Annotated in this window: 37 protein-coding genes and 1 pseudogene; 22 read left to right on the top strand and 16 right to left on the bottom strand. The window is 62.6% G+C overall.

Annotated elements, in window-relative coordinates; translation table 11 throughout:
• Nucleotides 1-314: 314 nt before the first annotated feature.
• Together CAF70_RS24870 and CAF70_RS24865 are read right to left on the bottom strand one after the other, a co-directional pair.
• On the bottom strand, nucleotides 315-1,535 hold the full coding sequence (locus CAF70_RS24870; protein ID WP_085627266.1) for a CaiB/BaiF CoA-transferase family protein: 1,221 nt from the start codon (nucleotides 1,533-1,535) through the stop codon (nucleotides 315-317).
• A 14-nt stretch (nucleotides 1,536-1,549) separates the two neighbouring features.
• On the bottom strand, nucleotides 1,550-2,731 hold the full coding sequence (locus CAF70_RS24865; protein ID WP_016712875.1) for an acyl-CoA dehydrogenase: 1,182 nt from the start codon (nucleotides 2,729-2,731) through the stop codon (nucleotides 1,550-1,552).
• Nucleotides 2,732-2,892: 161 nt separating this feature from the next.
• Between CAF70_RS24865 and CAF70_RS24860 the strand changes: the two genes are divergently transcribed.
• The 10 genes from CAF70_RS24860 to CAF70_RS24815 all read left to right on the top strand — a co-directional run bounded on the left by CAF70_RS24860 (nucleotide 2,893) and on the right by CAF70_RS24815 (nucleotide 12,760).
• Nucleotides 2,893-3,792, top strand: a complete 900-nt coding sequence (locus CAF70_RS24860; RefSeq protein WP_085627265.1) for a LysR family transcriptional regulator — start codon at nucleotides 2,893-2,895, stop codon at nucleotides 3,790-3,792.
• Nucleotides 3,793-4,228: 436 nt separating this feature from the next.
• Nucleotides 4,229-5,350: a Re/Si-specific NAD(P)(+) transhydrogenase subunit alpha gene (locus tag CAF70_RS24855; RefSeq protein WP_085627264.1), complete on the top strand. Its 1,122-nt coding sequence runs from the start codon at nucleotides 4,229-4,231 to the stop codon at nucleotides 5,348-5,350.
• Nucleotides 5,351-5,361: 11 nt separating this feature from the next.
• Entirely contained in the window at nucleotides 5,362-5,676 is a 315-nt protein-coding gene (locus tag CAF70_RS24850) for an NAD(P) transhydrogenase subunit alpha (protein ID WP_003256966.1), read from the top strand.
• 2 nt (nucleotides 5,677-5,678) lie between these two features.
• Nucleotides 5,679-7,115, top strand: a complete 1,437-nt coding sequence (locus CAF70_RS24845; RefSeq protein WP_085627263.1) for an NAD(P)(+) transhydrogenase (Re/Si-specific) subunit beta — start codon at nucleotides 5,679-5,681, stop codon at nucleotides 7,113-7,115.
• Between the two features lie 186 nt (nucleotides 7,116-7,301).
• Nucleotides 7,302-8,795 (top strand): acetyl-CoA hydrolase/transferase family protein, encoded by a 1,494-nt coding sequence (locus CAF70_RS24840; protein ID WP_085627262.1) that lies wholly within the window; start codon nucleotides 7,302-7,304, stop codon nucleotides 8,793-8,795.
• Between the two features lie 435 nt (nucleotides 8,796-9,230).
• The gene (locus tag CAF70_RS24835; RefSeq protein ID WP_085627261.1) at nucleotides 9,231-9,446 is read left to right on the top strand and encodes a DUF1127 domain-containing protein; all 216 of its coding nucleotides are present in this window, start codon (nucleotides 9,231-9,233) and stop codon (nucleotides 9,444-9,446) included.
• 306 nt (nucleotides 9,447-9,752) lie between these two features.
• On the top strand, nucleotides 9,753-10,070 hold the full coding sequence (locus CAF70_RS24830) for a DUF2388 domain-containing protein (protein ID WP_085627260.1): 318 nt from the start codon (nucleotides 9,753-9,755) through the stop codon (nucleotides 10,068-10,070).
• 88 nt (nucleotides 10,071-10,158) lie between these two features.
• Nucleotides 10,159-10,452 carry a DUF2388 domain-containing protein gene (locus CAF70_RS24825; protein ID WP_085627259.1) on the top strand — a complete coding sequence of 98 codons (294 nt, stop codon included), beginning with the start codon at nucleotides 10,159-10,161 and terminating at the stop codon, nucleotides 10,450-10,452.
• A 35-nt stretch (nucleotides 10,453-10,487) separates the two neighbouring features.
• Nucleotides 10,488-10,808 (top strand): DUF2388 domain-containing protein, encoded by a 321-nt coding sequence (locus CAF70_RS24820; protein ID WP_003256970.1) that lies wholly within the window; start codon nucleotides 10,488-10,490, stop codon nucleotides 10,806-10,808.
• Nucleotides 10,805-12,760 (top strand): DUF4105 domain-containing protein, encoded by a 1,956-nt coding sequence (locus tag CAF70_RS24815; RefSeq protein ID WP_085627258.1) that lies wholly within the window; start codon nucleotides 10,805-10,807, stop codon nucleotides 12,758-12,760. The genes CAF70_RS24820 and CAF70_RS24815 overlap by 4 nt, the downstream gene beginning before the upstream one ends.
• Nucleotides 12,761-12,884: 124 nt before the next feature.
• Here the strand turns inward: CAF70_RS24815 and CAF70_RS24810 are convergent, their stop codons facing one another.
• Nucleotides 12,885-13,286, bottom strand: coding sequence for a GFA family protein (locus CAF70_RS24810; protein ID WP_085627257.1), 402 nt, complete (start codon nucleotides 13,284-13,286; stop codon nucleotides 12,885-12,887).
• Between the two features lie 267 nt (nucleotides 13,287-13,553).
• On the opposite strand from CAF70_RS24810, the gene CAF70_RS24805 reads away from it, so the two are divergent.
• The 9 genes from CAF70_RS24805 (at nucleotide 13,554) to CAF70_RS24765 (ending at nucleotide 23,764) form a co-directional block, all read left to right on the top strand.
• Nucleotides 13,554-14,861, top strand: coding sequence for a CitMHS family transporter (locus CAF70_RS24805; protein ID WP_085627256.1), 1,308 nt, complete (start codon nucleotides 13,554-13,556; stop codon nucleotides 14,859-14,861).
• Nucleotides 14,862-14,932: 71 nt separating this feature from the next.
• Nucleotides 14,933-15,703, top strand: coding sequence for a TerC family protein (locus CAF70_RS24800; protein WP_085627255.1), 771 nt, complete (start codon nucleotides 14,933-14,935; stop codon nucleotides 15,701-15,703).
• 196 nt (nucleotides 15,704-15,899) lie between these two features.
• On the top strand, nucleotides 15,900-17,558 hold the full coding sequence (locus tag CAF70_RS24795) for a Na/Pi cotransporter family protein (protein WP_085627267.1): 1,659 nt from the start codon (nucleotides 15,900-15,902) through the stop codon (nucleotides 17,556-17,558).
• Between the two features lie 31 nt (nucleotides 17,559-17,589).
• The gene (locus CAF70_RS24790) at nucleotides 17,590-18,996 is read left to right on the top strand and encodes a pitrilysin family protein (RefSeq protein ID WP_085627254.1); all 1,407 of its coding nucleotides are present in this window, start codon (nucleotides 17,590-17,592) and stop codon (nucleotides 18,994-18,996) included.
• A gap of 143 nt (nucleotides 18,997-19,139) precedes the next feature.
• Nucleotides 19,140-20,162, top strand: coding sequence for a DUF5924 family protein (locus tag CAF70_RS24785; RefSeq protein WP_085627253.1), 1,023 nt, complete (start codon nucleotides 19,140-19,142; stop codon nucleotides 20,160-20,162).
• A 115-nt stretch (nucleotides 20,163-20,277) separates the two neighbouring features.
• On the top strand, nucleotides 20,278-21,411 hold the full coding sequence (locus CAF70_RS24780) for an ABC transporter permease (protein WP_085627252.1): 1,134 nt from the start codon (nucleotides 20,278-20,280) through the stop codon (nucleotides 21,409-21,411).
• Nucleotides 21,408-22,199, top strand: coding sequence for an ABC transporter ATP-binding protein (locus CAF70_RS24775; protein WP_085627251.1), 792 nt, complete (start codon nucleotides 21,408-21,410; stop codon nucleotides 22,197-22,199). Before CAF70_RS24780 ends, CAF70_RS24775 begins: the two co-directional genes overlap by 4 nt.
• A 3-nt stretch (nucleotides 22,200-22,202) precedes the next feature.
• Nucleotides 22,203-23,141 (top strand): MlaD family protein, encoded by a 939-nt coding sequence (locus CAF70_RS24770; RefSeq protein WP_085627250.1) that lies wholly within the window; start codon nucleotides 22,203-22,205, stop codon nucleotides 23,139-23,141.
• Nucleotides 23,138-23,764: an ABC-type transport auxiliary lipoprotein family protein gene (locus tag CAF70_RS24765; protein ID WP_085627249.1), complete on the top strand. Its 627-nt coding sequence runs from the start codon at nucleotides 23,138-23,140 to the stop codon at nucleotides 23,762-23,764. Before CAF70_RS24770 ends, CAF70_RS24765 begins: the two co-directional genes overlap by 4 nt.
• 72 nt (nucleotides 23,765-23,836) lie before the next feature.
• Here the strand turns inward: CAF70_RS24765 and CAF70_RS24760 are convergent, their stop codons facing one another.
• The 6 genes from CAF70_RS24760 to CAF70_RS24735 form a co-directional block, all read right to left on the bottom strand.
• A complete protein-coding gene (locus tag CAF70_RS24760) occupies nucleotides 23,837-25,066 on the bottom strand; it encodes a nucleoside recognition domain-containing protein (RefSeq protein WP_085627248.1) in 1,230 nt (409 codons plus the stop codon).
• A 283-nt stretch (nucleotides 25,067-25,349) separates the two neighbouring features.
• Complete coding sequence (gene gltP, locus CAF70_RS24755) at nucleotides 25,350-26,678, bottom strand: glutamate/aspartate:proton symporter GltP (RefSeq protein ID WP_025337235.1); 1,329 nt, start codon at nucleotides 26,676-26,678, stop codon at nucleotides 25,350-25,352.
• Between the two features lie 746 nt (nucleotides 26,679-27,424).
• The gene (locus CAF70_RS24750; RefSeq protein WP_085627247.1) at nucleotides 27,425-27,895 is read right to left on the bottom strand and encodes an inhibitor of vertebrate lysozyme family protein; all 471 of its coding nucleotides are present in this window, start codon (nucleotides 27,893-27,895) and stop codon (nucleotides 27,425-27,427) included.
• A gap of 2 nt (nucleotides 27,896-27,897) precedes the next feature.
• A complete protein-coding gene (locus tag CAF70_RS24745) occupies nucleotides 27,898-28,059 on the bottom strand; it encodes a DUF1328 domain-containing protein (protein ID WP_003252966.1) in 162 nt (53 codons plus the stop codon).
• 41 nt (nucleotides 28,060-28,100) lie between these two features.
• Nucleotides 28,101-28,391, bottom strand: coding sequence for a hypothetical protein (locus CAF70_RS24740; protein WP_085627246.1), 291 nt, complete (start codon nucleotides 28,389-28,391; stop codon nucleotides 28,101-28,103).
• A gap of 174 nt (nucleotides 28,392-28,565) precedes the next feature.
• Nucleotides 28,566-29,387 (bottom strand): BON domain-containing protein, encoded by an 822-nt coding sequence (locus CAF70_RS24735; RefSeq protein ID WP_085627245.1) that lies wholly within the window; start codon nucleotides 29,385-29,387, stop codon nucleotides 28,566-28,568.
• 212 nt (nucleotides 29,388-29,599) lie between these two features.
• On the opposite strand from CAF70_RS24735, the gene algB reads away from it, so the two are divergent.
• Together algB and CAF70_RS24725 are read left to right on the top strand one after the other, a co-directional pair.
• A complete protein-coding gene (gene algB, locus CAF70_RS24730) occupies nucleotides 29,600-30,946 on the top strand; it encodes a sigma-54-dependent response regulator transcription factor AlgB (protein WP_085627244.1) in 1,347 nt (448 codons plus the stop codon).
• 11 nt (nucleotides 30,947-30,957) lie between these two features.
• A complete protein-coding gene (locus CAF70_RS24725; RefSeq protein ID WP_085627243.1) occupies nucleotides 30,958-32,724 on the top strand; it encodes a KinB sensor domain-containing domain in 1,767 nt (588 codons plus the stop codon).
• A gap of 162 nt (nucleotides 32,725-32,886) precedes the next feature.
• Here the strand turns inward: CAF70_RS24725 and CAF70_RS24720 are convergent, their stop codons facing one another.
• The 7 genes and pseudogenes from CAF70_RS24720 to CAF70_RS24690 all read right to left on the bottom strand — a co-directional run bounded on the left by CAF70_RS24720 (nucleotide 32,887) and on the right by CAF70_RS24690 (nucleotide 40,119).
• A complete protein-coding gene (locus CAF70_RS24720; protein WP_085627242.1) occupies nucleotides 32,887-34,491 on the bottom strand; it encodes an EAL domain-containing protein in 1,605 nt (534 codons plus the stop codon).
• A 260-nt stretch (nucleotides 34,492-34,751) separates the two neighbouring features.
• On the bottom strand, nucleotides 34,752-35,540 hold the full coding sequence (locus CAF70_RS24715; RefSeq protein WP_085627241.1) for an N-acetylmuramoyl-L-alanine amidase: 789 nt from the start codon (nucleotides 35,538-35,540) through the stop codon (nucleotides 34,752-34,754).
• 80 nt (nucleotides 35,541-35,620) lie between these two features.
• On the bottom strand, nucleotides 35,621-37,489 hold the full coding sequence (locus tag CAF70_RS24710; RefSeq protein ID WP_085627240.1) for a GGDEF domain-containing protein: 1,869 nt from the start codon (nucleotides 37,487-37,489) through the stop codon (nucleotides 35,621-35,623).
• A 27-nt stretch (nucleotides 37,490-37,516) separates the two neighbouring features.
• Nucleotides 37,517-38,349, bottom strand: a pseudogene (locus tag CAF70_RS24705) (endonuclease/exonuclease/phosphatase family protein).
• 34 nt (nucleotides 38,350-38,383) lie between these two features.
• On the bottom strand, nucleotides 38,384-39,016 hold the full coding sequence (gene dsbA, locus CAF70_RS24700) for a thiol:disulfide interchange protein DsbA (protein ID WP_085627238.1): 633 nt from the start codon (nucleotides 39,014-39,016) through the stop codon (nucleotides 38,384-38,386).
• A gap of 151 nt (nucleotides 39,017-39,167) precedes the next feature.
• Nucleotides 39,168-39,785 carry a cytochrome c gene (locus CAF70_RS24695; protein ID WP_003256951.1) on the bottom strand — a complete coding sequence of 206 codons (618 nt, stop codon included), beginning with the start codon at nucleotides 39,783-39,785 and terminating at the stop codon, nucleotides 39,168-39,170.
• Between the two features lie 31 nt (nucleotides 39,786-39,816).
• The gene (locus tag CAF70_RS24690; RefSeq protein WP_046615268.1) at nucleotides 39,817-40,119 is read right to left on the bottom strand and encodes a cytochrome c5 family protein; all 303 of its coding nucleotides are present in this window, start codon (nucleotides 40,117-40,119) and stop codon (nucleotides 39,817-39,819) included.
• A gap of 201 nt (nucleotides 40,120-40,320) precedes the next feature.
• On the opposite strand from CAF70_RS24690, the gene yihA reads away from it, so the two are divergent.
• A complete protein-coding gene (gene yihA, locus CAF70_RS24685) occupies nucleotides 40,321-40,953 on the top strand; it encodes a ribosome biogenesis GTP-binding protein YihA/YsxC (RefSeq protein ID WP_015268478.1) in 633 nt (210 codons plus the stop codon).
• Nucleotides 40,954-41,157 lie beyond the last annotated feature (204 nt).

The following is a 41,157-nucleotide window of genomic DNA, read 5'->3' as shown; positions in this document are numbered from 1 at the left end:
ACTCGTTTAGCTTCAAACACTTGACTCGCTGCGATCTCTCGTAGCGGGAGGCGAATCATACAGCGTTTAGAAGCGCTGTCAACCACCATCTCAACCGCTATCGATCATTCGACCGAAGCACTCCTGATACTACCTGAATTGCTTAACTAATTGATTTTCAAGAAGTTTTGCGCTTCGACTACGTCAGAAGTGGGGCGCATTATAAGGGGATTCGAAACCGCGTCAACCCTTAATTTCAAGAAACCCTGAAATCGCTGAAAAGCAAAGCGGGGAGGCCTGGCGGCCTCCCCGCTTTTCACCAAGGCCACACGCCCTTAAAGCACGCCGGCACTGCGCAGCCGTTGCACCTCATCGGCATCCAGCCCCAATACGTCCTCCAGCACCACCTCGGTATGCTCACCCAGCAGCGGCGGCGCCCGACGGTACTCCACCGGCGTCTCCGACAGCCGTATCGGGCTCGCCACCTGCGGCACACTTCCCGCCAACGGATGCGGAATGTTCACCGCCAACCCGCGCGCCAGCACCTGCGGATCCTGGAACATCTGCGCCAGGTCGTTGATAGGCCCGCACGGCACCCCAGCAGCCTCCAGCTGGCTCACCCACTGCGCCGTGGTCTTGAACACCGTGGCCTGGCGAATCAATGGAATCAGCTCGGCCCGGTTGGCCACTCGCAGCTTGTTGGTAACGAAACGTGGATCGTCCGCCCATTGCGGCTGCCCGGCCACCTCGGCGAACTTCCGGAATTGGCTGTCGTTGCCCACGGTAAGAATGAAGTCGCCATCCGCCGTCGGGAAGTCCTGATAAGGCACGATATTGGGGTGCGCATTACCCAGACGACGAGGCGGGTTGCCCGTGGTCAGGTAATTCATGGCTTGGTTCGCCAGGCACGCCACCTGCACATCGAGCAATGCCATGTCGACATGCTGGCCCACCCCGGTCTGCTCCCGATGGGCGAGGGCAGCGAGGATCGCCACCGTGGAATACAGCCCGGTCAGGATGTCGGTCAGCGCCACCCCGACCTTGACCGGCCCCGCACCTTCTTCACCCTCCGGGCGGCCGGTCAGGCTCATCAGCCCGCCCAACCCCTGGATCATGAAGTCATATCCCGCGCGCTTGGCATAAGGCCCGGTCTGGCCAAACCCGGTGATCGAACAATAGATAAGCCGCGGGTTGATCGCCTTCAGGCTCTGGTAGTCCAGGCCATAGGCAGCCAATCCACCGACTTTGAAGTTTTCGATGACGATATCGGACTTCGCCGCCAGTTCACGCACCAGGCGCTGCCCCTCGGCCTGAGTGAAGTCGATGGTCACCGAGCGCTTGTTGCGGTTGGCCGACAGGTAATAGGCCGCCTCACTGGTGTTCTCACCCTCGGCATCCTTGAGGAAGGGCGGCCCCCACGAACGGGTATCGTCACCACTGCCAGGGCGCTCGACCTTGATCACATCAGCGCCAAGGTCAGCGAGGATCTGGCCAGACCATGGGCCGGCCAACACGCGAGAAAGGTCCAGCACCCGCAGATGTGATAGCGCGCCCATAGGCTGGCTCCCTATCAATAGAAGGCCTGGATGCCGGTCTGCGCACGCCCCAGGATCAGTGCATGCACATCGTGGGTACCTTCATAGGTGTTGACCACCTCCAGGTTGACCAGGTGACGGGCTACGCCAAACTCGTCAGAAATACCGTTGCCACCCAGCATGTCACGCGCCATGCGGGCAATATCCAGCGCCTTGCCGCAGGAGTTGCGCTTCATGATCGAAGTAATCTCCACTGCAGCCGTACCTTCGTCCTTCATCCGCCCCAGACGCAGGCAGCCCTGCAGCGCAAGGGTGATTTCGGTCTGCATGTCGGCCAGCTTTTTCTGGATCAACTGGTTGGCCGCCAACGGACGGCCGAATTGCTGACGGTCCAGGGTGTACTGACGCGCGGTGTGCCAGCAAGCTTCGGCGGCACCCAGTGCACCCCAGGAGATGCCATAGCGGGCCGAGTTCAGACAGGTGAACGGGCCTTTGAGGCCGCGCACATCCGGGAAGATGTTTTCCTCCGGCACGAACACGTTGTCCATGACGATTTCGCCAGTGATCGAGGCGCGCAGGCCGACCTTGCCGTGGATCGCCGGGGCGCTGAGGCCTTCCCAACCCTTTTCCAGGACAAAGCCGCGAATATCACCCGCATCATCCTTGGCCCAGACCACGAACACATCGGCGATCGGGCTGTTGGTGATCCACATCTTGCTACCGGTCAGGCGGTAGCCGCCATCGACCTTCCGGGCACGGGTGATCATCGAGCCCGGGTCGGAGCCGTGGTTAGGCTCGGTCAGGCCAAAGCAACCGATCCACTCTCCGCTGGCCAGCTTGGGCAGGTACTTCTGCTTTTGCGCCTCGGTACCGAACTCGTTGATTGGCACCATCACCAGCGACGACTGTACGCTCATCATCGAACGGTAACCCGAGTCGATGCGCTCTACCTCGCGAGCAATCAGGCCATAGCACACATAGTTCAGGCCACTGCCACCGTATTGCTCGGGAATGGTGGCGCCCAGCAACCCGACCTCACCCATTTCACGGAAGATCGCCGGGTCGGTCTGCTCATGACGGAAGGCCTCGAGCACACGCGGGGCCAGCTTGTCCTGGGCGAACTGATAAGCGCTGTCACGCACCATGCGCTCTTCTTCAGTGAGCTGCTGATCGAGCAGCAGCGGGTCGATCCAGTTGAAGCTTGCTTTACCGGCCATGAGCGAAATCCTCGAAATAGGGGGCAGTTTCTTGTGCCTTTGAGCCTAGGCCTGATCGGCCGCCGGGACAAACGAGGATTGCGCACCAATTAGTGATAATTTATCACTTCGTAAATCGGCAAAATGCCATATTGACAGCCTTACGAGTGAGGTTGACGTACATGCGCCGCAAGATCCCCAGTACCGCTGCCCTGGTCTGCTTCGAGGCGGCGGCGCGCAACGAGAGCTTTACCAAGGCCGCCCAGGAACTTGCCCTGACCCAGGGCGCCGTCTGTCGGCAGATCGGTGGCCTGGAAGCCTTCCTTAATGTGGAACTGTTCCGCCGCTCTCGTCGTGGCGTGAAGCTGACCGAAGCCGGCCTTTCCTACAGCCGCCAGGTGGCAGCCCAACTGGACGCGGTAGAGCGCGATACGCTGTCGGTAATGCGCCAGCAGGGCGCCAACGTGATCGAACTGGCCGTGGTGCCTACCTTCGGTACTCAGTGGCTGCTGCCGCGGCTCAAGGACTTCCAGCAGCGCCACCCGGAGGTCACGGTCAATCTCACCAACCGCACCCGGCCCTTCCTGTTTGCCGACACCACCTTCGATGCTGCCATCTATTTCGGCGATGCCGACTGGTCCGGCACCCAGTCGCACCGGCTGATGGGGGAAAACCCGGTACCGGTGTGCAGCCCGGCGCTGCTGGGCGGGCAGGGTGCGCTTGACGCGCAGCGCATTGCACAACTGCCACTGCTGCAGCAGAGCACGCGCCCCTATGCCTGGCGGCAGTGGTTCGGCAGCGTCGGCATGAATGTGGAGCGCGACATGACAGGCCCGCGCTATGAACTATTCTCGATGCTCGCCCAGGCGGCCATGCATGAGATGGGCATCGCCCTGATTCCGCCGTTCCTGATCCAGCGCGAGTTGGAGGAGGGTAGGCTGGTGGTCGCTAACAGGCATGCCCTGAGCAGTGACAAGGCCTACTATCTGATGATTCCGGAGCGCAAGGTGGAGTCGGCTTCGCTACGCGCGTTCCGTGACTGGCTGGTGAGCCAGGCTCAGGCGTACACGGCAAAGACGTAGGGAAGCGCGACAAGCTGACCCCGTAGTCAAATATTTTAAACACCTACAGATATATGTATTTGTCGCATCTGCATAAACTGTTATGCAGGCGCAAAAATCCTCTTCAACCCTGCTTAAAGCGCGGCTTTGCGGGCTATTTTGCGACATTCACAAAGCCGTAAGCGAATTGACCGGAAATTTTTTGGTTTTTTCTCCTAATCTGCCAATAGCCTGTGTTTGACGGGCCGCAGCCTGACCGTTGCGACATACGGTCACAGGGTGACTTGTAGTTTTGACTTCGTTTCGCTCCAGAACCGGTTGAAGGCCCCTGGCTTCGTCTGCAAAATGCTTCGCCCGCCCGGGATTCGGCGGGTCGGCGCTCCACAGCCGCCCCAGCGCACCATCCGAAGTGTGCTGGCTTTTACAAAGACAAAAGGTCACCGCAGGAGAAATAGTCGTGCACATTGGTGTTCCTCTCGAGACGCAGACCGGTGAGACAAGGGTCGCTGCGACCCCGGAAACCATCAAGAAACTGATTGGCCAGGGCCATCAGGTCACCGTCCAACGGGGGGCAGGGCTCAACGCCAGCATTCCGGACAGTGCCTATGAGGCCGTGGGCGCTTCCCTGGGGAACGCAGCCGATGCCTACGGCGCTCAATTGGTACTGAAAGTGGTCGCCCCCAACGACCAGGAACTGGCCCTGATCAACAGTGGCAGCGTCCTGGTGGGCATGCTCAATCCCTTCAACAGCGAGCTGATCGGCAAGATGGCCGAACGCGGAATTACCGCCTTCGCCCTGGAAGCCGCGCCGCGCACCTCACGGGCGCAGAGCCTGGACGTGCTGTCGTCGCAGGCCAACATCGCCGGTTACAAGGCGGTGTTGCTGGCTGCCCATCACTACCCACGTTTCATGCCCATGCTGATGACCGCCGCCGGTACGGTAAAGGCCGCGCGCGTGCTGATCCTGGGCGCGGGTGTTGCCGGCCTGCAGGCCATTGCCACGGCCAAGCGCCTGGGTGCAGTGATCGAGGCGTCCGATGTACGCCCGGCCGTGAAGGAGCAGATCGAGTCGCTAGGCGCCAAGTTCATCGACGTGCCCTACGAGACCGATGAGGAGCGTGAGTGCGCCGAAGGTGTCGGCGGTTATGCCCGGCCGATGCCGGCCAGCTGGATGCAACGCCAGGCCCAGGCCGTGCACGAACGCGCCAGGCAGGCGGATATCGTCATCACCACTGCGCTGATCCCGGGGCGCAAGGCGCCGACCCTGCTCAGCGCCGAAACCGTGGCGCAGATGAAACCCGGCTCGGTGGTCATTGACCTCGCAGCGGCCCAGGGTGGCAACTGCCCGCTGACCGTCGCTGACCAGGTGGTAAAGGAGAACGGCGTGATCATCGTCGGACCGACCAACCTGCCGGCTCAGGTGGGCGCCGATGCCTCGGCACTGTATGCCCGCAACCTGCTGGACTTCATGAAGCTGCTGTTCGACAAGGACGGCGCGCTGGTCATCAACCTCGAAGACGACATCGTCGCGGCCTGCCTGATGTGCCGTGATGGCCAGGTCGTCCGCAAGAACGGCTAAGGAGCACGACAATGGAAGACATGCTGATTTCCCATGGCATCTACAACCTGATCATCTTCGTGCTGGCCATTTATGTGGGCTACCACGTGGTGTGGAACGTCACGCCGGCGCTGCACACGCCGCTGATGGCCGTGACCAACGCTATCTCCGCGATCGTCATCGTCGGTGCCATGCTGGCCGCTGCCCTGACGGTAACCCCGGCCGGCAAGCTGATGGGCACCCTTGCAGTGGCCTTGGCCGCGGTCAACGTGTTCGGTGGCTTCCTGGTCACCCGTCGCATGCTGGAGATGTTCAAGAAGAAAACCAAGAACGAGGCGCAGAAGTAAGCATGAGCATGAATCTGGTAACGCTCCTCTACCTCGTCGCCTCGGTGTGCTTCATCCAGGCGCTCAAGGGCCTGTCGCACCCGACCACCTCGCGGCGCGGCAACCTGTTCGGCATGATCGGCATGGGCATCGCCATCGTCACCACGGTCGGCCTCATTTATAAGCTCGGGGCCGAGCTTGCTACCGCCGGTATCGGCTACGTGCTCGTCGGCCTGCTGGTCGGCGGCACCGCCGGCTCGATCATGGCCAAGCGCGTCGAGATGACCAAGATGCCGGAACTGGTCGCCTTCATGCACAGCATGATCGGCCTGGCTGCGGTGTTCATCGCCATCGCCGCGGTGCTGGAACCGCAATCGATGGGCATCGTTGCCGCCATCAGCGACCCGATCCCCACCGGCAACCGCCTGGAGCTGTTCCTCGGCGCAGCCATCGGTGCCATTACCTTCTCCGGCTCGGTGATCGCCTTTGGCAAGCTGTCGGGCAAGTACAAGTTCCGCCTGTTCCAGGGCGCACCGGTACAGTTCGCCGGCCAGCACAAGCTGAACCTGATCCTCGGCCTTACCACTATCGCCCTGGGCCTGCTGTTTACCTTTACTGGCCATTACAGTGCCTTCACCCTGATGCTGGTTTTGGCCTTCATCATGGGTGTGCTGATCATTATTCCGATCGGCGGCGCCGACATGCCGGTGGTGGTGTCGATGCTCAACAGCTATTCGGGCTGGGCCGCTGCCGGTATCGGCTTCTCACTGAACAACTCGATGCTGATCATCGCAGGCTCCCTGGTTGGCTCGTCCGGTGCCATCCTCTCGTACATCATGTGCAAGGCGATGAACCGTTCGTTCTTCAACGTCATCCTCGGTGGCTTCGGTGGCGATACCGATGCCGGCGCGGCGCAAGGCTCGAAAGAGCAGCGCCCGGTGAAGTCTGGTTCGGCCGACGATGCCACCTTCCTGCTCAGCAACGCCGACAGCGTGATCATCGTCCCGGGCTACGGCCTGGCGGTAGCCCGCGCCCAGCACGCGCTGAAGGAACTGACCGAGAAGCTGAGCCACAATGGTGTGACCGTGAAGTACGCGATCCACCCGGTGGCGGGCCGTATGCCCGGGCACATGAACGTGCTGCTGGCCGAGGCCGAAGTGCCGTACGACCAGGTGTTCGAAATGGAAGACATCAACGCCGAGTTCGGCCAGGCCGATGTGGTGCTGGTGCTGGGCGCCAACGACGTGGTCAACCCGGCGGCGAAGAACGATCCCAAGTCGCCGATTGCCGGCATGCCGATCCTCGAAGCGTTCAAGGCCAAGACCATCATCGTCAACAAGCGCTCGATGGCCAGCGGTTATGCCGGCCTGGACAACGAACTGTTCTATCTCGACAAGACCATGATGGTGTTCGGCGACGCCAAGAAGGTCATCGAAGACATGGTGAAAGCGGTAGAGTGACAGCGGCCGCTGCAAACCAGCTGATATAAAGGAAGCCCCGGTCAGAATCTGCCGGGGCTTTTCTTTTATTGATCCGGATCAACGGCTCTATTCCCGGGCTTCTCATACGACCATGGTCGTGGGACGGCAGGGGGCGAAGTCTCTAGACTGCGCTGCAGTAGTTTCAGTAGCCCGAGATAACAATCCATGTACCGTGATCGTATCCGCTTGTCCTCCCTGCACAGCAAGGTAATGAGTGCGGCTGATGCCGCTGGTCTGATCGAGGACGGCATGACCGTCGGCATGAGCGGTTTCACCCGCGCCGGCGAAGCCAAGGCCGTACCGCATGCACTGGCCGAACGTGCCAAGCAATCGCCACTGAAAATCAGCCTGATGACCGGCGCCAGCCTGGGCAACGACCTGGACAAGCAACTGACCGAGGCCGGCGTGCTGGCTCGCCGCATGCCGTTCCAGGTCGACAGCACCCTGCGCAAGGCCATCAACGACGGCCAGGTGATGTTCATCGACCAGCACCTGTCGGAAACCGTCGAGCAACTGCGCAACCAGCAGCTGAAGCTGCCGGACATCGCGGTCATCGAAGCCGTGGCCATCACCGAGCAAGGCCACATCGTACCAACCACCTCGGTGGGCAACTCGGCCAGCTTCGCGATCTTCGCCAAGCAGGTAATTGTCGAGATCAACCTCTCGCACAATACCAACCTCGAAGGCCTGCACGACATCTATATCCCGACCTACCGCCCGACCCGCACGCCAATCCCGCTGGTCAAGGTCGACGACCGTATCGGCAGCACCGCCATCCCGATCGACCCGGCCAAAATCGTCGGCATCGTCATCAGCGACCAGCCGGACTCGCCGTCCACCGTGCTGCCACCGGATGACGAAACCCAGGGCATCGCCGACCACCTGATCAACTTCTTCAAGAAAGAAGTCGAAGCTGGCCGCATGACCAACAAGCTCGGCCCACTGCAGGCCGGTATCGGCAGCATCGCCAATGCGGTGATGTGCGGCCTGATCGAGTCGCCGTTCGAAGACCTGACCATGTACTCCGAAGTACTGCAGGACTCCACCTTCGACCTGATCGATGCCGGCAAACTGAGTTTCGCCTCGGGCAGCTCGATCACCTTGTCGACCCGCCGCAACGCCGATGTGTTCGGCAACCTGGAGCGTTACAAGGACAAGCTGGTACTGCGCCCGCAAGAAATTTCCAACCACCCGGAAGTGGTCCGTCGCCTGGGCATCATCGGTATCAACACCGCGCTGGAATTCGATATCTACGGCAACGTCAATTCCACCCATGTCTGCGGCACCAGGATGATGAACGGCATCGGCGGCTCGGGTGACTTCGCCCGTAACGCCCACCTGGCCGTGTTCGTCACCAAGTCGATTGCCAAGGGTGGCGCGATTTCCAGCGTGGTGCCGATGGTCAGCCATGTCGACCACACCGAGCACGATGTGGACATCCTCGTCACCGAGCAAGGCCTGGCCGACCTGCGTGGCCTGGCGCCACGCGAGCGCGCCCGGGCGATCATCGACAACTGTGTGCACCCGGACTACCGCGCGGCACTGAACGACTACTTCGATCGTGCTTGCCAGCGAGGCGGCCATACCCCGCACATCCTGCGCGAAGCGCTGAGCTGGCACGAAAACCTGGAAGAAACCGGGCGCATGCTGGCTAGCTGATGCAGTGGTGGTACGGAACGGCGGCCCCGCTTCCGCTGTTCCGGCCTCTTCGCGGGCTTGCCCGCTCCCACAGGTCATGTGCACCCCTCAAGGGCAGCCCATTACCAGTGGGAGCGGGCAAGCCCGCGAATGGGCCATAGCAGTCAAACCCTTATCTCGATGCACTCTGCCGCCTTCACTAGAACGAACTGTACTACTGTACTGGTATTTTCACGCCTTCCCGGTTGGCAAAACCCCACCCTTGGCTAAAAACGCACCAAATATGGGCGGACCAGTACAGTTGCGCCAGTTTCGGGTGCAACAGTAGGGTTACACAGTTAACTGGACCATCGTCTTTCAACTGAACTGTATCTACTGTTATGGACGACAGAGGAGGATCATTGGCATCAGTTAAATCACTACCTAATCCCGCCATAAGCGGAAGGATGAAACATCATGGAACGTACCCTCAGTTCCGGTCTGGTTTTCGAAAGCAACGCCCAACAATCCAGCGCTTCGCTGCCGCTGCGCGCCCTGTCCACCCTGCTGCTGTGGCAGCGCCGCATGGCGAGCCGCCGTCAACTGGCTCGCCTGGACGCCCGTCTGCTGGCCGACGCCGGTATCAGCGAGTCGCAGCGTTACGAAGAGCTGAGCAAGCCTTTCTGGCGCTAAGCTCCGGCTTGCCGGCTTCGGCCGGCACCGCTAATTCCCGAAACCCGTCGCAGGTGACTGCGACGGGTTTTTTGTTTGCAGGCGGCATGATAGAGCCTTTTCCAAGCCAACCTGTACAGTTTCAAAAATACATAAACTAACCATAACAGTTTGTTGGCGCGCTGTTCATTAACATCCAGAAACACCGGCGCGTGATACGCTTGGCGTAACAGTCTGTTAGAACGCACTGTTGAAAAGTACCGCGACGAGCTGTGCGAGCGTCCGATAAAGCAGAACCACCCGACCCTAGTCCAGGAGTCCACGATCATGTCCCGTAAATACCTGATTGGCGCCGCCCTGATGCTGAGCCTGGCCGGCACCGCAAACGCCACCAGCTTCGTTGTCACCACTGACGCCGTCGTGGGCGCAGTAGCCGCGTCCACCGATGCCACTTCCGATATTTCATCCTCGTTCCGTGACGACAAGATCGTCCAGGCTGCCCGTGACGACGCCGCCAGCTTCGTTGGCAGCCAGGGCGACATCCGCGGTGCAAAGCTGGAAAGCGCTTTGCTGCACATCCGCTCGCAAATGCCAGCCCTGCAGGCCAGCGACGCACAACTGGCCCAGGCCATCCTGGCGCTCTGACCCGCGCTGAGCCGTTCGGCTGTGCTGGCCATTACCAGCACAGCCGTACCCATCTTGGTTGCCCACGTTTCCAGCTGTTGTAGAAACCATGCGTTATCTGTTGCCGTTGCTGTTCGCCGTTGCTGGCATGGCCAGTGCCCATGCCATGGATACCACCACGCAAGGCCTGGTCATCACCGGCTATGTCACCAGCCAGGTCACCACCGCACCGTTCGACCGCAAACTGGTCCGCCAGGCCCAGGACGATGCCGCTGCCTTTGTCGCCAGCGACGGCCAGATCCGCGGTGCGCGCCTGGAAGCAGCGCTGGAATCATTACGCCACAATTGCGCACGGCATAACGTCGGCGACCTGGAACTGGCGCAGGCAATTCTCGTCCAATAACTCATCTGACTCCCTGTATTTTTCGGAGATGCTCCATGCGTAAACCGCTGATTGCCGCTACCCTCGGCATGTTGCTGCTGGCCGACCTGGCCCAGGCACAGACCCTGGTGGCCACCAGCAATATCATCGTGCGGGCCTTTGGCCGTTCGATCGATTTCACCTCTGATACCACCACCTCGATCCGCGATTCCAAAGTGGTGCGCGAAGCCCATGACGACGCCGCCAGCTTTGTCGCCAGCAACGGCGACATCCGCGGAGCCCAGCTCGAGGCTGCCTTCAACACCTTGCGCGAACGCGTGCCGCAAGCGCGCGATGCCAGCGACCAGGTACTGGCTGAAGCCATCCTCGCGCTGTGAACCGCGTGCGCGCCTGGCTGCTCGGCTGCGCCCTGACGTTGCTAGGCACGTCCGCCCTGGCCGACCTGCAGCTCGAGCTGCAGGCATCCGGCCTTGACCCGCAGCAGGCCCAAGCCACTCAGGCTCTGCTCGACGAAGCCATGGGCAAGCTGCCCCCTCGCTTCAAGCAACAGCTGAACCGCCCCGTGCGGGTCAGCTGGAGCGACAACATGCCGGCCGACGCCTATGGCCAGGCATCGCTGGTATCCACGCTCGAACTCAATCGCCGTCTGCTGCCCGGCCTCACCGATGGCAGTGCTGCCACCGAGCGCACCAACCGCCCGCATGGCACGGTGCGCGAAGAGCTGCTGGCCACCGTGCTGCACGAGCTCACTCATATCTACGACCGCGCCCGCCTGTGGTCCAGCAACGAAAACACACTGATCACACGCTGCAAGCGCCAGCAAGGTACGTTGGGCAAGGTCGGCCTGCCCGAGGCCTGCCGTGGCCAGGCCGAACGCCGCTTCACCCTCAGCGACGACCCGCGCCTGCTCGACCTGGCCGGCTGGCAACAGTATGTAGGCCGACGCGGCGAGCGCGAGCAGCACAACGGCCAGTTCGTGCGCAGCCCCGACAGCTATGAACTGGACAGCCCCAAGGAGTACATCGCGGTCAACATGGAGTATTTCCTCCTAGACCCGAGCTACGGCTGCCGCCGTCCGGCGCTGAACCAATACCTGCGCGAACACTTCGGCTGGGCACCGCAACAGGACACTTGCGCCAAGGGCCTGCCGTTCATCAATGCCGGCAGCGACTTCGCCCGCCAGCCACTGGGCGAAATCGACCCCGAGCGGGTCTATGAAGTGGACTATCTGCTCGCCGAAGCCAACCAGAACCTGGTCAGTCGCTGGGGCCACAGCATGCTGCGCCTGGTGATCTGCAAGCCGGGCCGCCCACGCGGGCCGGACTGCCGTCTGGACCTGGACCAGAGCCTGGTGCTGTCGTACCGGGCCTTTGTCAACGACGTGCAGCTTTCCAGCTGGGACGGGCTGGTCGGTGCCTACCCCTCGCGCCTGTTCGTGCTGCCACTGGGCCAGGTGATCGACGAATACACCAAGACCGAACTGCGTAGCCTGGCCTCGGTGCCCTTGCGGCTCAGCCGCGACGAAATCGAAAACCTGGTGCGCCAGGCCGCCGAAATGCACTGGAGCTACGACGGCAACTACTGGTTCCTGTCCAACAACTGCGCGGTGGAGTCGTTGAAGCTGCTGCGCAGCGGCACCGCCAACCCACGCCTGAACGACCTCGACAGCATCATGCCCAATGGCTTGCTGGCCGTGCTCAAGGGCAGGGGGCTGGCCGACACCAGCGTGCTCGATGACCCCCGCGAGGCGCTGCGCCTGGGTTATCGCTTCGACTCCTACCGCGACCGTTATCAAGCCATGTTCGAGGTGTTGAAGAAGCAGCTGCCCATCAGGCAGAGCAAGGTCGAGGACTGGCTGGCCCTGGACGCCGAGCAACGACGGGGCTGGTTCGCCCAGGCCGACCTGCGCACCAGCGCCGCCTTGCTGCTGCTTGAACAGGCCAGCCTGCGCCGGCAACTGCTGCTGGCCCAGGACGAGGTCAAGCAGCGTTACCTGAATGCCGCCGCGCTGAACGATGGCAGCGTCAGCAAGGCTGATGCGACCCTCAGGCAGATGCTTGCCAACAGTGGCTTCCTCAGCCGCCCGGCAGAGTTGCTCGATAGCAAGGGCTACGGCCTGCCGCAGCCGCAGGAGCGCAAGCACCTGGAACAGGTCAGCAGCGAGCGGCAGGCGCAGTTGCTGCGCTTGAGCACGAGCCTGGACAAGGAGGTGAGGGCGCTGCTGGAGCCGTCGCGGGCCAGGGAAATCGCGGCGGTGGAGGCCAATGTGAAGCAGGTGGGCGAGCATCTGCGGGCACTGCACAAGGCCGCCGGTGGCCTGCAATTGTAACGCCCACTGTGCCGGCCTCTTCGCGGGCATGCCCGCTCCCACAGGATTTGTACAACACCTGAGATCTGCGCCGTCCCTGTGTGCGGGTTTACCCGCGAAGGGGCCGGCACAGACAGCACAAGGCCTACAGGTTCTCTTCCGCCTCCGAAGGCAGATCCTCATCCAGATGCAACCAAGGCAACCGGCTACCCACCCAGATATGCCGGTTGGCCCTGACCCGCTCCGGGTGGTCCAGGGTCGCTACCGTCACATCCACCGTCTCCGGGCTATGTGTAGTCACCAACGCCACATGCGCCCCGCAATGCCCACAGAAGTACCGGCTGCAACTGGCCGGCGCCACGTAGCAGTTCGGCTCGCCCGCCAACCAGCTAAACCCCGAACGGGGCAGGGTGAGCCAGGTCACCACCAGCCCTCCGCTGACCCGCCGGCAGATCGAACAATGGCAATGGGCAATATCCGTCAGGTCGCCCTCCAGCCGATAACGCAAGGCGCCACAATGGCAGCCGCCCTCGGTCACATCCTGCATCACCTACCTCTCGTCGCCTTTGCTTCGGCGAAAGCTGGCTGAAAGCTTGCCCTCATAGGATAGCCCCCACTACCGGCACAAGACCGGTCAGCCAGCGCACCCTGTAACCACCGCGCCCGGCCCAATCAACAACAACAATGGTGATTCTGATGTATTTCTGTGCCCCACTTTCCGTAGCCCCCCTCCGCATGCTCCCCGCGCAGCGCCAAACGCGCTGATCCGCCCGAATCGACGTTCCTTTCGCCGCGCCACGCCTGGAGTATTGCCATGCTGACCTTCCTCGGCTTTGCCATGGTCATCACCTTCATGTACCTGATCATGACCAAGCGCCTGTCGGCCTTGATCGCGCTGATCCTGATACCGATCCTGTTCGCCCTGTTCGGCGGCTTTTCCGCCAAGATCGGCCCGATGATGCTCGAGGGCATCAGCAAGCTCGCACCTACCGGTGTGATGCTGATGTTCGCCATCCTCTACTTCGCCCTGATGATCGACTCCGGCCTGTTCGACCCGGCCGTGCGCAAGATCCTCAAGCTGGTCAAGGGTGACCCGCTGAAAGTCTCCGTCGGCACCGCAGTACTGGCCCTGGTGGTCTCGCTCGACGGTGACGGCGCCACCACCTACATGATCTGCTGTGCCGCCATGCTGCCGATGTACAGCCGCCTGGGCATGAGCCCGCGAATCATGGCCGGCCTGATCATTCTCGCCGGCGGGGTGATGAACATGACCCCCTGGGGTGGCCCGACCGCGCGCGCCGCCAGCGCCTTGCACGTGGACCCGTCGGACATCTTCGTACCGATGATCCCGGCCATGCTGTTCGGCGTGCTGGCGATCCTGGCCATCGCCTACCTGTACGGCAAGCGCGAACGTGCCCGCCTGGGCGAGTTGCACCTGCCTACCGATGACATCGACCACAGCGAAATCACTGTTTCGCAGTACCCGGACGCACGCCGGCCAAAACTGTTGTACTTCAACGGCGCACTGACAGCGGCCCTGATGGTAGCTCTGATCGCCGGCGTGCTGCCGCTGCCGGTGCTGTTCATGATCGCCTTCAGTATCGCCATGATCGTCAACTACCCGTGCCTGCAGCAGCAGAAGGACCGCATCGCCGCCCACGCCGGTAGCGTGCTGGCGGTCACCGGGCTGATCTTCGCCGCTGGCATCTTCACCGGCATCCTGTCGGGCACCGGGATGGTCGACGCCATGTCCAAAAGCCTGCTGGCGGTCATTCCCGAGGCGCTGGGCCCATACCTGGCGGTGATCACCGCAATCGTGAGCATGCCGTTCACCTTCTTCATGTCCAACGACGCGTTCTACTACGGCGTGCTGCCGGTGCTGGCCGAAGCCGCCAGCCACTACGGCATCACCCCGGTGGAAATGGCCCGCGCGTCGATCGTCGGGCAGCCGGTACACCTGCTCAGCCCCTTGGTACCTTCCACCTACCTACTGGTGGCCCTGGCCGGCATCGAGTTCGGCGATCATCAGCGCTTCACCTTGAAGTGGGCAGTGCTGGTGTGCCTGTGCATAATGCTCGCCGCGCTGCTGATGGGCATTTTCCCGCTGTTCAGTAGTCTTTAATAAACGCGTAGTTCCCTAACGCGACGCGCCCTGATCCGGGCGCGTCGCCTTTACCGTTCGAAGGAAAACACATGGAATGGCTGACCAGCCCGGAAATCTGGGTTGCCTTTTTTACCCTTACCGCGCTTGAGATCGTCCTCGGTATCGACAACATCATCATGATCTCGATTCTGGTCAGCCGCATGCCCAAGCACATGCAGCCACGCACCCGGATCTTTGGCCTGGCGCTGGCCATGGTCACCCGTATCATGCTGCTGCTGTCGATTACCTGGGTCATGCGCCTTACCGCCGACCTGTTCGTGGTTCTGGGCCAAGGCATCTCCGGGCGTGACCTGATCCTGTTCTTTGGTGGCCTGTTCCTGCTGTGGAAGAGCTCGCAAGAGATCTACCACGGCCTGGAAGGCGAGGACGAGAACGCGGAAGAGCCGAAAGGCGCGGGTGGCAAGTTCTTCTATACCATCATCCAGATTGCCATCATCGACATCGTGTTCTCGCTGGACTCGGTGATCACTGCGGTGGGCATGGTGTCCCACGTGCCGGTGATGATCGCCGCGATCATTGTCGCCGTGCTGGTGATGATGCTGTGCGCCGGCACCATCAGCGACTTCATCGACAAGCACCCGTCGCTGAAGATGCTCGCATTGTCGTTCCTGATCGTGGTCGGTACCGTGCTGATCGCCGAGGCGTTCGACGTGCATGTGCCGAAGGGCTACGTCTACTTCGCCATGGCGTTCTCGCTGGCGGTGGAAGCCATCAACATCCGCATGCGCACTGCCTTGGCCCGCAAGAACGGCAAAGAGCATGAGCCAGTGAAACTGCGCAAGGACATTCCGGGTCAATAAGATCAGGAAGTGCAGGACACAAAGGGCCCTTCGGGGCCCTTTTTCATTTCTGCAGTATTTCAAACAAATGACAGCCATGCGAAGCTGGCGACAGCTGCGCAAAACAACTAAAGCTTTGAGTGAGCAAAGAAAACTCTTCAAAGGCTCACGCTTCGTCTCTTGGCCCTCCAGGCCAATGCAACAGGGGGCCGTCGCCATGCTGACCCTGCTCAACCTGCTCTCGGCCGTTACGCTTCTGGTCTGGGGCACCCACATCGTGCGTACCGGCATCCTCCGGGTATTCGGCTCGAGCCTGCGGCGCATCATCAGCCAGAACATGAGCAAACGCCCGCTGGCGTTCGTCGCCGGCATTCTGGTCACGGCCATGGTGCAAAGCAGCAACGCCACCGCCATGCTGGTCACCTCGTTCGTCGGCCAGGGCCTGATGGCCATGACCCCGGCCCTGGCGATCATGCTAGGTGCCGACGTAGGTACCGCGCTGATGGCGCGGGTACTGACCCTGGACCTGTCCTGGCTGTCGCCGCTGCTGATCTTCCTCGGTGTGATCTTTTTCCTCTCACGCAAGCAGACGCGGGCCGGCCAGCTGGGCAGAGTGGGCATCGGGCTTGGCCTGATCATCCTGGCATTGGAGCTGATCGTGCAGGCAGCTACACCGATTACCCACGCCCAAGGCGTAAAAGTGCTGTTCGCCTCGCTGACCGGCGACATCCTGCTCGACGCCCTGGTTGGCGCACTGTTCGCCATGATTTCCTATTCAAGCCTGGCCGCCGTCCTGCTCACCGCGACGCTGGCCGGTGCCGAAGTGATCAGCCTGCCGGTGGCTATCGGCCTGGTGGTCGGCGCCAACATCGGCAGCGGGCTGTTGGCCTTCATCAGCACCAGCATGCAAAACGCCGCCGGACGTCGAGTGGCACTGGGCAGTCTGTTGTACAAGCTGATCGGCCTTCTGCTGATCATCCCCGTGCTGCACCCGCTGGTGGGCTGGATGGACTCACTGAGCTTCAGTGCACAGGAACTGGTCATCGGCTTCCACCTGCTCTACAACACGCTGCGTTGTCTGATCATGCTGCCCACGGTCAAACCCATGGGCCGGCTGTGCAACTCCCTGCTACCCGAACGGGAAAACGGCAACGGCCAGATCCGCCCTCGCCATCTCGACACTTCGGCGCTGGAAACCCCAAGCCTGGCCTTGGCCAATGCCTCCCGCGAAACCCTGCGCCTGGGCGATATCGTCGACAGCCTGCTCGAAGCCATGCTCGGTGCCCTGCGCGGTACCCAGGCCGCCTTGCCGCAGCAAGTCCGCGCCTTGGGCGAAGACGCCGAAGCCTTGTATAGCGCGATCAAGCTGTACCTGGCGCAGATGTCGCGTGAAGACCTCAGCGAACAGGACAACCGCCGCTGGGCAGAAATCATCGAACTGGCGATCAACCTCAAGCTGGCCTGCGACCTGATCGAGCGCATGCTGCGCAAGGTCCAGCAGCAGAAAACCAGCCAGCGCCGGGAGTTTTCCCAGGTGGGCCTGGAAGAGCTGACCGGCTTGCAGGAACAGCTACTGGCCAACCTGCGCCTGGGCTTGTCGGTGTTCCTCAGTGCCGACCCGGAAAGTGCCCGCCTGCTACTGCGGGAAAAACGCCGTTTTCGCGCCCAGGAGCGGCGCCTTGCCCATGCCCATGTCAGCCGCCTGCAGCGCAAGGTAGTGCAAAGTATCGAGACCAGTTCGCTACACTTGGAGCTGATCGCCGACATGAAACGGTTGAACTCTTTGTTCTGTAGCAGTGCCTATGTGGTACTAGGCGGCTCGGACACGGGCGGGCTGATGCTCGACAGCGTGCCGGACGAAGCCCGTCTGCCGTGATTTTCGCCTACCTGAGGACCCACGCTCGCCCATGCGTTGCCTGATGTTCGTTTGCCTGCTGATCTGCAGCCTGCCCTCATTCGCCCTCGACCGCTCGCGGGTTGAAGGTTACCTGTTGCCCAATGGCCTGCAGGTCATCCTGAAAAACGGCTATGAACGGGACCATGTGGCGATTCGCCTGGTGGTCGGCGTCGGCCTGGATGACTTCAATTGCGAGCAGAAAGAGCTGCCGCACCTGCTCGAACACCTGCTGTTCAGCGGCATCGACGCAACCGGCGAGGGCGGCCTGGAAGAGCGCCTGCAATCGCTGGGCGGTGAATGGAACGCCTACACCAGCAGCGCCGACACCACCTTCGTCATCGAAGCCCCGGCGCGCAACCAGCGCAAGGTCCTCGACCTGCTGCTGGCGGTGATTCGTGACACCCGTATCGATGCCCAGACCTTGGCCACCGCCAAGCGCATCATCGAGCGCGAGGATGGTGGCCACTACGGCCACCTGCAGCGCTGGCTCGACCGTCAGGACATTGGCCACCCCGCCAGTGACCAACTGGCCACCGAGCTGGGCCTGAAGTGCCCGGAACGCTCCAACCTCGACGACATGACCCTGGAGCAGGTGAATACCTTGCGCGACCGCTGGTACGCGGCCAACAACATGACCCTGATCGTGGTCGGCGGACTCGACCGCCTGCTGCCGGCCTACCTGGAGCGCACCTTTGGCGAACTGCCCGCCACCGAGCCGGAGGAACGCCGGACTCTGGAAAGCATCGGTCAGCATGCGGAGCAGCGCCGCAACCTGACCCGCGGCTGGCTGGGTGATAGCGTCAAGCTGCACTGGTTGTTCGTCGAACCGGTGCTGGACAACGATCACCAGGCCACCCTCGACCTGCTGTCGCACTATCTGGACTGGGCGCTGTACGACCAGTTGCGCCTGCGCAACGGACTGTCCTACGGCCCCTCGGCAAAACGCGAGAGCTTTGGCGACACCGGCCTGCTCAGCCTCAACGCCGACCTGGAGCGCGAGGGCATCGACCAGGCGGTCGAGGTAATGCAGAAGTTGTTCGACCACCTGCGCAAGGAAGGCCTCGACCCGGACACGTTCGAGCGCATCAAGTACGCCAGCGTCGCCAAGGAAAGCTGGAGCACCCAGGGCAACAGCGCCTTGGCCGACTATTACTGGGGCGCGTTGAACGACTATAGCGACGGGCGCTTCGTCAACCCGGTGCGCAAGCTGCGCCAGGTCAGCCTGGCGCAGGCCAACGAAGCGCTGAAGGAGCTGCTCAAGGAACAGGGCTATGTACGTATCGAGAAGCCATTGCTTGGCTATGATGAACTCTACGGGCTGGTTGCCTTGCTGCTGGGGCTGATCCTGGCAGCGGCGCTGCTGCGCTGGCGCCGGCATGGTCCGGAAAAACCGAGTGGTGCTACACGCGAGCAGTGAAACGACGGTATCCTTTTGCCAGTACCGGCCCCTTCGCGGGCACGCCCGCTCCCACAAGGACCGCGTTATCGCTTAACCCTGTGGGAGCGGGCATGCCCGCGAAGAGGCCGGCACAGCCACCCATCCTTTCTGTTGTAGACCCAATGCCCCAAATCCCCCACATCGTCCAGCGCATCATCGAACTGCTCAAACGCTACCCCGGCATCATCGCGCTCGGCGGTTTCCTATCCGGCATCGGCAGCTTCATCCTGGTCGACCGCCAGGCTGGCCTGGCCAGCAGGATCGCCGTGCTGATGCTGGTCAGCTGGCTCTGGCTGATGCTGGAAAACACTCTCACCGGCCTGTTCGCACGCACCTTCAACCGCGAAATCCCGCAGCCGTTGCTGCGCTACGCGACACAGATGATCCATCAGGAATCGCTGTTCTTCGTGCTGCCGTTCTTCTTCATCACCACCACCTGGAACAGCGGACAGCTGGTTTTTACCGGCCTGCTCGGTGCCGCCGGGCTGATATCGATCATCGACCCGCTGTACTACAAGTGGCTGGCACCGCGGCGCTGGCTGTTCCTGGCGCTGCATACCCTGACCCTGTTCGCCGCCCTGCTGACTGCGCTGCCGATCATTCTGCACCTGACCACCGCGCAAAGCTTCAAGCTGGCCCTGATCGCGGCCATGGCCCTGTCGTTCCCCAGCCTTGTCAGCAGCTTCCCGATCAACAACTGGCGCCGCGCCGTGGCCCTGGTAGTGGTCACCCTGTCGGTCGGTGGCGGGGGTTGGCTGCTGCGCTCCTGGGTGCCGCCAGCGACCTTGTGGATGACCGAAGTTGCGGTAAGTACCGAAGTGCTGAACCGTCAGCCGGGTGATTCGCTGGACGAAATCGCCGCCAGCCGCATCCGTAGCAGCGGCCTGTACGCCTACACCGCGATCAACGCGCCACGCGGCCTGAACGAGCGGATCTACCACGTGTGGCAAAAAGACGGTCAGGAGGTCGACCGCATTGCCCTGGACATCCACGGCGGGCGCAAGGAAGGCTATCGGGCCTGGACCCACAAGCAGAACTTCCCGCCAAACCCGGTCGGCAAATGGCAGGTGAGGGTACTGACCGAGGATGGGCAGGTCATCGGCGTGCTGCGCTTCAAGGTGGTCGACGACGCGCAGGCGCAATGACTGAAAGGGGCTGCTTCGCAGCCCCTCTGGCCTCAACAGACAGCACATAATCACCAAACAGCCCACGCCCGCTGCGCTATGATCAGCCCCTGAGCCTTAGCGCCGAGTCAGTAGCATGGAGCAGACGACCACCCCCAACGCCACTCTGGACACCAGTAGCCAACCGGCCTGCCTGCGCATTACCGGTGACTGGACCTTGGCGCATTACGCCCACCTCAAGCGGGAGAGCGAGCGCCTGCGCGCGCAATACGCTGCCGATACCGTCGCCGACCTCAGCCAACTGGGCCGCCTGGATACCGCCGGCGCCTCGCTGCTGGCCGAACTGCTCGGCTCCGAGCGCCTGTCGCGCTGTACCCACGACCTGCCAGAAGCCAGCCGTGCACTGCTCAAGAACGTCTACTGCTCTGTGCAGGATTACTGCATCCCGGTCAAGGAACCCGAGCGTAACGTGTTGCTGTTGCTGCTGGAACGCATCGGCTGCGCCGTCGGCACCTTGTGGCAAGACACTCTGCAGGTACTCGGCTTCGTTGGCCTGGTTCTGGAAACCCTGCTGCGCCGTGCCCTGCAACCGCATCGCTGGCGCTTCACCCCGGTCGTGGCGCACATCGAACAGACCGGCCTGGATGCCGCGCCTATCGTCGCGCTGCTGACCTTCCTGGTAGGCGCGGTGGTGGCCTTCCTCGGCGCCACGGTGTTGGCCGATTTTGGCGCGACCATCTTCACCGTCGACCTGGTGGCGTTCTCGTTCCTGCGCGAGTTCGCCGTGCTGCTGACCGCCATCCTCATGGCCGGCCGCACCGCCAGCGCATTCACCGCGCAGATCGGCTCGATGAAGGCCAACGAGGAAATCGACGCCATCCGCACCCTGGGCCTGAACCCAATGGAACTGCTGGTGGTGCCGCGAGTACTGGCGCTGTTGATTTCGCTACCCTTGCTGACTTTCATCGCGATGATCTGCGGTATCGTCGGCGGCGCGGTAGTGTGCGCGCTGACACTGGACATCTCGCCAGCCATGTTCCTGTCGCTGCTGCAAAGCGACATCGGCGTGCAGCATTTCCTGGTCGGCCTGGCCAAGGCACCGTTCTTCGCTTTTCTGATCGCTTCCATCGGCTGCCTGGAGGGTTTCAAGGTCAGCGGCAGCGCCGAATCGGTAGGGGCACACACCACTTCGGCGGTGGTGCAGTCGATATTCGTGGTCATCGTGCTGGACGCGGTGGCCGCCCTGTTCTTCATGGAGATGGGCTGGTGACTGGCCAGGAACGCGTGATCGAGGCCCGCGGCATCTGCAACCGCTTCGGCCGCCAGAGCGTGCACGAAAACCTCGACCTTGACCTGTACCGCGGCGAGATCCTCGCGGTGGTTGGCGGGTCGGGCAGCGGCAAGTCGGTGCTGTTGCGCAGTATCATCGGCCTGCGGCGGCCCAACGAAGGGCAGATCAAGGTGTTCGGCCAGGACCTGGCCGGCCTGCGCGAAGAGCAGCGCTCGCTGGTCGAGCGGCGCTTCGGCGTGCTGTTCCAGAAAGGCGCGCTGTTCTCGTCGCTGACTGTCACCGAAAACGTGGCATTGCCGCTGATCGAGCACGCCGGGCTGTCCCGCGCCGATGCCGAGCACCTGGCCGGAGTGAAGCTGGCCTTGGCCGGGCTGCCGATCTCGGCCGCCGACAAATACCCGGCGTCGCTGTCCGGAGGCATGATCAAGCGCGCAGCGCTGGCCCGTGCCTTGGCACTGGACCCTGACATCCTGTTCCTCGATGAACCCACCGCTGGGCTGGACCCGATCGGCGCCGCTGCCTTCGACCAGCTGATCCTGACCCTGCGTGACGCCCTGGGCCTGTCGGTGTTCCTCATCACCCACGATCTCGACACCTTGTACACCATCACCGACCGCATCGCCGTGCTGTCGCAGAAGAAGGTCCTGGTGGCCGGCCCGCTGGCCGAAGTCGAACAGACCGACGACGCCTGGATTCAAGAATACTTTCATGGCCCACGCGGGCGCGCAGCCGAGCAGGCCGCCAGCCGTGCCGGGCAGGAGCGCTGAGCAATGGAAACCCGAGCCCATCACGTCCTTATCGGCCTGGTCACTGTCCTGGTGGTGGCCGGTGCCATGCTGTTCGGCCTGTGGCTGGCCAAATCCAGTGTCGACGACGCCTTCAAGGATTACGAAGTGGTGTTCAACGAGGCCGTCTCCGGCCTGTCCCGCGGCAGCCCGGTGCAGTACAACGGCATCAAGGTGGGCGACGTGTCCACCCTGCGCCTGGACCCGAAGGACCCGCGCCGGGTCCTGGCACGGGTGCGCCTGAGTGCCGACACCCCGGTGAAGGAAGACACGCAGGCCAAGCTGACCCTGGCCGGCGTGACCGGCAACTCGTTCATCCAGCTCAGCGGCGGTACCCCGCAAAGCCCCGAGTTGAAAGGCAAGGACGGCAAGCTGCCAGTGATCATCGCCTCGCCCTCGCCAATTTCGCGCTTGCTCAATGACAGCAGCGACCTGGTGACCAACATCAACCTGCTGCTGCACAACGCCAACCAGATGTTTTCCGAAGACAACATCGGCCACCTCAGCAACACCTTGGCCAACCTCGACAAGACCACCGGTGCTTTCGCCGGCCAGCACGGCAGCATCGCCCAGGCCATCGAGCAACTGGTGCAGGTGGGCAAGCAGGCCAGCGCCACCCTGGCCGAAACCCAAGCCCTGATGCACAACGCCAACGGCCTGCTGGGCAGCGAAGGCAAACAGGCAATCGGCAGCGCAGAGCAGGCCATGCAGTCGCTGGCCGAGAGCGCCGCCACCATCAACCGCCTGCTCCAGGACAACCACGAAGCCATCGGCGACGGTGCCCAAGGCCTGAACCAGCTGACCCCGGCGATTCGCGAGCTGCGCGAAACCCTCAACGCACTCAAAGGCATTTCTCGGCAACTGGAGGCCGACCCCAGCGGCTACCTGCTCGGCCGCGACAACAACAAGGAGTTCCAGCCATGAAACCGTCGCTGCGCCTGCTAGCCCTGGCGGCTGCGCTGAGCCTGGCCAGTGCCTGCTCGATCCTGCCGCAGAGCGAACCCGTCGACCTGTACCGCCTGCCGGTAAACCAGCCCAGCCGCACGGCGCCGGCGCTGGAGTGGTCATTGCGCCTGAACAAGCCGCTGGCCAGCGAAGTGCTGGCCGGGCCCCGGATTGCCGTGATTCCCCAGGGTGATGTGGTCAGCAGCTACAAAGGCGCGCGCTGGAGCGATGCAGTGCCGGTGTTGCTGCGCAACCGCCTGCTCGACGGTTTCCAGCGTGACGGCCAGGTCCAGCGCCTGAGCGCCGACGACAGCAACCTGCAGGCCGACTACGAGCTGGCCGGCGAGCTGCAGGCGTTCCAGACTGAATACCGCGCGGGTGGGGCGGTGGAGGTAGTGATCCGCTATGACGCACGCCTGGTCCAGGGGCGTAACCAGCGCATTTTGGCCAGCAAGCGCTTTGAAATCCGTCAGCCGCTGGTCGACAAGCAGGTGTCAGCGGTGGTTGCCGGCTTCGGCAAGGCCTGCGACCAGCTGACCGGGCAGGTGGTGGGCTGGACTATTGCCCAGGCTGGTAGCGCACAACCACCATCAGTCCGCTGAGCGTTCATCTCCTATCCGGGCTTGTCGTGGCGACGAACCGCGTCGATGGGCCGCAAGGCGGCCCCAGAAAAATCAGGCGAAGAACCAGTAGCAGACGAAGATCGCCGCGATCACGCCGGACAACTCCGCCAACAACGCGCAACCGACGGCATGCCGCACGCGCTGGATACCCACCGCACCAAAGTACACCGCCAGCACGTAGAAGGTAGTTTCGGTACTGCCCTGAATCGTCGCTGCCACCAGCGCCGGGAAGCTGTCCACGCCGTGGGTCTGCATGGTCTCGATCAGCATCGCCCGCGCCGCGCTGCCGGAGAACGGCTTGACCAGCGCCGTGGGCAGGCCCTCGACAAAGCGCGTATCCAGGCCCAGCCAGGTCACGGCATGACGGATACCGTCCAGAGCCAGCTCCAGGGCACCTGAGGCCCGCAGCACACCCACCGCCACCAGCATCGCCACCAGGTAAGGCAACAGGCCCTTGGCCACGTCGAAGCCTTCCTTGGCGCCTTCAACAAAGGCTTCATATACCTTCACCCGCTTCAAGGCACCGACCACCAGGAACAGGATGATCACGCCAAACAGCGTGAGGTTGCCCAGGATCGACGACAGGCTGGCCAGCGCAGCCGCCGACAGGGTGCCGAGGAAGGCCATGAAGCCGCCCAGCAGCAAGGCTCCGGGAATCAGATAGGCAAGCACCACCGGGTCCCACAGGCGCAGACGCTGCATCACCGCCACCGACAGCAGGCCGACCAGGGACGAGACGCTGGTGGCCAGCAGGATCGGCAGGAACACCATGGTCGGGTCCGCCGCACCTTGCTGGGCCCGGTACATGAATATGGTCACCGGCAGCAAGGTCAGCGACGAGGCGTTGAGCACTAGGAACAGGATCTGCGCGTTGCTCGCCGTGGTGCTGCTGGGGTTCAGTTCCTGCAGCGCGCGCATGGCCTTCAGGCCGATAGGCGTAGCGGCGTTGTCCAGGCCCAGGCCATTGGCGGCGAAGTTCATGGTGATCAGGCCCAGGGCAGGGTGGCCCGGCGGCACCTCCGGCATCAGGCGGGCGAACAGCGGGCCCAGCACCTTGGCCAGCCATTCGACGATGCCAGCCTTCTCGGCGATCTTGAGAAAGCCCAGCCACAGGGTCAGCGTGCCGAACAGCAGCACCATCACCTCGACCGACAGCTTGGCCATGGCGAAGATGCTCTCGACCATCGCCGCGAATATGCCTGCGTTGCCGCCTACCAGCCATTGGGCCAGGGCGGACACTGCCGCCACCAGGAAAAAGCCAAGCCAAAGGCCGTTGAGCATCCGAGTGTTCCCCCTCAAAAATGCCCGAATGATAGCGTATCAGGGCGTAAGGCTGGAGACCGCAGCCGCACACAGGCCCCTGTGGGAGCGGGCGTGCCCGCGAAGCAGTCAACGCGGTGGATGGCACCGGCTTCGCCGGTGTTCGCGGCGGTTCGACGCCTCGACAAGCCCGCTCCCACAGGGATGGAGCAGGGTATCGAGAAAAGGGGCCGCGAGCGGCCTGGACTCGCACAGACAACAAAAAGCCCCGACAGGTCGGGGCTTCTTGTTCAGCACATCAGGCTCAGCGCTTGGCAGCTTCGCCAACCATGGCCGCTTCCTGTTTGCCGGCCATCAGCGAGGCGTAGTACTTCTCACCTTTGGCTGCGTCGTACATGCCTTCCCAGCGGGCGATGACCAGGGCTGCCAGAGCGTTGCCCACAACGTTCAGCGCGGTACGGGCCATGTCCATGATACGGTCGACACCGGCGATGAACGCCAGGCCTTCCAGCGGAATACCCACGCTGCCCAGGGTGGCCAGCAGGACCACGAAGGAAACACCCGGTACGCCAGCGATACCCTTGGAAGTGACCATCAGGGTCAGTACCAGCAGCAACTGCTGGCTCCACGACAGGTCGATACCGTACAGCTGGGCAATGAAGATGGCCGCGATGCTCTGGTACAGGGTGGAGCCGTCGAGGTTGAACGAGTAGCCGGTCGGAACCACGAACGAACAGATCGACTTCGGTGCACCGTACTTCTCCATCTTCTCGATCACGCGCGGCAGCACGGTCTCCGAACTGGAGGTGGAGTAGGCGAGGATCAGCTCATCTTTCATGATGCGCATGATCTTGATCACCGAGAAGCCGAACAGGCGGGCAACCAGGCCCAGCACCATGAAGGCGAAGAAGGCGATGGCGAAGTACACCAGCAGCACCAGCTTGGCCAGCGGCAGCAGCGAGCTGAAACCGAAGTTGGCGACGGTCACGGCGATCAGGGCGAACACGCCAATCGGGGCGTAGTTCATGATCATGTGGGTGACCTTGAACATGGTCTCGGAAACTGCCTGGAAGGTACGCACCAGCGGGTCGCGCAGCTCTGCCTGCAGGCTCGACAGGCCCAGGCCGAACATTACCGAGAAGAAGATGATCGGCAGCATTTCGCCACGCATCAGCGCTGCGAAGATGTTCGACGGGATCAGGTTCAGCAGGGTTTCGATGAACGCATGCTCATGCTGCACTTCAGCCGCTGTGGCCTGGTACTTGGAGATATCCACGGTACCCAGGGTGCTCATGTCGATGCCGGCGCCCGGGTGGAACAGGTTGGCCAACACCAGACCGACGACAATGGCGATGGTGGTCACCACTTCGAAGTAGATGATGGTCTTCAGGCCGATACTGCCCAGTTTCTTCGCATCGCCAACCCCGGCGATACCCACGATCAGCGACGAAATCACGATCGGGACGACGATCATCTTGATCAGGCGAATGAAGATGTCACCAGCTGGCTGGAGGACGTTGCTGATCCACCATGCCTTTTCTGCACTGAAATGATTCAGTAGAGCGCCGATTGCAACACCCAGGACCAGACCGATGACGATCTGCCAGGCGAGGCTCAGTTTTGCCTTCTTCATGTCTTTACCCTTTGTTCTAGTGGTCATGGGCACCCAACGGAAACGCGCGTAACAGAGCCCTTGGCTAGGTCACGGGCAGCAGATGCTTCCGTCCGGCGACTTCATGTAAGGACACCGCAGGCGAGCGACAGGGCGCTCGGGCCAGCGAAAAAGGCGGCAACTATTGCGATGGCCAAGGGGGAAATCTAATGCCGGAAGCGCATACCCTATGCCGCTAGCGCATAATGTTTCTGACCAAAACGCGAGGTTCGCAAGTCCTTGATTTACAACGTTCGGATTCCCGAACAAGACCAAACCGCCATATTTAGGCAGATCTGGCAGGTTGAAAAGCACAGGGAAGATGACCTGTTCGACAAACCGAATGGCTGATATGCCGCTTGAACAAGCGCCACACTGGTCGAAAAAAAGTTGATGTACGGTCGAGACAAAATGTGTCTCGGAGAGGAAATCGCGCAGGGAAAGAGACGTGTCCTACATGGCTCCTCGGAAGCCAGGTCTGGCCAGGTGCCCCAATGACACCGCCGACCTGAAACTTCCGATTCCGCCTTTCCTGACCCGGCCCATTGCTGGAGGCACTCCCTGTACCCCTAGGCCACTCCGATCCTGCAACAATCAGAACAGCCCGGCCCCTTGGTCATGTGCAGCCCCTCCTCGGGGCGGCGCATCATAGAAGGCTGAAATATAGAAAGGTTCAGCTTCTATTATGTGACAGTGCATGACTTTTCATCCGTACCGGGTGCAAACCCTCAGTACCAGTTCGGGTCACGCCTCAGCTGCTCCTTCAACATTGCCTTCATGCCATCATCCGGCTCACCCAGCCAGCGGTACTGCGCATGGCGAGTGGGCGACTTGTCGTTCGGCAAACCTTCGGGTACTTCCACGAGCATCCCGTAGGCATCGTCCTTGTCCCAGCTGAATGCCACGATCAGGCGCTTGTAAGTGCAGTTGTCCTGGCCTTCGCACAACGGGCCGACCAGGTATTTGTCGCCATCCTCGGTAACGGCGGACATCTGCTGCTGGGCACTGCCGGTCAAATTGACTACCCAATCGGGCAGGCGTTCCTCGCCTTTGATAGTGTCCTGCCAGGTTTCCCGGTACTCCGGGTCCGAGCCGAGTAGCTGGTCGACCCGGACCTGGCCGTCATTGGCCGCCATTGCCGTCGCGCTGCCACCCAGTAACAGGGCGGCAGCCAAGGCTGTCCAACGCTTGCTGCCCATCTTCAACCTCGTCCACGTCCAAAGAAGAAAGAGGCTACGAACAGCACCAGGAAGACGATGAACAGAATCTTCGCGATACCCGTGGCAGCGCCCGCAATACCACCGAAGCCCAGTACGGCGGCGACAATGGCGATGATGAGGAAAGTGATAGCCCAACTCAGCATGGTGGTTCTCCTTTCTTTTTCGGAATCGGTCCGGCCGGCGATCAGAACACCCAGCGATCCTGGGGTACGACATTATTCAGGGTGGCCGGTGAGCCAGTGGCCTGCCCGGTTGGCAGCGGGTCGGCGGCTTTGATCAGGGTGTTGGCACGGGTTGCCTGAATCTGCGTCAACAGGGCGGTCTGCGCCGCCACTTGCTCGGCCAGGCGCGCGGTCTGCCAGCTGTAATAGAAGAGGCCAGCGGCCAAGGTCAGCAGCAGCGCCAGGCCGAGTGACAGCATCTGGCGCAGGGGCAGTGCGGCGTTCTGCGAGCGGTTGACGGATCTGCGGTTCATGCCGGCTCCTCCTGCTGTAATTCTTGTTCAAACCTGAACAGGTAATTGCAGCCTGCGTGCCAGTCTTTCTCCGGAATAAAAATCCTTTTAAATCAAAGCTTTGCGAACATTGCGCAAGATCGGAAAGGACGTATCCTGCACGATGCCGCACTGGCCGTCGTGCGAATTGCACGATCAGCCCTCGACCTTGGTCGCCACCTTGAGCAGGTCGGCATCCACCCCGCGCACGCCAATGATCTGCCGGGCGATCTCCACCGCAATGGTTTTCTGCTCGCTGCTGACCACCTCGCCCGACAGCCGAACCAGGCCTTCTTCGCTTGCCACTTTCAGGTTCAGGCCATCGAGGTTGCGGCTGAAACGGTAGCTGTTCTGGATCTTGTCGATGATCCAGCTATCGCTCGGTTGCGGCCCGGTCGGCGCTCCCACCGGGTTTTCCCGGGCCTTGGCCATGGCGGCGGTATCGAGGCTGACCAGGTTGTTGACCAGGTGCACGCCCTCGGTGGTGCGCGCTACCACCCCTGCCAGCTCCTTGGCCTCGGCACTGTCCACCTTGCCGCGCAGGGTCACTACACCTTCGCTGCTCTGTACATCTATAGGCGCCTTCTCGGTGGTGCGACTCCAAAGCAACCGCGCACGGATCACTGCGGCCAAGGTGGCATCCTCCAGGCGCTGAGCGTAGGCACGCAGCTCCAGCGGGCGCTCCACCAGCCGGGCATTGACCCGCAGCTGGTTGTCCACGTGTTCGATGCCACGGGTAGCCAGGGCTACATGCTCGGCCAACCGGCGCTCGACGTCGTTCTCCACCTCACCGGAAAGCCGCGCCTGCTTGCCGTCCACCTCGACCTCGATACGGAACGGGTCGAGCATGCGGTTCAGAGACAGGGCAGTTTGCAGGGCCCCCTCCAGGCGGGCGTCCTGCACCGGGTCGGCGAATACCGGGGTGAACACCGGCAACAAGGTGGCTGTCAGCACGGCGGCGCGGATAGACAAGGACATGGCAGGGCCTCCTTTTGTGAAGCAAAAGCTGAAAATCCTCGCAACCAATGTGCCATCGACGACCTCTAAGGAAATCATCGGGATATCGCGGCCTAAAGGCGCTGATGGGCCATTGGCTAGCATGCAAAGGACAGGTTCCTTCACAATGGACCATGCAACTTGCCCGATTTTTCCCACACTAAATGAAGATCTATCCCAAAGGAGCGTAGGAAATGGAATCAGCCCAGGACAACCAAGGCCGCATTCTGCTGGTGGATGACGAGTCCGCGATCCTGCGCACCTTCCGCTACTGCCTGGAGGATGAAGGCTATAGCGTGGCCACGGCCAACAGCGCCGCCCAAGCCGAAACCCTGCTGCAGCGACAGGTATTCGACCTATGCTTCCTTGATCTGCGCCTGGGCGAAGACAACGGCCTCGATGTGCTGGCGCAGATGCGTATTCAGGCGCCCTGGATGCGAGTAGTGATCGTCACCGCGCACTCGGCGATCGACACGGCGGTGGACGCGATCCAGGCCGGTGCCGCCGATTACCTGGTCAAGCCGTGCAGCCCCGACCAGCTGCGCCTGGCTACCGCCAAGCAGCTGGAAGTGCGTCAGCTTTCTGCTCGCCTGGAGGCCCTGGAAGGTGAGGTTCGCAAACCCAAAGACGGCCTCGACTCGCACAGCCCGGCGATGATGGCGGTGCTGGAAACCGCCCGCCAGGTCGCCACCACCGATGCCAACATCCTTATCCTGGGCGAATCGGGCACCGGTAAAGGTGAGCTGGCCCGAGCCATCCATGGCTGGAGCAAGCGCGCGCGCAAAGCCTGCGTGACCATCAACTGCCCATCGCTGAACGCCGAGCTGATGGAAAGCGAGTTGTTCGGCCACACCCGCGGCGCCTTCACCGGAGCCAGCGAAAGTACCTTGGGGCGAGTCAACCAGGCTGATGGGGGTACGCTGTTCCTCGACGAAATCGGCGATTTCCCACTCACCTTGCAGCCCAAACTGCTGCGTTTCATCCAGGACAAAGAATACGAGCGCGTCGGTGATCCGGTCACTCGCCGCGCCGATGTGCGTATCCTCGCCGCCACCAACCTCAACCTCGAAGAGATGGTGCGCGAAAGCCGCTTCCGTGAAGACCTGCTGTATCGCCTGAACGTCATCACCTTGCACCTGCCGCCGCTGCGCGAGCGCAGCGAAGACATCCTGACCCTGGCCGACCGCTTTCTCGCCCGCTTCGTCAAGGAATACTCCCGGCCTGCCCGCGGCTTCAGTGATGAAGCCCGCACGGCCCTGCTCAACTACCGCTGGCCCGGCAATATTCGAGAATTACGCAACGTGGTGGAGCGGGCCAGCATCATCTGCCCGCAGGAGCGTGTGGAAATCAGCCACCTGGGCATGGGCGAGCAGCCGGCCAGCAACGCCCCGCGTGTCGGCGCAGCGCTGAGCCTGGATGAACTGGAACGCGCCCATATCGGTGCGGTGCTGGCCGCCAGCGACACCTTGGACCAGGCCGCCAAGACCCTGGGGATCGATGCCTCCACCCTGTACCGCAAACGCAAGCAGTACAACCTGTGAGGTGGCCGCCCATGAAGCTGCGCACGCGGCTTTTTCTCAGCATTTCGGCGCTGGTCACGGTGGCCCTGCTCGGGCTGCTGCTGGGCCTGGTCAGCGTGCTGCAGATGGCTACGGTGCAGCAGCGGCTGGTGCGCGATACCACCCACGCCCTGGAGGTAGGGCTGAAATTGCGCCAGAACCTTGGCGAACAGCTGACCCTGATCCTTGATGAAGACACCGCCCCGGAGAGCCTGCGGCTGCTGCAGGACAACTTTCAGATGCTGCTCAACCAAGGGCTGGAACAAGGCGGCGAGCGCACGGGCTTCAGCAAGGCCAGCAGCAATTACCAGGCCTTCCTCCAGGCCTACCGCGATAGCCCGGCGCCGGCCCGTAGCATGGGCGTGGAGCAGCCCCTGGGCGCCGCGTTCAACCAGGTGCGCACCGACCTGATCGAATCGCACAAGGAGGCCCTGGAACACATCACCCGCAGTGAGGAGCACACCCGCGACCATGCCCTGCTGGTCAGCGGCGTACTTGGCCTGATGGGCCTGGTGGTTCTGGTCCTGGGCTTCATTACTGCGCACAACATCGCCCGGCGCTTCGGCCAGCCGATCGAAGCCTTGGCCCAGGCGGCCGATCAACTTGGCAAGGGCAATTTCGACGTCACCCTGCCGGTCACCCAGGCCACCGAACTGAACCAGCTGACCCGCCGCTTCGGCTTGATGGCAGAAGCCTTGCGCAAGCACCAGGCCACCAACGTCGACGAGCTCCTGGCCGGCCAGCAACGCTTGCAGGCAGTACTGGACAGCATTGACGATGGCCTGCTGATCATTAACCGCCAAGGCCGCCTGGAACACCTCAACCCAGTAGCACAGCGCCAGCTGGGCTGGACCGACAGCCGTGTCGGCAGCAGCCTGGCCGAAGCCCTGCAGCGCCCGGAGCTGGAACAGCAGCTACGCCAGGTGCTGCGCGGCGGCAATCTGGACCGCCAGCCGGACGACCTGAGCATTGAGGTCGATGAAGAAACGCGCCTGCTCGCCTACAGCCTTACCCCGGTCAGCCATCCCCAAGGGCCGATCCTTGGTGCGGTGATGGTGCTGCACGATGTCACCGAGCAGCGAGCCTTCGAACGCGTGCGCAGCGAGTTCGTGCTGCGCGCTTCCCACGAGCTGCGTACCCCGGTGACCGGGATGCACATGGCCTTCGGCCTGTTGCGCGAGCGGCTCAGGTTCCCCCCCGAAGCGCGCGAGCATGACCTGCTGGAAACCATCGGCGAGGAAATGCAGCGCCTGACCCAGTTGATCAACGACCTGCTCAACTTCAGCCGCTACCAGAGCGGAATGCAGAAGCTCGACCTGGCCCCGTGCGCCATCGACGAGCTGCTGGAGCGCGCACAACAGCGCTTTGCCGAACCGGCGGCGCACAAGCAGATCGAGTTGATCACCGAACTGGAGCCGCCGCTGCCGCGTATCCAGGCCGATGTCACCCAGCTGGACCGGGTGCTGGATAACCTGTTGCACAATGCCATCCGCCATACCGCCAGCGGCGGGCGTATCCGCCTGCACGCACGACGGCATGCGGAACGGGTGATCATCAGTGTCGAAGATAACGGCGAGGGCATTGCCTATGGGCAACAAGGCCGCATCTTCGAACCCTTTGTCCAGGTAGGGCGCAAGAAAGGCGGCGCGGGGTTGGGGCTGGCCTTGTGTAAAGAGATCGTGCAGCTGCATGGCGGGCGCATGGGCGTGTTTTCCCGGCCAGGGCAGGGGACCCAGTTCTACATGGCGCTGCCGGTCTGACGGCTCGTGACACGCCCCCTGTAGGAGCGGCCTTGTGTCGCGATGGGCTGCGCAGCAGCCCCCTGCGATTTATGCACTGTGGCCTGGATCCTGGGGCTGCTTTGCAGCCCATCGCGACACAAGGCCGCTCCTACAGGGATCTCGCAAGCCAGCAGCAATCGCTCAATGCTCAACCCGCCGCGGCAGCTGTCCGCGGGTCACCAGTTCGGCAAACTGCCGGGCATTGAGTGGCCGCGCAAACAGCCAGCCCTGGCCATAATTGACCCCTTCGCTGTTCAGCAGCACAGCCTGGTCTTCACACTCGATGCCTTCGGCAATCACCCGCAAGTGCAGGTCATGAGCCATGCGGATGATATGCGGGGCAACACCGCTGCTGGCGGCATCGTGCCCCAAGGCATCGATAAAGGCCTTGTCGATCTTCAGGCAGTCCACTGGCAGGGTCTGCAGGTAGGCCAGGCTGCAGTAGCCCGTACCAAAGTCATCGATCAGCACCTGATGCCCCACCGCGCGCAGCGCCTGCAGGTTGTCGCGGGCCACCACCACGTCGATCAGCCCGCGCTCAGTCACTTCGAAGGCAATCTGGCTGGCCGCCACCCGGTGCAACGCCAGCAAGCGCGCCGCCACCCGGCCAATGCGCGGCACCATCACATCGCAGGCCGCCAGGTTCACCGAAATGTACAAGTTTGGGTGCGAGCGCAGCAACTGCCCGAGTTGCTCCAGCACACGCTGCAGGACAAAGTCGGTGATCTGCCGAATCTGCCCGGTGTTCTCCGCCAGCGGAATGAAGAGGTCCGGGCTGGTCAGGGTGCCATCCGGGCGACGCCAGCGCACCAGGGCCTCGGCCCCCACACAGCGCCGGCTGTCGAGCTCGAAGATCGGCTGGTAGAGCACCTGCAGCTCGCCGCGGCGCAAGGCATTTTGCAGCTCCGAGCTCATCGAGCGCCGCTGCAGGATCAGTTGCAGCACCAGCCAACCGATGCAGCAGGCCGCCAGTACACTGCCAGGGAACAGCAGCCAGAGCATGCCGTTCATCCTCAACGGCAGGCTCGCCCGTGGGGCGATCAGCACCAACTGGTAATCCGGCGACTTGGTTGGCATGCGATAGATCAGGCGGTCGCTGAGTTCGAGCAGCGCCTTGTGGCTGGTCGACCAGGCCGAGGGCGGCGGCCATACCTGCGGTGGGCCCAGCACGGGGATCGCCCGGGTGCCGTGGTCCAGCACCACCACCAGGCTTCCGCCCGGTGGCAGGTCGACTACATCGGTCAGGTGCCCACGGGAGGTGGACACCACGAACTTGCCCCGCCCCAGCATCAGCGCGGCCAGGTTCTCGTTCGGTTCGGTCGTGGTGTTCAGCCAGTAGCTGTAGGTCGGCCCCTGGATATCGGGGGCGCGCAACGGCTCGAACGCGCGCTCATCACCGCGGTTGGAGCACACGACATCACCGTCCACGTAGGCGGCTTCATAAATGAAGCGTGAACTCAGGCCTACCTGCTGCAATGCCGTCAGCATCGCCGGGCTGCAGCCGCGCAAGGGCTGCGCCTGCAGCAGGTCGACCCCTTCGCGCAACTGGCCGAACACCTGCTCGAGGCGCTCGAGAAAGCGTTCGCCCTGGGCATTCATCTGTGCACTCTCGCTTTGCTTCATCTGTTGCAAGGCAATGCCGATGCTGGCAGAGAGCAACAGTGCCGCGCTGGCCAGTGCTGCCAATGTGGCCAGCATCCAGGGACGGTAAAAAATTTGGCGCAGCAAGGCGATGAGGGCTGACATCGAAGGCATCCGGTTGATAACTAAGGTATAGCAACTGGATCAGGAATCACCTTCGCCGTTGGGCGCTTCGTTTCCTTGTTGGGATATTGGCCACCTCCCAAGGCTGCGCTGTCGCGCAGAGAACTCGGTATGCAAGCGCGACACGGACCCTGTGGGAGCGGGCGTGCCCGCGAAGAAGTAAACGCGGTGGCTGGCACCGGCTACGCCGGTGTTCGCGGGCGCGCCCGCTCCCACAGCGTCCGCGTAGCCTCGCTGACGGCTCAACGCATCCGGTTGAGCACTTGCAGCATCGCCGCCGTCTGCGCATCCGGCATGCCATCGAAGCGCTGCGGGCGGAAACGCATCTGGAACGCGGCGATTACATGGCGGGTGGCAACATCCAGTACCCCAGTCTGCTCGAGCGCATAGCCAAACCGCGCCAGCTCCTGCTGGTACCAGCCAACGCTCGGCGGGTTGACGCTGAAATAGGCCTGCTGCCGTGCCACGGCATTGGCGTCCGGCCAGACACCCAGCCCGGCGTCGGCCAGGCGCTTCCACGGGAACAGCGGCCCCGGGTCCAGCTTGCGCAGCGGCGCGATATCGCTGTGGCCAATGATGTGCCGTGGCTCGATATTGTTACGTTTGACGATGTCCTTGAGCAGCGCGATCAGTGACTGGACCTGCGCTTCGCTATAAGGGTGCCAGACCCGGCCATTCGGCGTGTCGGTGAAGCCCGGGTTGACGATTTCGATACCAATGGAGGATGAGTTCAACCAGGTTCGCCCCTGCCACTGGCTATCACCGGCATGCCAGGCGCGGCGGCTTTCATCCACCAGCTGGTACACCGTCGCCGGGCCGTCACCGATCAGATAATGGCTGCTTACTTCGCCATGGGTGAGCAACGCCAGGGAACGCTCCAGCGAAGCATTGGTGTAGTGCAGGACAACGAACTGGATGCGGTTGTCCTGATTGGCCGAAGGGTGGCTACGGTCGATGCGCAGGCCCGTCGAGCAACCGGCGGCAGTCAACAGCAGGAAGGAAATCAGGGTTTTCTTAAGCGTGGAAAGCACGTCAATAGCCTCAGCGAATGAGCGCTACAGTATAACGTGCTCGCCAAGGGGCGTGCTTGCCGCGAGTCTGCGGCTGGCGGCTATGCCTGTTCCACGCGATTGCGCCCCAACTCCTTGGCCCGGTAGAGCGCCGCATCTGCGCGCTTGAGCACCTGGTCACCGCGCTCGCCAGAACGGAATGCACCCAGGCCGATGGATGTGGTGATCACCACCCTTTCGCCCTTGAAGTGGAACGGGCATGCCTCGACCGCGGCCCGCAGCGCCTCGGCCATCTGGGCGGCTACGGCCGGCGAGGTCTGCGGCAGCAGCAGGACAAACTCCTCGCCGCCAAAGCGGGCGATGAAATCACGGCTGCGCAGGCGCTTGCGCAACTGGTCGGCGACGATCTTCAGTACCTTGTCCCCGGCCAGGTGCCCATAGCCGTCGTTGATACGCTTGAAATGGTCCAGATCGAGGATCGCCATCGCCAGATGACCGCCGTGCGCCTGCCATTCGAGTATTTCCCGCTCGACCCGCTCGCTCCACGCCGCGCGGTTGGGCAGGCCGGTAAGGGGATCGAGCAGGGCCTTCTGGCGCTGCTCTTCCAGGTGCTCGCGGTAGCCGAGCGCCTCCTGCTCCATGTTCGCCACCCGTTCCGACAGCCCTTGCAGGCGCCCCGCCAGCTCCTGCTCGCGGCGATCGCGCTCGTGCTTGTGCTCGTCCATGGTCACCAGCAGGCCTTCCAGGCGGTTTTCCAGAATGTGCTTGAGGCTGTCCACATCGGCGGCACCTTGCACACTGCTCTGCAGCCCATCGACGTGCTCACGCAACTGGGTATCCAGTTCGCGGGCGGCCGAGCTGTTGTCGGCATGACCGGCGCTGGCCTCGTGCAGGTGGCTCTGGAAACCTTCCAGCCGTTCGTTGAGCTGCTGCAGGTAGGTTTCGAATTCGTGCTGGCCGCTGTCAGTGATCGCCAGCATGAGCACCGCCAGGTCGTCCAGCACGGGGATCAGCTCATACCAGTTCAAGCCGCGGGCCACCCGCTCGCGCATGTTCAGTGCCTGGGCCTTGTGCCGCTCCGGCAAGCTGAGGTCATCGAGCAGACCGATCAGGGTATGCTCGATGTGCGCGGCGACCTGGCTGTAAGGCGGCTCTACCGCGTAGGGCAGGGCATAGGGGCCGTCTTCGCCGAAGCTCTCCTCGAGGGTTTGTACCGGTTCTGCTTCAGCCGGCGGCTCGCTGGCGGCAACTTCCGGGGCTGGCTCCAGTTCGGCCGTTTCGATCAACGCCGGGCCAGCAGCCTCCAGCTCGGGTGTGGGCGCCACGGGCACCTCGACAACAGCTGGCAGCGGCTGCAGCGCGTCCACGTCGTCGGCATCGACCCTGCCCGGCGCCACCTCGGTAACAGGCAGCGCCACAAGGGCTGGCTGGCCTTGCGCGTCATCCTCGCGGCTACCGAACAAACGCTGCAGGAACCCGGGCCGGGCGTCTTCTTCCGACTTGCCCAGCGCTGACAGCGCACGGCCCTGCAAGCCACTCAACTCACCTAGCAACGGCGGCAGGTCGCGGGACTGGGCCACGCCACCGTCGAGCTTCTTCGCCAGTTTTTTCAACGGCCGCGATACATCGTTTGGCAGCGGCAGGCCTTGCAGTTGAGCGACCAGCGCGGCCAGCGCATCGCTGACCTGATTCATGCGGGTTTCCCGGCGGTGCTCGGAGTCCAGCACCGCTTTCTCAAGGCGCGGAATGAGCCCGGCAAGGCCGGCATCCATGTTGTCGCTGCGGATGACCTCGCGCATTTCCTTCATGCACTCGTCCACTACCTTGTCGCTGCCTTCGGCAGCCAGGGTGCTGCGTACCAGGCCGCGGCGCAGCAGGTCGAGACGGGCGTCCCAACGGCGCTCGAGCTTTTCCTGCTGCTCGATGCTTTTCAGGTATTTTTCTTTCCAGCGCTCAGCGTCTTCAGTCATGCCCGGGTCCGCAAACGGTGATGGCAATTAGCTCAGGACCGGCAGCGTATCCACAGTCAATGCATCAGGCAATCGAATCTCGACAGCAACGGGAAGGTGGTCGGAAATCGGCTGCGCCAGCACCTCGACACGCTCCAGCGTGAGGCTTGGGCTGAGCAGGATGTGGTCCAGACAACGCTGTGGGCGCCAGCTGGGGAAGGTGGCCTCGACTTGCGGAGCAATCAGGCCCAGGTCGCGCAACGGTGAGTGCTGCAGCAGGTCGGTAGCATGAGTATTCATGTCACCCATCAGCACCTGGTGGCGGTAGCCGCCAATCAGCTCGCGGATGTAGCCCAGCTGCAGGGCGCGGGTCTTGGCGCCGAGGGCCAGGTGCATCATCACCACGATCAGCGCATCTTCACCCTCGCCAAAACGCACCAGGATCGCGCCACGCCCAGCCGGGCCAGGCAACGGGTGGTCCTCGAGCAACTGCGGCTTCAGGCGGCTGAGCACGCCATTGCTGTGCTGGGCAAAACGGCCAAGGTTGCGGTTGAGTTGCTGGTACCAGTAGGGGAAAGCGCCAAGATGGGCCAGGTGCTCGACCTGGTTGACGTAGCCCGAGCGCAGGCTGCCGCCATCGGCCTCCTGCAAGGCCACCAGGTCGAAGTCGCCCAACAGTTGGCCAATCTTCTGCAGGTTGCCGGCACGCCCGTTGTGCGGCAGCAGGTGCTGCCAGCTGCGGGTCAGATAATGCCGGTAGCGCTCGGTGCTGATGCCAACCTGGATATTGAAGCTGAGCAGCCGCAGGCGACCATCCTCGGGCAGGCCAGGGGCCTGCAGGTGATGTTCGTTGACCTGCGGCTGGTGCAGGCCAATGCCACGCGCGGTTCTGAAGCGGCGCATGGGTAACGCCGCTTACTTAGCGGCGCGCTCCTTGTCGATCAGTTGGTCGGCAACGTTCAGTACGCCTTCCGGCCCGCCGGCGGTACCCAGGTCGAAGCGGTACTTGCCGTTGACCACCATGCTCGGTACGCCGGTGATCTCGTACTTCTTCGCCAGTTCCTTGGCCTGGTTGACCTGGCCTTTGATGGCGAACGAGTTGAAGGTGGCGAGGAACTTGTCCTTGTCCACGCCCTGGGTGGCGAGGAAGTCGGCCATGTCCTGCGGGTCGGTCAGGCGCTTGCGCTGGTTCTGGATGGCATCGAACACAGCGGCGTGCACCTTCTGCTCGACGCCCATGGCTTCGAGGGTCAGGAACATCTGGCCGTGGGCATCCCATGGGCCACCGAACATGGCTGGCACGCGCTTGAAGTTGACATCCTTGGGCAGTTTCTCGACCCACGGGTTGATGGTCGGCTCGAAGTGGTAGCAGTGTGGGCACCCATACCAGAACAGCTCGACCACTTCGATCTTGCCAGGCACGGAAACCGGAACAGGGTTGCTCAGCTCGAGGTATTCCTTGCCGGCGACAGGCTCGGCGGCCTGGACGGCAGTCATACCGAGTACGCTGGCAGCGACCAGCGCGGCGCTGAGAATCAGTTTACGCATGCTTTACTCCTGGGCAGTCATTGGTCGCCACGACGCGACCTGCACTGAGACAGGCCGGGAAGGGGCCGAGTTCTGTAGTGTAACGGCTGCGGACGGAAAAAAGGGCGGTCCGGCCGCCCTTTAATCATTGGCCTGCAACATTAACTGAAAGTTAATGCAGCCCCTGGATGTAGCTGGCCAACGCCTCGATGTCGTGGTTGCTCAGCTTGCCGGCGATGGTGCGCATGGTCATGGCATCGCCATCGTTGGTGCGGTTGCCTTCGCGGAAGTCGGTGAGCTGCTTGGTTACATACTGCGCGTGCTGCCCCCCCAGGTGCGGGAAGCCGGCCAGGGCGATACCCGCGCCGTTCGGCGAGTGGCAGCCGGTGCAGGCAGGCATGCCTTTTTCCAGGTCACCGCCGTTGAACAGCGCCCGGCCGCGTTCGACAAGCTTGGGATCGGCGGCGCCCACGCTGCCTTTCTGGCTGGAGAAGTAGGCGGCGATATCGGCCAGGTCCTGGTCGCTGAACGCGGCCAGCATGCCGGTCATTTCCAGCACGGTTCGCTTGCCCGACTTGATATCGTGCAGTTGTTTTTCGAGGTAGCGCTGGCCTTGGCCGGCCAGTTTCGGGAAGTTCGGTGCCAGGCTGTTGCCGTCGGGGTTGTGGCAGGCGCCACAGACGGCAGTCTTGGCCTGGCCGGCGGCGGCATCGCCTTTGACGGGTTGCGCAGCAGTGGCCGCACCTGCGACACCCAGGGTCAACAGCAGACTCACGACTAGTTTGTTCATCAGCTAATCCAACACGGCTAAGGGTGAAATGTTATGTATCGGGACTGCCACTCATCCAAAGGATGACCAAACGGTAGTCCTCGGCACTGCAGTCCATGCACAATCCACGCGGCGGCATAGCCTTGAAACCCTGGGTCACGTGCTTCACCAGTACATCCATGCCTTGCGCCAGCCTTGGCTCCCATGCTGCCCGGTCACCCTGCCTGGGTGCCTGTGGCAACTGCCCGGCGTGACAGGCCGCACACGTGCGGTTGTACAACACCTCGGGATCCTGTGTAGCCTGTGCGCTGTAAAACGGCAGGAACATACCGACAGCAAGCAGCCATTTCGCCATGCGGAACGACCTTCAGGGTTGGGGGCCGCGCTGCGTTCTGTTGCGCGAGCTATTGTTCGACACCCCATGCCCGTTCTCCTTCGCCGGGAGAATGAGCACACAAAAACTGGGGCATTATATACTTCCGCCATCCAAACGGAAACGACACCGCTTGCCAGGCTCGGGCCCAAAGAGTCAGGCAACACCCACATCGGATATCCCATGCAAGTCAAGAACCCCATCCTCGGCCTCTGCCAGAAAGCCAAATTCGCCCTCAGCGCTGCCAAGGTCGAACAATGCCCGGACGACCAGGGTTACGAGGTGGCTTTCGCCGGCCGCTCCAACGCCGGCAAATCCAGCGCCCTCAATACCCTGACTCATGCCAGCCTGGCGCGCACCTCGAAAACCCCCGGGCGCACCCAGCTGTTGAATTTCTTCAGTCTGGACGATGAACGGCGTTTGGTCGACCTGCCGGGCTACGGTTATGCAAAAGTCCCGATTCCGCTCAAGCAGCACTGGCAGAAACACCTGGAAGCCTACCTGGGCAGCCGGGAGTGCCTGCGTGGCGTGATCCTGATGATGGACGTGCGCCACCCGATGACCGACTTCGACAAGATGATGCTCGACTGGGCCAAGGCCAGCAGCATGCCGATGCACATCCTGCTCACCAAGGCTGACAAGCTGACCCACGGCGCGGGCAAGAACACCCTGCTCAAGGTGCAGTCGGAAATCCGCAAGGGCTGGGGCGATGGCGTGACCATCCAACTGTTCTCGGCGCCCAAGCGCCTGGGCGTGGAGGAGGCCTACCGAGTGCTGGCGGACTGGATGGAGCTGGAAGACAAACCAGTAGCCTGAGGCCTGCATCGTCCCCTCCGGGGGACGTTACTGTGGGAGCGGGCGTGCCCGCGAAGAATCCAGCGCGGAGCATGGCCTGGGCTTCGCCCAGGTTCGCGGGCACGCCCGCTCTCATCAAACAAAATGCAACCCACTGTTTTTTAAGCACTCAGGCAGCCACCAGTTGATACCCCAGTTTCCGGGCTTTGCGAAGCAAAGCCCGGA

It is taken from the genome of Pseudomonas sp. B19(2017) (genome assembly GCF_002113165.1).
In the GTDB taxonomy this organism is placed as follows: domain Bacteria; phylum Pseudomonadota; class Gammaproteobacteria; order Pseudomonadales; family Pseudomonadaceae; genus Aquipseudomonas.
Note: the sequence above shows the minus strand (reverse complement) of the source record. Positions and strands in the feature narration are given on the sequence as shown.

What these genes read in the sequence shown, in the direction of transcription:
- CAF70_RS24840 (WP_085627262.1), top strand. Translation starts at nt 7,302, where the DNA reads ATGTACCGTGATCGTATCCGCTTGTCCTCCCTGCACAGCAAGGTAATG.
- CAF70_RS24845 (WP_085627263.1), top strand. Translation starts at nt 5,679, where the DNA reads ATGAGCATGAATCTGGTAACGCTCCTCTACCTCGTCGCCTCGGTGTGC.
- CAF70_RS24710 (WP_085627240.1), bottom strand. Translation starts at nt 37,489, where the DNA reads ATGACTGAAGACGCTGAGCGCTGGAAAGAAAAATACCTGAAAAGCATC.
- CAF70_RS24725 (WP_085627243.1), top strand. Translation starts at nt 30,958, where the DNA reads ATGAAGCTGCGCACGCGGCTTTTTCTCAGCATTTCGGCGCTGGTCACG.
- dsbA (WP_085627238.1), bottom strand. Translation starts at nt 39,016, where the DNA reads ATGCGTAAACTGATTCTCAGCGCCGCGCTGGTCGCTGCCAGCGTACTC.
- CAF70_RS24800 (WP_085627255.1), top strand. Translation starts at nt 14,933, where the DNA reads ATGGAATGGCTGACCAGCCCGGAAATCTGGGTTGCCTTTTTTACCCTT.
- yihA (WP_015268478.1), top strand. Translation starts at nt 40,321, where the DNA reads ATGCAAGTCAAGAACCCCATCCTCGGCCTCTGCCAGAAAGCCAAATTC.
- CAF70_RS24760 (WP_085627248.1), bottom strand. Translation starts at nt 25,066, where the DNA reads ATGCTCAACGGCCTTTGGCTTGGCTTTTTCCTGGTGGCGGCAGTGTCC.
- CAF70_RS24785 (WP_085627253.1), top strand. Translation starts at nt 19,140, where the DNA reads ATGCCCCAAATCCCCCACATCGTCCAGCGCATCATCGAACTGCTCAAA.
- CAF70_RS24765 (WP_085627249.1), top strand. Translation starts at nt 23,138, where the DNA reads ATGAAACCGTCGCTGCGCCTGCTAGCCCTGGCGGCTGCGCTGAGCCTG.
- gltP (WP_025337235.1), bottom strand. Translation starts at nt 26,678, where the DNA reads ATGAAGAAGGCAAAACTGAGCCTCGCCTGGCAGATCGTCATCGGTCTG.
- CAF70_RS24790 (WP_085627254.1), top strand. Translation starts at nt 17,590, where the DNA reads ATGCGTTGCCTGATGTTCGTTTGCCTGCTGATCTGCAGCCTGCCCTCA.
- CAF70_RS24750 (WP_085627247.1), bottom strand. Translation starts at nt 27,895, where the DNA reads ATGGGCAGCAAGCGTTGGACAGCCTTGGCTGCCGCCCTGTTACTGGGT.
- CAF70_RS24690 (WP_046615268.1), bottom strand. Translation starts at nt 40,119, where the DNA reads ATGGCGAAATGGCTGCTTGCTGTCGGTATGTTCCTGCCGTTTTACAGC.
- CAF70_RS24810 (WP_085627257.1), bottom strand. Translation starts at nt 13,286, where the DNA reads ATGCAGGATGTGACCGAGGGCGGCTGCCATTGTGGCGCCTTGCGTTAT.
- CAF70_RS24735 (WP_085627245.1), bottom strand. Translation starts at nt 29,387, where the DNA reads ATGTCCTTGTCTATCCGCGCCGCCGTGCTGACAGCCACCTTGTTGCCG.
- CAF70_RS24825 (WP_085627259.1), top strand. Translation starts at nt 10,159, where the DNA reads ATGCGTTATCTGTTGCCGTTGCTGTTCGCCGTTGCTGGCATGGCCAGT.
- CAF70_RS24740 (WP_085627246.1), bottom strand. Translation starts at nt 28,391, where the DNA reads ATGAACCGCAGATCCGTCAACCGCTCGCAGAACGCCGCACTGCCCCTG.
- CAF70_RS24780 (WP_085627252.1), top strand. Translation starts at nt 20,278, where the DNA reads ATGGAGCAGACGACCACCCCCAACGCCACTCTGGACACCAGTAGCCAA.
- CAF70_RS24835 (WP_085627261.1), top strand. Translation starts at nt 9,231, where the DNA reads ATGGAACGTACCCTCAGTTCCGGTCTGGTTTTCGAAAGCAACGCCCAA.
- CAF70_RS24870 (WP_085627266.1), bottom strand. Translation starts at nt 1,535, where the DNA reads ATGGGCGCGCTATCACATCTGCGGGTGCTGGACCTTTCTCGCGTGTTG.
- CAF70_RS24820 (WP_003256970.1), top strand. Translation starts at nt 10,488, where the DNA reads ATGCGTAAACCGCTGATTGCCGCTACCCTCGGCATGTTGCTGCTGGCC.
- algB (WP_085627244.1), top strand. Translation starts at nt 29,600, where the DNA reads ATGGAATCAGCCCAGGACAACCAAGGCCGCATTCTGCTGGTGGATGAC.
- CAF70_RS24850 (WP_003256966.1), top strand. Translation starts at nt 5,362, where the DNA reads ATGGAAGACATGCTGATTTCCCATGGCATCTACAACCTGATCATCTTC.
- CAF70_RS24770 (WP_085627250.1), top strand. Translation starts at nt 22,203, where the DNA reads ATGGAAACCCGAGCCCATCACGTCCTTATCGGCCTGGTCACTGTCCTG.
- CAF70_RS24830 (WP_085627260.1), top strand. Translation starts at nt 9,753, where the DNA reads ATGTCCCGTAAATACCTGATTGGCGCCGCCCTGATGCTGAGCCTGGCC.
- CAF70_RS24860 (WP_085627265.1), top strand. Translation starts at nt 2,893, where the DNA reads ATGCGCCGCAAGATCCCCAGTACCGCTGCCCTGGTCTGCTTCGAGGCG.
- CAF70_RS24720 (WP_085627242.1), bottom strand. Translation starts at nt 34,491, where the DNA reads ATGTCAGCCCTCATCGCCTTGCTGCGCCAAATTTTTTACCGTCCCTGG.
- CAF70_RS24745 (WP_003252966.1), bottom strand. Translation starts at nt 28,059, where the DNA reads ATGCTGAGTTGGGCTATCACTTTCCTCATCATCGCCATTGTCGCCGCC.
- CAF70_RS24695 (WP_003256951.1), bottom strand. Translation starts at nt 39,785, where the DNA reads ATGAACAAACTAGTCGTGAGTCTGCTGTTGACCCTGGGTGTCGCAGGT.
- CAF70_RS24795 (WP_085627267.1), top strand. Translation starts at nt 15,900, where the DNA reads ATGCTGACCCTGCTCAACCTGCTCTCGGCCGTTACGCTTCTGGTCTGG.
- CAF70_RS24805 (WP_085627256.1), top strand. Translation starts at nt 13,554, where the DNA reads ATGCTGACCTTCCTCGGCTTTGCCATGGTCATCACCTTCATGTACCTG.
- CAF70_RS24865 (WP_016712875.1), bottom strand. Translation starts at nt 2,731, where the DNA reads ATGGCCGGTAAAGCAAGCTTCAACTGGATCGACCCGCTGCTGCTCGAT.